The organism is Wolbachia endosymbiont of Litomosoides brasiliensis (assembly GCF_013366805.1).
In the GTDB taxonomy this organism is placed as follows: domain Bacteria; phylum Pseudomonadota; class Alphaproteobacteria; order Rickettsiales; family Anaplasmataceae; genus Wolbachia.
Window position 1 is genome coordinate 1 of record NZ_WQMO01000007.1, and the last position, 52,864, is coordinate 52,864.

The 52,864-nt window shown below is 34.6% G+C and carries 45 protein-coding genes, 3 tRNA genes and 4 pseudogenes; 25 read left to right on the forward strand and 27 right to left on the reverse strand.

What is annotated here, in order from left to right; all coding sequences use genetic code 11:
- Positions 1-61: 61 nt before the first annotated feature.
- Positions 62-247 (forward strand): hypothetical protein, encoded by a 186-nt coding sequence (locus tag GO684_RS02110; RefSeq protein ID WP_175938502.1) that lies wholly within the window; start codon positions 62-64, stop codon positions 245-247.
- A 38-nt stretch (positions 248-285) separates the two neighbouring features.
- On the opposite strand, the gene ubiH is transcribed toward GO684_RS02110, so the two are convergent.
- From ubiH to typA, 4 genes are all read right to left on the reverse strand, one after another.
- Positions 286-1,443 carry a 2-octaprenyl-6-methoxyphenyl hydroxylase gene (ubiH, locus tag GO684_RS02115; protein WP_175938582.1) on the reverse strand — a complete coding sequence of 386 codons (1,158 nt, stop codon included), beginning with the start codon at positions 1,441-1,443 and terminating at the stop codon, positions 286-288.
- Positions 1,444-1,491: 48 nt separating this feature from the next.
- Entirely contained in the window at positions 1,492-2,520 is a 1,029-nt protein-coding gene (locus GO684_RS02120; protein WP_175938504.1) for an Mrp/NBP35 family ATP-binding protein, read from the reverse strand.
- The gene (locus tag GO684_RS02125) at positions 2,510-2,794 is read right to left on the reverse strand and encodes a hypothetical protein (RefSeq protein ID WP_175938506.1); all 285 of its coding nucleotides are present in this window, start codon (positions 2,792-2,794) and stop codon (positions 2,510-2,512) included. The genes GO684_RS02120 and GO684_RS02125 overlap by 11 nt, the downstream gene beginning before the upstream one ends.
- Positions 2,795-2,857: 63 nt before the next feature.
- Complete coding sequence (gene typA / locus GO684_RS02130) at positions 2,858-4,687, reverse strand: translational GTPase TypA (RefSeq protein ID WP_175938508.1); 1,830 nt, start codon at positions 4,685-4,687, stop codon at positions 2,858-2,860.
- A gap of 301 nt (positions 4,688-4,988) precedes the next feature.
- Between typA and GO684_RS02135 the strand changes: the two genes are divergently transcribed.
- A complete protein-coding gene (locus GO684_RS02135) occupies positions 4,989-5,186 on the forward strand; it encodes a hypothetical protein (protein ID WP_175938511.1) in 198 nt (65 codons plus the stop codon).
- A gap of 319 nt (positions 5,187-5,505) precedes the next feature.
- Here the strand turns inward: GO684_RS02135 and GO684_RS02140 are convergent, their stop codons facing one another.
- Together GO684_RS02140 and GO684_RS02145 are read right to left on the reverse strand one after the other, a co-directional pair.
- On the reverse strand, positions 5,506-6,498 hold the full coding sequence (locus GO684_RS02140) for a gamma-glutamyl-gamma-aminobutyrate hydrolase family protein (RefSeq protein WP_175938513.1): 993 nt from the start codon (positions 6,496-6,498) through the stop codon (positions 5,506-5,508).
- 91 nt (positions 6,499-6,589) lie between these two features.
- A tRNA-Phe gene (locus GO684_RS02145) sits at positions 6,590-6,662 on the reverse strand.
- A gap of 81 nt (positions 6,663-6,743) precedes the next feature.
- Between GO684_RS02145 and coaD the strand changes: the two genes are divergently transcribed.
- Both coaD and GO684_RS02155 read left to right on the forward strand, forming a co-directional pair.
- Positions 6,744-7,250 carry a pantetheine-phosphate adenylyltransferase gene (gene coaD / locus GO684_RS02150; protein ID WP_175938515.1) on the forward strand — a complete coding sequence of 169 codons (507 nt, stop codon included), beginning with the start codon at positions 6,744-6,746 and terminating at the stop codon, positions 7,248-7,250.
- Between the two features lie 62 nt (positions 7,251-7,312).
- A complete protein-coding gene (locus GO684_RS02155) occupies positions 7,313-7,510 on the forward strand; it encodes a zinc-finger domain-containing protein (RefSeq protein WP_175938517.1) in 198 nt (65 codons plus the stop codon).
- 23 nt (positions 7,511-7,533) lie between these two features.
- Here GO684_RS02155 and GO684_RS02160 read toward each other — a convergent pair whose 3' ends face one another.
- The 6 genes from GO684_RS02160 to rpsB all read right to left on the reverse strand — a co-directional run bounded on the left by GO684_RS02160 (position 7,534) and on the right by rpsB (position 12,056).
- Positions 7,534-8,160: a phosphatidate cytidylyltransferase gene (locus GO684_RS02160; RefSeq protein ID WP_175938519.1), complete on the reverse strand. Its 627-nt coding sequence runs from the start codon at positions 8,158-8,160 to the stop codon at positions 7,534-7,536.
- Positions 8,150-8,845, reverse strand: coding sequence for a polyprenyl diphosphate synthase (gene uppS / locus GO684_RS02165; protein ID WP_175938521.1), 696 nt, complete (start codon positions 8,843-8,845; stop codon positions 8,150-8,152). Before uppS ends, GO684_RS02160 begins: the two co-directional genes overlap by 11 nt.
- Positions 8,846-9,039: 194 nt before the next feature.
- Entirely contained in the window at positions 9,040-9,597 is a 558-nt protein-coding gene (gene frr / locus GO684_RS02175; protein ID WP_175938524.1) for a ribosome recycling factor, read from the reverse strand.
- 9 nt (positions 9,598-9,606) lie between these two features.
- Positions 9,607-10,347, reverse strand: a complete 741-nt coding sequence (pyrH, locus tag GO684_RS02180; RefSeq protein ID WP_175938526.1) for a UMP kinase — start codon at positions 10,345-10,347, stop codon at positions 9,607-9,609.
- Positions 10,348-10,357: 10 nt separating this feature from the next.
- On the reverse strand, positions 10,358-11,227 hold the full coding sequence (tsf, locus tag GO684_RS02185; RefSeq protein ID WP_175938528.1) for a translation elongation factor Ts: 870 nt from the start codon (positions 11,225-11,227) through the stop codon (positions 10,358-10,360).
- Positions 11,208-12,056, reverse strand: coding sequence for a 30S ribosomal protein S2 (rpsB, locus tag GO684_RS02190; RefSeq protein WP_175938530.1), 849 nt, complete (start codon positions 12,054-12,056; stop codon positions 11,208-11,210). The genes tsf and rpsB overlap by 20 nt, the downstream gene beginning before the upstream one ends.
- Positions 12,057-12,124: 68 nt before the next feature.
- Between rpsB and GO684_RS05550 the strand changes: the two genes are divergently transcribed.
- Together GO684_RS05550 and GO684_RS02195 are read left to right on the forward strand one after the other, a co-directional pair.
- On the forward strand, positions 12,125-12,247 hold the full coding sequence (locus GO684_RS05550) for a hypothetical protein (protein ID WP_255419647.1): 123 nt from the start codon (positions 12,125-12,127) through the stop codon (positions 12,245-12,247).
- Positions 12,238-12,311, forward strand: a tRNA-Asp gene (locus GO684_RS02195). Before GO684_RS05550 ends, GO684_RS02195 begins: the two co-directional genes overlap by 10 nt.
- A gap of 266 nt (positions 12,312-12,577) precedes the next feature.
- On the opposite strand, the pseudogene GO684_RS02200 reads toward GO684_RS02195, so the two are convergent.
- Positions 12,578-13,433, reverse strand: a pseudogene (locus tag GO684_RS02200) (transposase).
- 234 nt (positions 13,434-13,667) lie between these two features.
- Here GO684_RS02200 and pyrE point away from each other — a divergent pair.
- From pyrE to secD, 3 genes are all read left to right on the forward strand, one after another.
- Positions 13,668-14,273: an orotate phosphoribosyltransferase gene (gene pyrE, locus GO684_RS02205; protein ID WP_175938532.1), complete on the forward strand. Its 606-nt coding sequence runs from the start codon at positions 13,668-13,670 to the stop codon at positions 14,271-14,273.
- Positions 14,274-14,807: 534 nt separating this feature from the next.
- Positions 14,808-15,185, forward strand: a complete 378-nt coding sequence (locus GO684_RS02210; protein WP_175938534.1) for a hypothetical protein — start codon at positions 14,808-14,810, stop codon at positions 15,183-15,185.
- 409 nt (positions 15,186-15,594) lie between these two features.
- The gene (secD, locus tag GO684_RS02215; RefSeq protein WP_175938536.1) at positions 15,595-17,109 is read left to right on the forward strand and encodes a protein translocase subunit SecD; all 1,515 of its coding nucleotides are present in this window, start codon (positions 15,595-15,597) and stop codon (positions 17,107-17,109) included.
- Positions 17,110-17,444: 335 nt separating this feature from the next.
- Here secD and tkt read toward each other — a convergent pair whose 3' ends face one another.
- Positions 17,445-19,430, reverse strand: coding sequence for a transketolase (gene tkt / locus GO684_RS02220; protein WP_175938538.1), 1,986 nt, complete (start codon positions 19,428-19,430; stop codon positions 17,445-17,447).
- A 119-nt stretch (positions 19,431-19,549) separates the two neighbouring features.
- On the opposite strand from tkt, the gene rpsD reads away from it, so the two are divergent.
- From rpsD to iscX, 3 genes are all read left to right on the forward strand, one after another.
- Positions 19,550-20,164, forward strand: a complete 615-nt coding sequence (rpsD, locus tag GO684_RS02225) for a 30S ribosomal protein S4 (protein ID WP_175938541.1) — start codon at positions 19,550-19,552, stop codon at positions 20,162-20,164.
- Between the two features lie 9 nt (positions 20,165-20,173).
- Positions 20,174-20,260, forward strand: a tRNA-Leu gene (locus GO684_RS02230).
- Between the two features lie 46 nt (positions 20,261-20,306).
- Positions 20,307-20,501, forward strand: coding sequence for a Fe-S cluster assembly protein IscX (gene iscX / locus GO684_RS02235; protein ID WP_175938586.1), 195 nt, complete (start codon positions 20,307-20,309; stop codon positions 20,499-20,501).
- A 454-nt stretch (positions 20,502-20,955) separates the two neighbouring features.
- Here iscX and GO684_RS05995 read toward each other — a convergent pair whose 3' ends face one another.
- Positions 20,956-21,087 carry a hypothetical protein gene (locus GO684_RS05995; protein ID WP_410543309.1) on the reverse strand — a complete coding sequence of 44 codons (132 nt, stop codon included), beginning with the start codon at positions 21,085-21,087 and terminating at the stop codon, positions 20,956-20,958.
- 750 nt (positions 21,088-21,837) lie between these two features.
- Here GO684_RS05995 and coxB point away from each other — a divergent pair.
- The 6 genes from coxB (at position 21,838) to GO684_RS05555 (ending at position 29,403) form a co-directional block, all read left to right on the forward strand.
- A complete protein-coding gene (gene coxB, locus GO684_RS02245) occupies positions 21,838-22,602 on the forward strand; it encodes a cytochrome c oxidase subunit II (RefSeq protein ID WP_175938543.1) in 765 nt (254 codons plus the stop codon).
- Between the two features lie 16 nt (positions 22,603-22,618).
- Positions 22,619-24,169 carry a cytochrome c oxidase subunit I gene (ctaD, locus tag GO684_RS02250; RefSeq protein ID WP_175938545.1) on the forward strand — a complete coding sequence of 517 codons (1,551 nt, stop codon included), beginning with the start codon at positions 22,619-22,621 and terminating at the stop codon, positions 24,167-24,169.
- Position 24,170: 1 nt separating this feature from the next.
- Positions 24,171-25,058: a heme o synthase gene (locus tag GO684_RS02255; protein ID WP_175938548.1), complete on the forward strand. Its 888-nt coding sequence runs from the start codon at positions 24,171-24,173 to the stop codon at positions 25,056-25,058.
- Positions 25,059-25,253: 195 nt separating this feature from the next.
- Positions 25,254-25,691 (forward strand): ribonuclease HI, encoded by a 438-nt coding sequence (rnhA, locus tag GO684_RS02260; protein ID WP_175938549.1) that lies wholly within the window; start codon positions 25,254-25,256, stop codon positions 25,689-25,691.
- A complete protein-coding gene (locus GO684_RS02265) occupies positions 25,684-28,635 on the forward strand; it encodes a YhdP family protein (protein WP_175938551.1) in 2,952 nt (983 codons plus the stop codon). The genes rnhA and GO684_RS02265 overlap by 8 nt, the downstream gene beginning before the upstream one ends.
- A 645-nt stretch (positions 28,636-29,280) precedes the next feature.
- Positions 29,281-29,403: a hypothetical protein gene (locus GO684_RS05555; RefSeq protein WP_255419648.1), complete on the forward strand. Its 123-nt coding sequence runs from the start codon at positions 29,281-29,283 to the stop codon at positions 29,401-29,403.
- Positions 29,404-29,588: 185 nt separating this feature from the next.
- Here the strand turns inward: GO684_RS05555 and GO684_RS02270 are convergent.
- A pseudogene (locus GO684_RS02270) lies at positions 29,589-30,498 on the reverse strand (IS630 family transposase).
- 155 nt (positions 30,499-30,653) lie between these two features.
- Positions 30,654-31,829: a CCA tRNA nucleotidyltransferase gene (locus GO684_RS02275; protein ID WP_175938553.1), complete on the reverse strand. Its 1,176-nt coding sequence runs from the start codon at positions 31,827-31,829 to the stop codon at positions 30,654-30,656.
- Between the two features lie 1,105 nt (positions 31,830-32,934).
- Between GO684_RS02275 and ychF the strand changes: the two genes are divergently transcribed.
- A complete protein-coding gene (gene ychF, locus GO684_RS02280) occupies positions 32,935-34,020 on the forward strand; it encodes a redox-regulated ATPase YchF (RefSeq protein ID WP_175938588.1) in 1,086 nt (361 codons plus the stop codon).
- Here ychF and GO684_RS02285 read toward each other — a convergent pair.
- Together GO684_RS02285 and glpX are read right to left on the reverse strand one after the other, a co-directional pair.
- Positions 34,010-35,077: a hypothetical protein gene (locus GO684_RS02285; RefSeq protein WP_175938556.1), complete on the reverse strand. Its 1,068-nt coding sequence runs from the start codon at positions 35,075-35,077 to the stop codon at positions 34,010-34,012. The genes ychF and GO684_RS02285 overlap by 11 nt on opposite strands.
- A gap of 91 nt (positions 35,078-35,168) precedes the next feature.
- A complete protein-coding gene (gene glpX / locus GO684_RS02290; protein ID WP_175938590.1) occupies positions 35,169-36,095 on the reverse strand; it encodes a class II fructose-bisphosphatase in 927 nt (308 codons plus the stop codon).
- 205 nt (positions 36,096-36,300) lie between these two features.
- Between glpX and GO684_RS02295 the strand changes: the two genes are divergently transcribed.
- Positions 36,301-36,507, forward strand: coding sequence for a hypothetical protein (locus GO684_RS02295; protein WP_175938558.1), 207 nt, complete (start codon positions 36,301-36,303; stop codon positions 36,505-36,507).
- A gap of 116 nt (positions 36,508-36,623) precedes the next feature.
- Here GO684_RS02295 and GO684_RS02300 read toward each other — a convergent pair whose 3' ends face one another.
- Positions 36,624-39,983, reverse strand: coding sequence for a UvrD-helicase domain-containing protein (locus GO684_RS02300; RefSeq protein ID WP_175938560.1), 3,360 nt, complete (start codon positions 39,981-39,983; stop codon positions 36,624-36,626).
- An 80-nt stretch (positions 39,984-40,063) separates the two neighbouring features.
- Between GO684_RS02300 and GO684_RS02305 the strand changes: the two genes are divergently transcribed.
- The 4 genes from GO684_RS02305 to holA all read left to right on the forward strand — a co-directional run bounded on the left by GO684_RS02305 (position 40,064) and on the right by holA (position 43,412).
- Positions 40,064-40,930, forward strand: coding sequence for a 4-(cytidine 5'-diphospho)-2-C-methyl-D-erythritol kinase (locus GO684_RS02305; RefSeq protein WP_175938562.1), 867 nt, complete (start codon positions 40,064-40,066; stop codon positions 40,928-40,930).
- Between the two features lie 4 nt (positions 40,931-40,934).
- Positions 40,935-41,300 (forward strand): Mth938-like domain-containing protein, encoded by a 366-nt coding sequence (locus GO684_RS02310; RefSeq protein WP_175938564.1) that lies wholly within the window; start codon positions 40,935-40,937, stop codon positions 41,298-41,300.
- Position 41,301: 1 nt separating this feature from the next.
- Positions 41,302-42,111 carry a metal ABC transporter permease gene (locus GO684_RS02315; protein WP_175938566.1) on the forward strand — a complete coding sequence of 270 codons (810 nt, stop codon included), beginning with the start codon at positions 41,302-41,304 and terminating at the stop codon, positions 42,109-42,111.
- A gap of 290 nt (positions 42,112-42,401) precedes the next feature.
- Positions 42,402-43,412: a DNA polymerase III subunit delta gene (gene holA / locus GO684_RS02320; RefSeq protein ID WP_175938569.1), complete on the forward strand. Its 1,011-nt coding sequence runs from the start codon at positions 42,402-42,404 to the stop codon at positions 43,410-43,412.
- Positions 43,413-43,730: 318 nt separating this feature from the next.
- Here the strand turns inward: holA and pstB are convergent, their stop codons facing one another.
- The 3 genes from pstB to GO684_RS05170 all read right to left on the reverse strand — a co-directional run bounded on the left by pstB (position 43,731) and on the right by GO684_RS05170 (position 45,991).
- Positions 43,731-44,489, reverse strand: coding sequence for a phosphate ABC transporter ATP-binding protein PstB (pstB, locus tag GO684_RS02325; RefSeq protein WP_175938571.1), 759 nt, complete (start codon positions 44,487-44,489; stop codon positions 43,731-43,733).
- Positions 44,486-45,280: a 4-hydroxy-tetrahydrodipicolinate reductase gene (gene dapB, locus GO684_RS02330; RefSeq protein WP_175938573.1), complete on the reverse strand. Its 795-nt coding sequence runs from the start codon at positions 45,278-45,280 to the stop codon at positions 44,486-44,488. The genes pstB and dapB overlap by 4 nt, the downstream gene beginning before the upstream one ends.
- A gap of 534 nt (positions 45,281-45,814) precedes the next feature.
- Positions 45,815-45,991, reverse strand: coding sequence for a hypothetical protein (locus GO684_RS05170; RefSeq protein ID WP_246228201.1), 177 nt, complete (start codon positions 45,989-45,991; stop codon positions 45,815-45,817).
- An 897-nt stretch (positions 45,992-46,888) separates the two neighbouring features.
- Here GO684_RS05170 and GO684_RS02340 point away from each other — a divergent pair.
- Positions 46,889-47,743 (forward strand): hypothetical protein, encoded by an 855-nt coding sequence (locus tag GO684_RS02340; protein ID WP_175938575.1) that lies wholly within the window; start codon positions 46,889-46,891, stop codon positions 47,741-47,743.
- 215 nt (positions 47,744-47,958) lie between these two features.
- Here the strand turns inward: GO684_RS02340 and tatC are convergent, their stop codons facing one another.
- The 4 genes and pseudogenes from tatC to carB all read right to left on the reverse strand — a co-directional run.
- Complete coding sequence (gene tatC, locus GO684_RS02345) at positions 47,959-48,726, reverse strand: twin-arginine translocase subunit TatC (RefSeq protein WP_175938576.1); 768 nt, start codon at positions 48,724-48,726, stop codon at positions 47,959-47,961.
- Positions 48,723-49,709 carry a type I glyceraldehyde-3-phosphate dehydrogenase gene (gene gap, locus GO684_RS02350; RefSeq protein ID WP_175938578.1) on the reverse strand — a complete coding sequence of 329 codons (987 nt, stop codon included), beginning with the start codon at positions 49,707-49,709 and terminating at the stop codon, positions 48,723-48,725. Before gap ends, tatC begins: the two co-directional genes overlap by 4 nt.
- Positions 49,710-50,118: 409 nt before the next feature.
- A pseudogene (locus GO684_RS06000) lies at positions 50,119-50,815 on the reverse strand (IS630 family transposase); the annotation flags it as partial.
- A gap of 318 nt (positions 50,816-51,133) precedes the next feature.
- Positions 51,134-52,864, reverse strand: a pseudogene (gene carB, locus GO684_RS02365) (carbamoyl-phosphate synthase large subunit); the annotation flags it as partial.

Genomic DNA, 52,864 nt, shown 5'->3' on the forward strand with positions numbered 1-52,864 from the left:
TTTACTTACTTCAGTCAGCATGGCTTCTTTTCTCCATTATTGCCTATCCGTTCCTTGTATAATGGAAATTGATGCTAGAACACAGGTTAAAGTAAAATTAGTTGGTTTGCTTGAGAGTGCTTTGTGCAAATTTATTGCCTCTCTTTCTCACTCTACAATTAAACAACTCTGTATGGAAACAAGAGGAGCTAACCCTTTTTACAATCTCCTGTCTATCGCCTTTCACCACTTAGCTGAGCGGGTATGATATTGTACCTTGAGGTTAATTTGACATCCTGAACTATTTTACATAAACCCCATAGCATGTCGGATGAAGCGTTTTTTAAGGAAATTTGAATTTTCAACTGCCATTAAGCCAAAACTTCTTAGTGCTTTAGCACAGAGTATTTTGTTGGAAAATATTCTATTTAATCCATCGGTTGCAAGCGCCATTGTAAAATTATCAAAGCATCTATCACGTAAAATTTTCTTTAACAAGTAACTACTGCCAACATCAACACCAGATACTTTTGCAGCAACTATCTGCCTTATAACACTCTCTACGTTTCTAATCCCAAGATTAAGTCCTTGACCTGCAACTGGGTGGATTGAGTGTGCTGCATCGCCAATAAGCAAAACTCTGCTTTTATACAGCTTTTTTGCAAAAGCAAAACTCAGGGGATAAGATTTTCTTTCACCATCTAGCTTAATCTCTCCTAAACAGGAACCGAACCTTTTCTTAAGTTCTATGATAAATTCTTCCTTAGGCAGATCCATTAGCATTTTCGAAATTTCAGATTTTTCTGTCCAAACTATTGAAGAAGCATAGCCACTTTTCATCGGCAGAATTGCAAATGGACCGCCAGGAAAAAACCTCTCCACAGCTAAGTTCCGGTGGTGCAATTTGTGCTTTACATTAAATACTATGCTACTTTGTTTATAATCAAATTTTATTATCGGTATAGAAAATAACACTGGTAGTTTCGAGTTTTTCCCTTCAGCACAAATAAGTAGTGATGATATTAATTTCTGGTTATTATCAAGGATAACTTCCACGCATCCTGCATCGCAAGTAATTGTTTTATAAGAGTGCGGGGAATATACATTTAGCTTATTCAAAAAATTGTTATTGATCGCTTTCCATATAACAGTGTTGTTGATAACGTAACCCATCGGTTCTTTGCCAACCATCTTATGATCATAATGCACAGTGATTGGGCTATTTTCATCTGATATACATATATCAAGTATTGGCTCAGCCTCGCTTTCTATGAATTGCCAAATCCCTAACTTCTCCAGTATTTTTCTTGAGCCTTGGGAAATAGCAAATGCTCTATTGTCGTCAGTTACGCGCGGCAAACTGTTTTTTTCAATCACGGCTATGGATACAGAGTTGTTACCTAGGCCAATAGCAGTAATAAGGCCAAGTAATCCACCACCTGAAATGATTACATCGTAATTCATTTTATTCACGCAATCTTAAAATTATATTTTATCTATTTTGGAAATAGTTTAAACAAACTTTATAGAACTCTGTATTAAAGATCTAACATCTTTAGCAAAGTCTTCGTAAATTTCTGCTAAGTCTTTACTTAGCATTAAAGGATTCCCACAATCTGAAGCGTAACATATCTGTGGGTCTAGAGGGATTCTTCCTAAGAGTTTGATTCCCAGTTCCTCGGACATTGCTTTTGTGCCACCTTTCCCAAATATATATATTTTTGAATTATCTTGAATAAAATAGCTCATGTTTTCCACAATGCCTATAATCGGTACACTGAGTTTTATAAACATATTATGAATTTTGCGTGCATCAACCAAGGCAAGCTCCTGTGGAGTTGAGACTATTATTGCTCCAGTTAAATTAAAATTTTCCATCAAACTTAGGTGTACATCGCCAGTTCCAGGTGGTGTATCAATTATCAAATATTCTATATCCAACCATCTCGTTCCCATTAGCAAACTATAAAACGCTTTCGTGATCATAGGCCCACGCCATATTGCTGCACGATCCTTATCGATAAAATAGCCAATTGAAATGGTATGCATTCCATACTTCTCTATGGGCATTACCTTGCCATCCTGTACCTTTAGCTTTAATTTTTCAGTGTCAAGCATCTTGGGAATTGAAGGACCATATATATCTGCATCAACTAGTGCAACCTTATGTTTTAATTTTGCCAACGAGAAAGCAAGATTTAGTGCAACCGTAGACTTGCCAACACCTCCTTTACCGGAGGCAACGACAATTATATTTTTCACTCCCTCGATATGCAGTTTAGTTCTTTGTTGTCCAGCTTGTTTTCTTCCAGTAGCAACCACAGTTACTTTCCCCACTCCTGGTATAGCTTTAACAACTTTCTCACAATTTTTTCTTAATTCCTCGTTTGCTTGTGTGTCACCAGAAACCTTAAGCACAAAGCCAACATCTTTACCTTTTATAACGATTGAGGATATTATGCCAAGAGCAATCACATCTTTACCACTTTTTTGCTCTGTGACTTTTTTCAAGTTCTCTTTTACGACTTCTTCATTGACCATATAAAGCTTCTAGGAGATTTCTTCTTTCATTACCAATTTTGATACCTTCCTCTTTAGCAAGACCAAGTTTGTATTCAAGAATGACTGCCCCTTTCTGCAAGTCTATTATTCTTCCTTTATAGGCTACTAGATCTTCTTCATTCCAGCGAAACTTATTCAGTTCGTCATACGCTATCTTTATTATCAGAGATTTTTCTGCTATATTTTTTTCGGCACCAAAGATACGGAGAAAGGCTACATCATTTTTTGGACCTAGAAATTTAGCAAAAGCCACAATTAAGTACAATTAGGGAATATTAATAATTATAACTACTATTAGCAATTTCTCAACCTCTATTTACTCTTTGTTCTTTGCCCTTTCTGCACGTTTACGTTCATTTGGATTGAGAAACTTCTTGCGTAGGCGTATAGACTTCGGAGTGACTTCCACCAACTCGTCATCATCTATATACGCTATCATATCTTCTAGAGTCATTGTTTTTGGTGGAGTAAGTTTTATAGCTTCATCACTACCTGCAGCTCTCACATTTGTTAATTGCTTGCCTTTTAGTACATTTATCTCTAAATCATTGTCACGACTATGCTGGCCAACAACCATGCCACAATATACCTTGTCTTGTGGTTTAATAAACATGATTCCTCTGTCTTGCAAGTTAAAAATTGCATACGCCACAGCCTCACCTTTATCCGTAGAAATTAAAACCCCATTGCGCCTTCCAGAAATTGGACCCTTATGTGGAGCATAACTATGAAACAGACGGTTGATTATACCAGTACCGTGAGAATCAGTTAAAAACTCTCCTTGATAACCAATCAGTCCCCTTGACGGTACTAAGAATGTTAACCTTGTTCTACCACTACCAGAAGGCCTCATATCGGTTACTTTACCTTTTCGGAAACTAAGTTTCTCCATGATGATTCCACCATATTCATCATCTACGTCAATTACTACTTCCTCTATAGGTTCAAGCTTCCTACCGCCTTCTTCTTTAAACAACACTCGGGGACGCGAAACTGAAAGTTCGAAACCTTCTCTTCTCATATTTTCAATCAACACTCCAAGCTGCAGCTCACCACGTCCACCTACTTCAAATGCTTCACCATTTGACGTTGGAGTTACGGTAATTGCAACGTTTGTTTCCGCTTCCGCGTATAAACGATCCTTTATAACAGTGGAAGTAAGTTTTGTTCCTTCTTGTCCAGCAAAAGGTGAATCATTAACGCTAAGAGTAATTGCCATCGTCGGCGGATCAACCGGAGTTGAGCTTATTGCAGTTGTAACTTCTGATCCCGCTATAGTGTCTGAAACTGAAGCTTTTGCAAGTCCTGCAATTGCAATTATATCACCTGCTACAGCCTGCTCTACTGGAATGCGTTTTAAGCCAGAAAATGAAAGTAACTTAGTTAATCTCCCTCGTTCGATTACCCTATTATTAAGATCAAGTACCTTAAGATCTGAATTAACTTTTACAATTCCTTGATAAATTTTTCCTGTCAATATTCTGCCAAGAAATTTATCAGATTCAAGTAGAGTGACTAGCATAGCAAAAGACGCATTTTGATCATAATTAGCAGGTTTTATGTAATCTATGACCGTTGAAAACAATGGACTTAAATCTTTTCTTTCATCAGAGAGTTTTTTAACACACCAGCCGTTTCTACCAGAGGCGTACAATACTGGAAAATCTAGCTGCTCGTTAGTTGCATCAAGATTAAAAAACAGTTCATATATTTCGTTTAGTACTTCGTCAATTCTGCTATCTGGTCGGTCAATCTTATTGATTATTACAATTGGCTTCAAATCTGCTTTTAGTGCTTTTGACAACACAAATTTAGTTTGTGGCATAGGACCTTCTGCAGCGTCAACCAGTAGCAGCACGCCATCTGCCATGCATAATACCCTTTCTACTTCTCCACCAAAATCTGCATGCCCTGGTGTATCAATAATGTTAATCTTTTCGTCACCCCACATTATCGATGTGCATTTTGCAAGTATTGTAATTCCACGTTCGCGCTCTTGATCACCACTATCCATCACTCGCTCTTGAACTTCTTGATTCTCACGAAGCATGCCACTTTGTTTTAACATGTTATCAAGTAAAGTAGTTTTCCCGTGGTCAACGTGTGCGATTATTGCAATATTACGGATCGATTTAGATTCATTCATTTTCTGTCATTTTAAAATTAATTTAGTAATAAGTATACATGTAATACGCTTGGAGTAAATAGAACTCTGCATTTGGCAGCGCATTGAAAAAACTACTTGATAAACCTTGCTAGTACTAACTTCCACTGTACAAGGAACGGATAGACAATAATAGAAAAGAAGCCTTGCTGAAGTAAGTAAAATAGCAAAATTTAAATAGCATCGAAAAAGCACCTAAAATTTGGAAGAGGAGAAAAATTGTTTATTCCCTCAACGTTTTAGAAAAACTGGATTGAGTTAGAATAAATTTGAACAAGCTGAAGTGTGGATACAAGAAGACCATAATATTATTACCATTGAAGAAATGAGAATAAGAATCCGAGAAAAATTTGGCTTGAATGTTAGCAAGTCTATAGCACACGTAACAGCGAGAGTTAAGAAAAACTTAGTGAGAGTATTGGTAAGTATCATGGACAAGAGTTATTTTTCTTTGATGAATTGTGGTTTGGCACACATTTAAAAGTTGGATATGGGTAGTTTAAACAGGACGTTAAGACATAGGTTAAAGTAAAATTAGGTGGACAAGGTTTTGTCTCTTTGATAAGTCAAAAAATTTAAAGGTACCTAAAGATATCTAGATTATATATCTACCACTATGCTTACCTGAGCTCGCAGTTCTATTAAAAGATTTTGGTTGTATATAAAACAGAACATTTCTTTCCTACTCTACATAAACAACTCTGCAATTTCACTTTCATTTGACGCGCCAGCAATGAGAATTGGTATTATACGCTTTTATTGGTCATTAAAGCTTCAATCAAAGTGTTCATAATGCCCCATTAAGCACGATAGAGAAAATCATTTATAATTGCTATAGCAACCAGTATTGAAACCTGACGTGCCTTATAGTTGGATAAGTGGAGGATTTTATCTGACTTTACAATAAGGGCTTCTGGATGACTTTGAAAGTAAATGTTACCGTACTTATCTTCGATAGCCTCTATTATCCCATCATTGGAAAACGCTGCAATTTTATATCCAAGCAACCCCAATTTCCTTCTGTTTTCTGGCGTATTGCTCACCACCGCTGAATGAGCATCTGGAAAATATGCTGAAAACCAGCCATTTTCGTCGGGTAATAAAAATTTTGCTACCACCTCTGCTAAACGACTATTTGGGACAATCTTTATCTGTTGGAGAGGCACACCTTCTTGCTGTGGATTAGGTATAGGTTTCAAATAAGATCTTTTCTGTTCTTCATTGCTCACAAGGTTTTCCACATGCACTACTTCAATTCCTTTTGCACTCATGATTCCTTGTAAACCACCACATACGCCAAGTAAATGAATTGTAGGATTATCGTCAACTATTTTCATAATTGCTTCAATAGCAAGCTGGCGATAAGGAGTAGGTGGAAAAGGTTCTGAATGTAAATTGTAGTAATTCCCCAGAATAAGTATTCTGTTTATTTTGTACTCCTTAATGAATTGCCCGACTTCAATTTTTATTTGGTCTAACATCAGCTTTTTTGCTACCATATCTTCTTGTTTTGTGAGGCTGAGGAGTAACTCTTCTTGATTTTTTTCAAGGTTAATTATTTTATTATAGTCGATTAACACAGTTTTAGCTCCAAAATTGTTGAACATCTTGTAGAGACTTTGAAACAAGCCAAGTTCATGTTGGTATGTTTCTTTTTCTATTTTCAACAAGCCAACTACTATATCGCTGTCTGCTTGATACGCACTTTCACTAGCGTTAGCGTAAATGATATTACTTAATAATAGAACTATAGTTAATAGGATGTTAAATATCATATTATAATATTGACACATTATGATTTATTTTCTTAAAATCTATACTAATATTATAATATACTGCAGAACATTTTACAATAAAATATTAGTTTTGACAAGAAAGGGGAAGTGGCCTGAGCAGGAATCGAACCAGCGACACAAGGATTTTCAGTCCTTTGCTCTACCAACTGAGCTATCAGGCCAACTGTCTGCTTTCATTTTTAGGTAAAAAATGTTATTATGTCTATCGAAAGTTTTTAAAGTAATTTATATAAAAATAAAGGATGAACATTAATAATAGAATAGGTATTTACCCAGGCACATTTGACCCTATCACCTTTGGACATATTGATATAATAAAAAGAGCATGCAAGCTAGTAGATAGACTAATCATTGGCGTTGCAGAAAATATTGATAAGCACACTACTTTCAATGTAAAGCTACGTACAGGTATGGCTAAAAACGAAATTAAAAGATTAGGAATTGATGTAGATGTTGTATCTTTTAATGGGTTGTTAGTAAAATTTGCTAAAGAACAGAACGCTTCTGTTATTATTAGAGGATTAAGAGCAGTGTCAGATTTTGATTATGAGTTTCAAATGAGTTGGGTGAATTACAAACTTCTTCCTGAAATCGAAACCATCTTTCTTCCTGCTTCTGAGGATGCTCAGTTTATCTCATCAAGTTTTGTAAAAGAAATAGCGAGATTAGGAGAAAGTGTTAGCAAATTTGTGCCAGTGGGCGTTCAGAAAGAGTTGATTAATTTGAATAGGATAAGAAGTGAAGAATAGTGTTTGTTTTCTATTCCTAAACGTATATATTACATAAAATATTATAAACTACAAGGAGCAACATGGCAGAAGTGAGGGTTAACAGAAGAAAAGTTTGTTGTCATGGTGATGGAAACAATGAGGGTTCTGGTCACCCATTAATATACTTAGATATGGGAGAGGAGGAGAAAATAGCCTGTCCTTACTGTGAAAAGACATTTATCCATGACTGTACTGTAGAAGCAGTCAAGGAGGAAGTAATTGCTAAGGATGAGCTTTGATGGTACTTCATTTTTTAAGTTAATTAACTTATATAGATAGCAATAAGGGGAGTAGTGAAAATGAAACTGTCCATACGGTCAAGTATTCCTCCATGGCCAGGTATTACACTTCCACTATCTTTAACATTGTAGATTCTTTTGACGAGTGATTCAGTAAAATCTCCAAGTTGTGCTAGAAGAGCAACTGCAAATCCAATGAGTGGGGAATACAGAATTGGAAATAGGCTAAAAAGTATTGATCCAAAAATTGTGCACACTATTCCGGCCAAGATCGCACCAAAAAGTCCTGACCAAGTCTTGCCATGGCTAATAATTGGGCAAATTTTAGTCCCACCAAAATTTTTGCCAAACAGATAGGCAGTGATATCGATGCTCCAAATGGTTAAGATGAGCCATACTAACGCGTACTTTCCTTGTGGTAGATTGTATAAATATATTAATGAGGCATTTGGTAGTGCAATCAATAATAATGCGAAAACATACAAGATTTTGTTTCCTTGAGTTAGGTTGTACCATTCAAAGGAAGATAAGACCGCTGTTGAGAAAATTAATAAGTAAAACGATAAATCACTGAAATATGTTGCAAAAGAAAATATGAACAATATTACGATTGAGGATAGTGTTCTAATTATAAAATTGTTATCTACCATATCTTTTCTCTCTTTTTGTATAATCTTCTAATGCTTTGCTCAAATCTTGACAAGAAAAATCAGGCCACAAGGTATCACAAAAATACAGTTCGGCGTAAGCTGCTTGCCACAACAAAAAGTTACTTAACCTTTTTTCACCACCAGTGCGAATTAATAAATCCAGCTTTGGCAGATTTCTAGTATATAGAAATTTCTCAAACTCGCCTTCTGATACACAATCAATATTTTCTCTTGTGATATTTCTTACAGCGTGTATAATTTCTTGTTTTGCTCCATAGCTGACTGCTACAGTAAGCAATAGACCATTGTTCTTATGTGTCATTTCTTCTACTTTTTTAAGCTGGTTAAGTATTTTTTTGGGTAATAAACTTAAATTACCAATAAAATTCAGTTTAATGTTATAGTTGTGGAAGAAATTAACTTTATCTCTATCAGTTAGAATAGAGTAAAATAGGTCAAATAGGCAGTCAGTTTCCTCTTTAGGTCTAAACCAATTCTCCATGGAGAACGCGTATAAAGTTAAATAGGGTATAGTTAGAGCTGTACAGTGCTTAGCAATATCACATGCAGCTTCACTACCCTTTCTATAACCATCAATTTTTACCCTTCCTCTACTGTTTGCCCATCTGCCGTTGCCATCCATAATGATTGCTAAATGTTTTGGTAGAGACTTGAGATTCAACATTTAGAGTTTACCTAGTTCTGACTTAAATGAAATTTTCTAGATCCTAGTGCTTGGACGCTGGAATGATATCTTTCAGGTGCACACTGGGATCTAGAAAATTTCATTTCAAACAAGTGCATCAGGTGGTTGTGTGGTAAAGACTGGATTCCAGTATCAAGCGCTGGAATGGCGTTATTTACTACTTTCATATTCGCTTAATAATTTAATATATCCTTTTCTTTGATGGATAATTCACCATCAATTTTTTTAATATTATCATTAGTAATATTCTGTATTTCCTTTTTAAAATTATGAAAATCATCTTCTGAGATTTCTTTATTTTTCTGCATTCTCTCTATTTCTTCTATAATATCTCTACGTATATTCCTAATGGCAACCCTCGCATTCTCAGCAAACTGGTGCAATAACTTTACCAACCTTTCGCGGGTTTCTTGCGTTAGGTCTGGAAGAACTATACTTATGGTATTGCCCTCAGTAACAGGATTTAAATTTAGATTAGCATTTAATATAGCATTTTTTACTTCACCTATAACGCTAATGTCCCAAACTTTAATTAACAGAGTTTTATTATCTATAGCTGAAACACCTGCAACTTGATTTAGTTTTTGATGCCTACCATAGATATTTACAACTATGCCATCAAGTAATGATGCGCTAGCTCTACCAGTGCGTATACCTTTAATATCATTGTAAAAGGATTGAATAGTTTTCAGCATCCTTTCTTTTGTTTTAGTTTTTACGTCATTTAACATAAATTGCTGTCATTCATAATTCGAAACTATGGTGTAAGTACCATAACCTTTAACGATATTGACTATTTTTTCTTCTTTCAAAGAAAAAACTATAATTGGAATAGAATTCTCACGCGCAAGTGAGATTGCTGATGCATCCATGACTTTTAAATCACGAGTCAACAAATCTATGTAGGAAAGTCTATCATACATTATAGCATCCTCATTTTTTTGTGGGTCAGCAGAATATACACCATTTACTTGTGTGCCTTTTAGGATAGCATCACAATTTGTTTCAACAGCACGTAAAGCTGCAGCTGTATCTGTGGTAAAAAATGGATTACCTGTACCTGCTGCAAAGATCACTATTCTACCCTTTTCTAAATGACGAATAGCCTTTCTTCTTATATAAGGTTCACATATAGTGGACATAGGTATTGCAGAGAGTACCCTAGAACTTACTAAATCTTTCTCTAAAAAGTTTTGTAAAATTAAAGCATTTATTATAGTTGCAAGCATTCCAATATAATCACTGCTCGCCCTTTCACAACCACTCAAAGATGCGGATGCGCCACGAAAGATATTACCACCACCAACAACAATACATACCTGAACTCCAAGCTTGTAAATGTCAGCTATATCTTTGCACAGCTGACCTATGACTTCCATATCATGGCCAAAAGACTGAGATCCCATCAAGGCCTCGCCAGAGATTTTGAATAATATCCTGGAGTATTTTATTTTACTTCCTTCATCCGTTGAGGCATGCATTTTTAACTACTTAACTTTTACCACCTAAAACAAGCAGCTTATAGTCAGACAGTTCAATTGGAGAATTCACACTAGACTCACTTAATCTCATGAAATCAGAAATTTTCATTTTATCGTCCTTTATAAACTTTTGTTCTAGTAGAACAACTTCTTCATAGTACTTAGCCATTCGGCCATTTACTATTTTTTTCATCACTTCTTCAGATCTATTTAAACCTTTTACTTGCTTTTCAATTATAGAACGCTCATTGTTCACCTTTGTTTGATCTAAGTTATCTATAGAGAGAGCTTCAGGTTTCATAGCAACTATATGCATTGCTATTTGTTTTCCGACCTCTTGCAACTTTGACTTATCGCCAGATGATTGCAATGCAACCAAGGCGCCAGTTTTACCTAAGCCATACACATTGCCATGAACATAACCGGCAATAACTCCGTCTTTAGCTTCTAGATAACAAAGCTTGCTTAATTTTAGTTTTTCCCCAAGAACTGATGTGCCATTTATGATAGCTTCCTGCACTGTGCCAATGCCTTCATACTTGGCGTTTTTTAACTTATCAATGCTAGTACAGCGTTCTTGGTGAGCAATTAATGCTAAATTTAAAATTAATTCTATAAATTTTTCATTTCTTGCAACAAAATCAGTTTCACAATTCAACTCAATCAACACACCGCAGCTTTCAGCCAAATGCATAGCAATTAGTCCATCTGAAGCTACTCTATCAACCTTTTTGTCAGCCTTAGCAAGCCCTATTACACGTAACTTATCAATGGCTTCCTTGATGTTACCACTACACTCCTCTAACGCTTTTTTACAATCACTTAAACCAAGCCCTGTCCTGTCACGTAGTTCTCTTATATTATCTGGATTCATCTTCATTCGTTACTACCTCCTTTTCGTCTTCTTTATAAACTTTACTACACCACTTTTTAGTTTGCACAATACCATCTCCTTTTTTTTGAATAAGCTCTTCATCCTTCATATCACCAACCTTAACTCCAGACCTTACTAAACTAGATTCCATTCCAGCTAATATAGAGTCAGCAGCCAATCTACAGTAGAGCTCTATTGATTTTCTTGAGTCGTCATTTCCCGGTATAGGATAAGTAATACCGTCTGGATCGGAGTTAGTATCAAGTATTGCAACTACCGGAATTTCTAATTTTTCAGCTTCTTTGACTGCAATGTACTCTTTATTAGTATCAATGATGAATAAAATGTCTGGAACTGCTCCCATCTCTCTAATACCACCCAGCGCCTTATCAAATTTCTGCCTTTTCTTTTCAATGTTTCCCAATTCTTTCTTCGTTAAAACGTTATTTTCATCATTTAGTACCTTCTCATATTGAATTAGCGTCTTTATCGAAGAAGAAACAGTTCCCCAGTTAGTAAGCATACCACCGAGCCATCGATAATTTACATAGTATTGACCACAACGAACCGCTTCACTTGCAATAATGTCCAAAGCTTGAAATTTTGTACCAACAAACAGAATACGACCACCCTGAAATGCAATATCATACAAAACTTTCATGGCTGCCTGTAGCAATGGTAATGTTTTCCGCAGATCAATTATATGTATACAATTTTCTTGATGCACTCCATATATGTATGGAGCCATTTTTGCGTTCCAGCGACTAGTTTTATGACCAAAATGTACGCCAGATCCAGCTAAATCACGTATAGTGACTCTAGGCAAACTTGCCATATTTATCCTCCAAATAGTTTGTCCTCCATGGTGCAACCCTTAATTAGGACTACTTGCATAAGCTATGTGTGAAATTAAATCATTTATACGGTAATATAAAAGACAATAAAATGCAAACAAAAAATATTGACAAAGGCAGCACGTTTATTAACTTTAAAGTTAATGATGCTAAAGGTGAACGGGGGGTGTAGCTCAGTTGGTTAGAGCGCATGCCTGTCACGCATGAGGTCGTGAGTTCAAATCTCATCACTCCCGCATATCATTTTAGTGCAGTTTTAACTAACTATACTAGTTTTACTATATAGGTACATGATAGCATAGTGGAAAGGAGGCACGAAATAATGTATATGTTATAAAAAAACTAAATGCTGTAACTGCAGCAAAACAGTATAACAACCGTAGCAAAAATATGTTGCATTTCAAGAACAGCATTGACTACATAGATAAAGTAGCTGAATTTTGGAAGGGAAGAAAAATTTTTTGCTCTCCCATCGTTGTAGGAAAACTGGATTGAGTCAAAGTCAATTTGAACAAGTTAAAGTGTTGCAAAGTTGTTTAATTATGGAGTGAGATAGAGAGGTAATAAATTTGCACAAAGCGTTTTCAGTCAAAACAATTATACTTTAAATTGCGCAAAATATTCCGTTTTTATATAACCAGAGTCTCTAATAGGATTGAGCTCAGGTGAGTATCGTAGCAGGTATATAATCTCGATATTTTTATGTACCTTTAGATTTTTGACTTATGCTAACCAACATAATCCATAGTAAAATTAAGGCTTCTCGTATTCTTAAAATGCACATTTGTTTAAGAAATATATTCATACAATTAGTGTCGATATTCGATGTAAAAGAGATAAAATTTTGTCTATCTAAAACCTGTGTTTTAACGCCCTTTTAAACTACCCGTGTCCGACTTTCGAATGTGTGTCAAACTGTGATTTATCAAAGAAAAATAACTCTTGTTTAAGATACTTACCAATAGTCTCATTAAGTTTTAAGACTCTTCCTGTCTACCTTTATCTTGTTCATTGTGAATTGGTCTTGGTGTAATATATGAAAACTTCATTTTTATATATTACGGTGTACTGTAGACTTGCTAACATTCAGGCAAAATTTTCCCTGAATTCTTATTCTCATTTATCTATACTTTATACTTGTTCAGGTTGACTCTGATTTAATCCAGTTTTTCTACAACGGTGAGGGGGAGCAAAAAATTTTTTCTCTTCCAAATTTCAGATGCTTTATCCATGTAGTTTAGTGTTGTTCTTGAAATGCAGCATATTTTTGCTAAGGCTGTTATACTGTGCTTTTTTGCTGCAATTACAGCATTTGTTTTTTTTGCAACATATGCGTTATTTTGCACTTCCTTCAGCATTTCTTTTGCTGATTCTACGACTTTGTCATTCAATAGTTTTTATTTCAACGCCACTTAAACTTCGCTATTTTGCTTGCTTCAGTATAGCTTCTTTTCCATTATTGTCTATCCGTTCTTTGTGTAGTGGGAACTGGTATTACACGATCATCGATATATTTGAAGCTGCAATAAATGCCTGGTCTGATGTTTATATAACCCAGATAATTAATAAAGAATATAGGGTGAAACTTAAAAATGATGTTAGGTAAAGATAATCCAATAATAAAAGAATTCAAGGAAACTGGAGCAATTTTGCACGGACATTTTGTGCTGTCGTCAGGGCTGCACAGTGATACATATATACAATGCGCTAAGGTTTTTGAGAATCCAGGTAAAGCAATGAAAGTCTGTGAGCTGCTGGCAAATAAGATAAAAAAAGAGCTAAACAGCTCTATAGATTTAATACTCTCTCCTGCAATTGGTGGGGTAATTGTGGGCTATGAGATTGGTAGACAACTTGAAATAAAAACAATGTTTTGCGAGCGCGTTAATAGCAAGTTTGAACTGCGCCGTGGATTTGAGATTAAGCAAGGTGAGAAAATATTGCTAGTTGAAGATGTGATAACTACAGGTAAATCTTCACTTGAAGCTGTAAAATGTGCAGAAGATATGGGAGGTAGAGTCGTTGCTGAGGCTTCCCTAATAAAGAGAAATAGTGAAACAAAATTGCCTTTTCCTGTCATATCTTTACTTGAGCTCAGCATTAAAAATTATAGTGAAGCAGAGCTTCCTGAAGAATTGAAAAAACTGCCTGTAATCAAACCAGGGAGCAGGGAATATTTAAGTAATTGCTCGAAGTAATCTTACTTTACCATATCATATGCGCCTTATGTCTTTACAACATTTCTAGTTTTTTTTGCCTAAATATAGGCTGAAGCGCGCTTGTAAAGCGTTTAAGACAGTATAGTACGCCGAATTTATAATTAGAGAGTGAGCAACTTCTATCACGGGTTTCTTTTGCCTCTTTATTTTTTCTAGTAAGTTTCTTATCCTATCCATTTGGCGGAGTGGCAAGATAAGCTAGACAGGGTGGTACAAAGAATAATAATGGGGCAGAAATGAGGTAATATGGTAAATCTTTTAAGACTCTGCGAAAGTTTAGAGTGGAGGATAGCAAGATTAGAAGCAAAGTAGAAAGATTGATAAAGAGAAAATGAAAGTTTAAACCAGAGAACGGGACTTCAAAAAATAGAAAATGCTGAGTTAAAGGAAAAGTTCGGTTTAGATTTAAAAATTCATCAATACTAAAACTAGTACCGGTTACCACTATACGAAGAATGGATGAAAATAATGAAAAGAAAGCTATACTGGAATAAGTAAAATAGCGAGATTTAAATGGCGTTGAAATTAAAATTATTGGTGAAAATCGTGGAGTTAGCAAAAGAAATGCTGAAGGAAGTGCAAAATAATACATATGTTGCAAAAAAACAAGCTGCTGTAATTGCAGCGAAAAAGCACAGTACAACAGCTAAAATTTTGAAGAAAGAAAAATTGTTTACTTCCCTTCAACGTCATAGAAAAACTGGATTAAGTCAGAGTCAATTTGAACAAGTTAAAGGTAGACAGGAAGGGTTTGAAAGAAACTTAATGAAACTATTGGTAGGTATCCTGGACAAGAGTTATTTATCTTTAGTGCAGTTAATCCTAGAAATAGAGAGAGTTCTAGCTTGCATGGATGTTATAATGTTTGAGAATATGAGAAGCCTTTCTTAATTATGGATTTGGTTGTATGTAAAACAGAACATTTTGTGTAATAAAATCTATAATATAATTGCTTTGCTTGAGAGCACTTTGTGCAAAGTGAAAATTGGTATTACTAAGGGTGATTGTCTTAAACGTTTTATAAGTGCGTTTCAGCTTATATACTAAAGATATGAGGTGCATATAGTGCAAAAAATTAAACAATAGTACGCCAAGTACAAGGCCTTCTTGTCGTTTTAAATCTGTCTAGATTGGGAAGTTATATAACATAGCTCCACTGCCGTAAAAAGAGTTGGCAAAGTGTGTTAAGTAATTTTTGCATTTTTGTGAGTTATTTGAGTTACACCTTAGATTAACTAGGCGATAGGGAATTTACAAAAATCCATTTTTAACTTACACTACAATTTTAAACCTTCAACTTATGTGCAGTAGGCTTGTAATAAAATCTTTATTAGTGTTATGCATCTTTTTGCTCGCCTTGTACGTAATACTGCCAAATTTCTTTGATAATAAGTTTTTTATCTCAAAAAAGAGAATAAACTTAGGGCTCGACCTAAAAGGTGGGTCATCTTTACTCCTTAATGTAGATTTGGATTTCTATTTCAAAGAAAAGTTGGGTATGTTGGTCGATGAGATGGAAGAAAGCCTGCTGACAAAAAACACTGAATCCATTGTACAAAGTGGTGAACAAGTAGTTGTGACTTTAAATCATATTGATGACTATAAAAAAGTTTCAGCATTAATTCATAAAATAAACCCAAATTTAGAGCTGAGTAGAAAAGATACCTCGATTTTCATTTCATATAAGCCTTATTATAAGGATTCTTTAATCAATGAGGTAGTTTCAGAGTCAATAAGTAATGTACAAAGACGTTTAGATAAGCTTGGTACTAAGGAAGTAAGTGTGCAAAAACAAGGACAGAACAAGATATTAGTTCAAGTACCTGGAATAGAAGACACGGAACAAATAAGATCTCTGCTTGGCAAAACTGCCAAGCTAGCTTTCCATTTAGTGAACACTAACGTAGCCAAGATACAGGATGTGGACCATGGTACAACTATCATACTCAAGGATTCTTTAGGCAATTCTTACCCAATATTCCGTAAGACTGAAATAAGTGGTGATTCCCTGGTTAACGTATCAGTTAGATTTAGTTCACTTGGCAAACCAACAGTACATTTTAAATTTGACCGCATAGCGAGTAAAAGATTTGCAAAAGTCACTAAAGAAAACGTGGGAAAGCCCTTTGCAATCGTTTTAGATAACACAGTCTTAACTGTGCCAGCAATACGTGAACCAATTCTAAATGGAGAGGGGGAGATTAGTGGTAATTTTACTGAAAAACAAGCAAGTGAACTTGCAATACTTTTAAAATCTGGTGCATTACCAGCACCACTTAAAATAATAGAAGAAAAAAATATTGGTCCAAGTCTTGGAGAAGAGTCAATAAAAGTAGGAGAAATAGCAGCGGTAATCTCTATCGTAGCAGTTGCTTTATTTATCATTATCGTTTACGGCAAGTTAGGCTTATTGGCCTCTGTTGCACTGCTTTTTAATGTAGTCTCTATACTATTAATTCTCACCTTGCTTGAAGCAACTCTTACTCTACCTGGAATTGCCGGCATTGCGCTAACTGTTGGTATGTCAGTAGATGCAAATGTTTTGATATTTGAACGTATTCGTGAAGAAGTAAGATCAGGAAAAAGAATAGTTCGTGCTATTGAAGAAGGATTTAAGAGTGCAATAAAGACAATCCTTGATTCAAATGTCACTACATTAATTGCTGCTGGGATAATGTTTGTTATTGGGAGCGGAGCAATTAGAGGCTTTTCTGTTACCCTATCGATAGGGATCCTATGCTCGATGTTTTCTGCAATTACAGTCACAAAACTTCTGGTGGAATTATGTGTCGACCCGAAAAAGTTGGTGCTTTAGTTGCTAATACCAATTCTCATTGTTAGTAGGTCAAATAAGTGATATTGCAGAGTGAGAAAGAGATGTAATAAATTTGTACAAAGTGCTCTCGAGCAAAGCAATTGTATTATAGGCTTTATTACGCAATAGGGTTGAGGAGCTCATGTGAGTATGGTGGTAGGTATATAATCTTCGATATTTTTAGGTACCTTTAAATTTTTGACTTATGCCAACCAGCATAATTCATGGTAAGAAAGGCTCCTCGTATTCTTAAATATTGCAACATTTGTTTAAGAAATATATTTATACAATCAGTGTTGACACTTGGTGTAAAAGTGATTTTGTAGCTCTCATGTTTAAATATAAACCAGTTTCTCACACACATATTTTACTACATGATCCGCATTGATATTAAAATACTCATAAAGTGTTTTGTAAGGTGCTGATTCCCCAAAGCTTTTCATGCCGATAAATATACCGTTTGAACCTATATATTTATGCCAGCCCATTTCACTTCCAGCTTCAATTGCAACTTTAATGCTGTTATTATTTAATATTGCCTCTTTATATTTATTGCTTTGCTCATCAAAAAGTCTCCAGCATGGCATAGAAACAACCCTTGTGCCTATACCTTTTTTCTGCAATTTCTTTCTCGCTTCAACTGCGATTTCAACTTCAGATCCAGTTGCAAATATTGTCACTTTTAGCTTTTCTGAGCATTCACACAGAATATATGCACCAAACTTTGATAAGTTGGTAGATTGATCCACATCAGAGTGGAATTTGCGCATGTAGCTCAAGTTTTGTCTTGAAAGCGCAAATAGTGTAGGTGACTCTTTTTTTTCTAATGCAATACTAATACACTCTAGAGTTTCAATTGCATCAGTCGGCCTAAAAATATACAGGTTTGGCACAGCACGCAAAGAAATTAAATGCTCTATCGGCTGGTGAGTTGGACCGTCTTCTCCTACTCCAATTGAATCATGAGTCATTACATATATAACCTGCTGTTTCATTAAAGCTGAAAGACGTATAGCAGGGCGGCAGTAATCAGAAAATACCAAAAAAGTGCCACCATAAGGAAGAATTCCACCATGAAGAGCCATGCCATTCATACAAGCTGCCATAGCGTGCTCTCTTACTCCATAATGGACATAAGAGCCACTATAGTTATTACTATCTATTACCTTCATATGCTTATATTTAGTGCAATTTGACCCAGTAAGATCAGCAGATCCGCCAATTAATTCTGGCATAGACTCAGTTAAGAGTTCCATTATCTTGCCAAAAGAAGACCTTGTAGCTTCGTTTGGCATTGTTTCATGTATTTGTTTCTTTAAGTTAGCTAAATCATCATTAATATTATCTGGCAAGCGTTTATCTAGCCGTCTTTGAAGCTCTTTACTTTTACTAGATTTCAGTGCTTGGCACCACTGAAATGACGCTAAATTGTAATTTTGTTTTGCTCTTTTAACTGTTTCCATCCAAGCATTTTTCACGTCTTTTGGTACGTGGAATGGCTTATAATTCCAGTTTAGTTTCTCTCTCATCTGTTTTATGTCTTCCTCTGTAAAAGCACCACTATGAGCGGAAGGTGCACCGGCACGGTTTGAGAACTTTCCAATGATGGTCTTGCAGCGGATCAATGTAGGTTTGTCAGACTTTTGTGCTTGTTCTATTGCAAGGGATATAGAGTTAAAGTCGTGGCCATCAATTTTGTTAACATTCCATCCATATGCTGAAAAACGCTTTTCCGTATTATCAGAGCAAGAAAGGTGAGTAGCACCGTCTATAGAGATATCATTATCGTCAAAAAGGGCTATCAACTTATTCAATTTAAGATGTCCAGCAAGTGATGCTGCTTCATGGCTTATTCCTTCCATGAGACAACCATCTCCTAGTGTTACATAAGTGTAGTGATTGATTCCAAACTGCTTTTCAAGTATAGATTCAGCAAGTGCCATGCCAACAGCGGTGGCAAACCCTTGCCCTAATGGACCTGTTGTTGCTTCCACCCCAGGAGTCAAGCCAAATTCTGGGTGACCTGGAGTTTTGTATGTGAGTTGCCTAAAGTTTTTCAGCTCATCTATACTAATATAACCTGTCAGGTATAATATAGAGTATAGTAACATTGAACCATGGCCGTTTGATAAAACAAAACGGTCTCTATTATACCATTTAGGATCGTTAGGGTTGTGATTAAGATACTTAGCAAATAGTACAACTGCAACATCTGCCATTCCAAGTGGCATGCCTGGGTGCCCAGAGCTCGCTTTTTGTATTGCATCAATTGATAAAAAACGGACTGCATTTGCCATAGATTCTAAAGGTAAATGATTCATGTGTTAATAGAAAAACTTAAAAGTGAAAGTGAAGTATAAGAAATTGTACTGGTAAAAACAAGTTGACACTCAATGCTAGAATCCTTAATAATCTAGAGTTAAATTGTGAGAGTTTTTATATGACAACTGTTATCAATAGAAAGTATAGAATCAGCCGTAGGCTTGGTATAAATTTATGGGGTAGAGCAAAAGATCCGGTAAACAAAAGGAAATATCCTCCAGGTCAGCGTGGTGTGCTGGGATTCAAAAGGTTATCTGATTTTGGTAAGCAATTTGCTGCGCATAAGAAGTTTAAGTTTTACTATGCAATTTCAAGTAAGCAGCTCAGGCGTATATTTTTAGATGCTTATAACAGGAAGGGTTATACAGCTGATAATTTTATTGGTATCTTAGAATCAAGGTTAAGTTCTGTTCTATACCACTCTGGCCTTGTGCAAACGATTTATTCAGCGAAACAGCTTATATCTCATAAACATGTTACAATTAATGATAAGATTGTTAATATACCAAGTTATCGAGTAAAACCTGGTGATATAGTAAAAATAAGAGAAAGGGCGGCAAAAATCCCTGTAATAGTAGAGGCTGCACAAAAACAAGAGCGCAAAGCTCCTGATTACTTAGAAGCAGACAGTAAAGAGTATTCAGTAAAGTATCTAAGAATGCCTCAATATTCTGAGGTTCCTTACTCAGCAGATATGGAAGTTAATTTAGTAGTAGAGTTCTACTCTAGGTAAATAAAAAGAGCCCGTGTGGCGGAATCGGTAGACGCAGCGGACTTAAAATCCGTGGGTTTTGCGACCTTGGGAGTTCAAGTCTCCTCATGGGCACCAGTTTAATTTATCAGAAGATATAAAAAGTTTATTAGGGGATATAAATATGAAGTGGCTTGATATAGAGGATATCGCAGAAGCTTTGGAAGAAAAATTTCCAAGTGAGGATATAATTAACATTAGATTTACTAAGCTTAAGGAAAAGGTCTTGAATTTAGAGGGGTTTAGTGATGATGAAAAGCGTTGTAATGAAAAAATACTCGAAGCCATTCAAGCAGCTTGGATTGAGGAAAGATCTTAATACCAATTATCATTAATTAGTTGATCAAATAAGTGATATTGCAAAGTTGTTTAATTGTGGAATGAGAAAGAGATGTAACAAATTTACACAAGCTCTCAAGCAAGGCAATTGTGTTTATAGACTTTATTACACAAAATGTTCTGTTTTGTATACAACAAAAGCCCCTCAATATGGTTAGGCTCGGGTGAGTATGATGGTAGGTATAGTGTCGATATTTTTAGGCACCTTTAAATTTTTAATTTATACCAAATGCTAACTAGCACAATCCATGATAAGAAAGGCTTATCGGGTTCTAAAATATTGTGCCATTTATTCAAGAAATATATTCATACAATCAGTGTTGACATTCGGTGCAAATAAGCTAGAACTTTCTCCATTTTTAGGATTAACTGTACTGTAGAGATAAAAGTTTTTTCTACCTAATTTTACTTTAACCTGTGTTTTAACACCCTTTTTAAACCACCCGTGTCCAACTTTCGAATGTGCGACCGCAATTTGTCAAGAAAAATAACTCTTGCTCAGGATACTTACCAACAGTCTCATTGATTTTTTGAAATTCTTCTTGTCCACCTTCTATCTCATTCATTATGAATTGGTTCTGGCGTGATATACGAAAACTTCACTTTTTGTATATTATGGTGTGCTATAGTCTTGCAGACATTTAAGCTAAGTTTTTCCTAGACTTATTCTCATTTTTTCAATGGTAATATTAGGGTTTTCTTGTATCCATGCTTCAATTTGTTCAAATTAACTCTGATTCAATCTAGTTTTTCTACAACGCTGAAGGGAGTCAACAATTTTTCTTCTCTTCATTTTGCAGTTTCTTCAGCGTTTCTTTTGCTGATTTCACGGCTTTTTCCAATAATTTTGATTTCAATGTCATTTTGACCTTGCTATTTTGCCATACTTCAGCATGTTCCTTTTCTATTATTGTCTATCCGTTCCTTGTACAGTGGAAATTGGCATGAATAGAAAATTTTATATTGATACATAGTATGTTCTATGATTATTTTCTATAATATGTAATATTGGTGCAGGCTGTTATACTGATATGTGAATTAAATAGATTCACCGTAAAGTTTAGTAGTGTCTGTTACTGCTTTTAGGTGTGAGGCTAGAAGGTTATTAGCAATAACAGACACTACTAAACTTATTATAGGGTTTACTTAAAGTAAATACTTAATTTAAAATATTATAATATTTCAACTAAAATATAGATTCATGTAAATGCTTTTTTCCTCAAACTAGTATTATATCTAAATCTCTGCTTGCACAGTAAGTTTATATATACTATTATACAGTATGTCAATGTCACTTAATTTTACGGGAAATAAATATGGTGAAGTTGTTAGCACTGTCGGTAATATTTTATTCAAGTATATCAGTTGCTTCTGCTCCTGCTTCTTGGCAGTTTGGGTTTCCTGCTCCTGCAACTGAGATAATGGAAATTGTAGCCAAGTCACATTCGTTTGTGATGAGTGTGATGGGTGCAATAGTGCTTTTTGTGTGGGCATTACTAGCTTATATAGTGTTTCGCTTTCGTAAAAGTAAAGTGACAAACATAAGCAAAACTCATCATAATGTCCTTTTAGAAATTGTTTGGTTTGTTATACCAACGATTATTGTTAGCACATTGGCTTTTGAGAATGCCAAATTACTTAAGCTACAGGAAAAAATACCGAAGGCTGACATAACACTAAAAGTTATTGGTCATCAATGGTATTGGAGCTATCAATATCCAGAATATCAAGGTGTGTCGTTTGATAGCTATATTAAGGAAAAAGACGATTTTGTCAAAGGAGATTTGAGGCTGTTCTCTGTTGATAATAATGTAGTTTTACCAGTTAATACTAACGTTCGTTTGCAAGTAATAGCAGGAGATGTGATACACAGCTGGGGGGTGCCAGCTTTCGGCATAAAAATCGATGCAATACCAGGTAGGCTTAATGAAGCATGGTTTAACGTCAAAAAACCTGGTATTTATTATGGGCAATGCTATGAGTTATGTGGTCAAGGTCATGGGTTTATGCCAATTGTTATTGAAGCAGTAAGCAAGGAAGATTTTAGTAAGTGGATTGAAAATAGAAAGTTAGCAAGTTAAATTTGTGGTATAGATTATGAGTAACGTACCAAAAGGTATAAGACGTTGGGTATTTTCTACTAATCATAAAGATATAGGGACTCTATACATTATTTTTTCCATATTAGCTGGAATCGTTGGAGGATTATTATCTGTAGTTATTCGTACTCAGCTAATGCACATCAATGTATTCAACAACAACTATCAGTTATATAACGTAATGGTTACAGGGCATGCGTTAATAATGGTGTTTTTTATGATAATGCCAGCTCTAATGGGAGGATTTGGCAATTGGTTTGTGCCTCTTATGATTGGTGCACTAGATATGGCATTTCCTCGTATGAACAACTTAAGTTTTTGGTTATTAGTATCATCTTTTATTTTGCTTATCCTTTCAGTGTTTGTTGGTGAGGGTCCTGGAACAGGTTGGACTTTGTACCCACCTTTATCACAAGTTATGTTCCATCCAAGTGCAGGGGTTGACCTTGCTATATTTGCACTTCATGTTGCTGGTATGTCATCGATTGTTGGAGCGATCAACTTTATAGTTACTATATTTAACATGCGTACAAAAGGAATGTCATTAACTAAGATGCCACTGTTTGTTTGGTCTGTCCTATTAACGTCATTCATGTTAATTGTTGCCTTACCAGTGCTTGCTGGTGCTATCACTATGCTGCTTACTGATCGTAATATTGGTACTTCCTTTTTTGATCCTGCTGGTGGTGGTGATCCTGTGTTATTTCAGCATCTATTTTGGTTTTTTGGTCATCCTGAAGTTTATATAATTATTTTTCCAGCATTTGGCATCATAAGCCAGGTTGTGTCAACTTTTTCTCATAGGCCTGTATTTGGTTATATAGGGATGGTTTATGCTATGATAGGTATAGCAGTGTTTGGCTTCATGGCTTGGGCTCATCATATGTTTACTGTTGGGCTTAGTGAAGATGTTGCTATATTTTTTAGCACCACCACGATTTTTATCGGTGTTATAACTGGTGTGAAAGTCTTTAGCTGGATTGCAACTATATGGGGTGGAGCGATTGAGTTTAAAACACCTATGCTCTTTGCACTGGGTTTTATTTTTATGTTTGTTGGTGGAGGTGCAACTGGAATAATTCTGTCTCATGCTGGAATAGATAAGCTTTTGCACGATACCTATTATGTTGTTGCTCACTTTCATTATGCCATGTCGCTGGCTGCTTTGTTTGGAGCTTTTGCTGGCTTTTATTATTGGATAGGTAAAATGTCAGGCAAGCAATACAATGAGTGCATGGGGAAAATACACTTTTGGCTTACTTTTATTAGTACAAATATCACTTTTTTACCCCAGCATTTCCTTGGGTTAGCCGGTATGCCAAGACGTATACCTGATTATCCTGACGCGTTCATACCTTGGAATTATATATCCTCAATTGGTTCATACATGTCCTTCGTTTCAGTTATGTTTTTTGTGTTTATAGTTATACATCTCTTCAAATGGGGCAAAAAAGCTGGAGATAGTCCTTGGGGAGGTGATACTTTGGAGTGGACAGTGTCTTCACCGCCGCCTTTTCATGCTTTTGAAAAACCACCAGTGATAAAATAAAATGTACACAAGTACTTTGTTAAATGTTGAATCGACAGTACTGGATTTTTGGCATTTGCTGAAACCAAGGATAATGTACCTTGTGGTATTTACTGCAGTTGCTGGAATGGTTGCTGCTCCAGGTAATATTCATCCTTTTCTGGCACTAGTATCCCTTATGTGTATTGCTCTCGGCTCAGGATCTGCAGGTGCTATAAATATGTGGTATGATAAGGACATAGATCTGCTCATGGAGAGGACAAAAGCTCGTCCTATACCTTCTGGTAGGGTTTCTGCAGAAAGTGCACTTGAACTTGGTGTAACTCTTGGAGTGTTGTCAGTATTTATTATGGCAGTAGCGGTAAATTATATTTCTGCTGTTTTACTTGCAATTAGTATATTATTTTACGTTTTCATATATACAATTTGGCTCAAAAGGCGTACTCCGCAGAATATTGTTATCGGTGGTGCATCAGGTGCTTTTTCTCCAATGATTGGCTGGGCAGTTGTGACTAACTCTGTGAGTTGGGGGGGGATTGTTCTATTCTTAATAATTTTTATGTGGACTCCACCACACTTTTGGGCCTTATCTTTAAATAAGTATGAAGACTATGAGAAAGCATCAGTTCCAATGTTCAATATTATTTATGGTGCAGAGAAAACAAGAAAATATATATTGGTTTATAGTGTGTTGCTGGTGTTAACTAGCTTACTTCCGGCCCTATTTTTGAGGAGGGTTCTATTTTATCTAGGTATGGCAATCTTTGGGGGTTGCATTTTTATTTGGTATGCTGTATCTATTATGAAGTTGAAGGATCACAGCTCACAGAAAAGAATGTTTTCTTACTCAATTCCTTACCTGTTTTTTCTGTTTGCTAGTATTATTTTGTGTTCTATTGATTTGCTTTGACTATGAAAGAACAGCAGAAACATAAAAACTATTTTTTACTTTTTCTTCTAATAACGCTCATTGTAGCACTTTTCTTTGTTTCTATAATAAAATTTAAAGGTACAGCTTAAGCTGCCTTTGTATCTGTAGGTTTCATTAGAATTCTACTTTCATAGAAGAGCAACTATATACTTTGTTAATTTGTTATAGTTAAAGATGAGTAGAAAGGAAGTAACAATATACACGGATGGAGCATGTTCTGGTAATCCTGGCACAGGAGGATGGGCAGCTATTATATTATTTCAAGACTATAGAAAAGATGTTTATGGTAGAGAAGAAAATACTACAAACAACAAGATGGAGTTAACAGCAGTGATCAATGGATTAAAAGCATTAAAATTTTCTTGTAATATTAATTTGTATACGGATAGTCTCTATGTTAAATATGGTATAGTAGAGTGGATAAATAAGTGGAAAATGAATGGCTGGAAGGCAAGTAGTAAAAAGTCAGTAAAAAATATGGAGTTATGGAAGAAATTGGATGATATTGCTTCACAACACAAAATTAATTGGGAGTGGGTTAAAGCTCATAATGGCAATAAACATAATGAGGAGGCTGATAGTTTAGCAAGAAAAGCAATAATCGATGCTTAAAAAGGTCACTATATCATTTTCTATAGCTTTATTGTTGATATTCTGCTTCTTCATTTTTTTTAAAGGTAAGAGTCCTTTGGAAATCAATGTTAATTGTATCAATTTTTACATGAAGAGTAAGATATCGAAAACATTTGCTAACTCAGGTGTTAATATGGAGAATACTTTAGTTATTTTACAGAGAGGAGGCAAAGATCCTTATTTAGTTATTACAAATTTAAAAATATTAAATTCTGGTTTTACTATAGAAGTTCCTAAGCTTTTTGTGCATTTTAAGTTAAGTTCCCTGTTTAGAGCTAATGTAAAATTTTCTCAAGTTCTGGCTGATAATGTGTATGCGTATATCGATCAAGAAAAAGCTGACTTTAAGGCGATTGGTTTTGATTTGAAAAATTCTTTGAAAGCAGTAAGGGAATTCTTTTTTGACTTAAACAGAGGTTCAAGGATTGAAATGACTAACATTATGATCAATAGAAGCACGGAAGGTGAATTTTTTATTGATAAGCTATATATAGGAAAAAGGGAAGATTTTAGTGTTTTAGATATTCGTGTTCATACAAAAGACCAAAAGGGATTTTTGGGTGATTTGTCTATTACGATAAAAAATCGCAACGATTTGCTAAATGTGTACGGAACATTTTATAACCTAAAATTAGAACTATTTAGCGAGTTTTTCACGTTAGTGAAAAATTACAATTTGGGTAAAAGCATAGGGTTCAAGGGAAACTTCTCGATGAAAATTAATGAAAAGAATGAGATTATAGATGGAGATGTATATATTTTAAATACAGAAAATCGTGATGATAAAAACTTAGCTATAACTAATGTGAATGTAAATTTAACATATAGCGATGGGGTCATTGGTGTAAAAAACTTCCATTTTAACCTAAATGGTACATACCTCTCTTTAATGGGCAAGATGAACTTTAGTACAAATCATGCTTTGTTTAGAGTTAGTATTAGTAAATTTGCTGCGAAGGATTTATGCACTTATGTACCAGATGACATAATTAATAATGAATTTAAAAGCTGGTATTGCGATAACATCGATGGAGATATTTTAAATACAGTTGTAAGCTTTAATGGTGAAATTAATAACTTAATTGATAATAGTCTGTCAGATGTCGTGGTATTTGCCGATATAGAAAATGGCAGCGTAAAATTTGATGATGACTTTGAACAGGTAAGGAAGTTGAGCGGTAATTTGGTTCTTAAGAATAACAGTCTCAAAATTACTGTGAATAGCGCTAAGTTTCAGAATTTTACTATTAATAGTGGTAATATTGAAATGGATTCCCTCGATAAGAAAGATTCAGTTTTAACTATTAATGGCCAAGCTGTAAGTGATGCTTATGGGTTGTATGAGCCTATAAAGTTTAAGCTGGATGATGTGATTAAGGTTGAAGAGAGCAAAATAGGAGGAGCAGCAAAATCTGTATTCAGTTTTCGTGTCTTTAATATAAACACTGATGGTAAAAAAGTAAACTTTTCTGCCAAATTTCATTCTGAAATTGACAATCTAGTTATCTATGATGCAAGTCTTGGTAGGTATGATATTAAGCTTGATTTTGGCAGTGACTTTGTAGATTTGAATGGTAGTGGTATAGTGAATAATACACAGCTGCTATTTGATCTAAAAAGTAGCAACAAAAATAAAAGTTTTGCTTGGAATTTAACCGGGGATTTGCCTGCTCAAATACTTAGTTTTGGTGGTGGCTACTTCAATGCGAATATAGGATCAGTGATAAATCAAGATAAAACTGGATATATTAATGGTAATGTAGATTTATCAGAGCTTGAATCGCGTTCAAGTTGTTTGGGGTGGAAAAATCGTTTTGAAGATCACAATAAGATTTCGTTCTCTGTGAAGTTAAAAGGTACCGATAGGTTGTTAATAAACAATTTGGATGTTATAGGGAGTGATTTAGATATAAAATTTAGCGGAAGAGTAGAAAATGGGGATTTGTACTTAAATTCTAGTAGCTTTAAGCTACCTGATAATGATCTTAGTGTAGAAATCAAGTCAGGTAAGGAAAAAAATACCATAAATATTTGTGGTGAGAAAATTAACTTAAGTGATATTTTAGATTTGCTTGGTAAAAATGATAGTAGATTTAGCCTTAATATGGAAGTTAGTATAAATGTTAACAGTGTAATTATGGAGGAAGGTATTGTTATAAAAGATGCTAGCCTAAATATAACCTGTACTAAAGGTAATTGCAATGGAAGTCAATTTACAGGGCAGTTTCTAGAAGATGACAGTAACATATTAGCAAAGTACAGTGGAATAGGACTGGAAATATATGCAGATAATTCAGGTATGTTTTTGCGTTCTTTGGGCATTAGTAAATCAGTCAAAAATGGTAAATTATCTTTTTATCTGTCTCCTCAAAGGGAAAGTGGGGAACATTATGGTATGTTATCTATTAGTAATTTCTATATTAAAGATGCTCCACTACTCACTACTTTATTATCGATGTCTTCGCTTCCTGGAATTGTGAATACTATAAAGAATGAAGGTGTATACTTTTATAAGTGTAATGCACCTTTTTCATATAAAGATGGTACTGTTGAAATTGAAGAATCTTGGCTTGAAGGAGCAGAGTTAGGTATTAGTACTAGCGGTAAGCTTGATATTAGAGATTATAAATTTCGGGTTGAAGGACAAGTGATACCGGCATATTCGATTAATAAGTCTCTGTTAAAAATTCCTATAGTTGGGAAACTTCTAACTGGTGGGAAAAGTAGGGGAACTATTTCAATAGACTACAGAGCAAGTGGAGATGATAAGAATAGTAATGTATTTATTAATTTTATTTCTTCGCTAACTCCAAGCTTGTTAAAGGGATTGTTAGGGGTGTTTGATCATGCTATGACCAAAGCTAACGAAGCTATTACCAGCAGTTTGAAAAGTGGCATGAAAAAGAAGTTTAGCTCAGTATAACCAAAGGAAGCTACTTCTCTGCAAGATCAAAAGTACAGGAATTTCAAGATGATTCTCTCGGTTTTTTATCTAATTATTTAAGTATCCTTTAAGTAGTGATTGTTTATAAAATTTTCTACAACATTGTCATTAACGTTGAGTTCAAATGAAGTGGGATTATCGTTAGATTGCTGGAAAAATAAAATTAGAAGAGAACCTCACCTTCTGGTTCTGGGCTTGTATGACTTACTTTGTATGGCTTTTTTGTAGGTATAAGCTCCGTTTTGTGCACGAATAAGCTTTATAGTTGTTTTTTTTCCTTCCATATCTCACCTGATAACGTTTGCTATAAATTAGGAATCCCTATAAATATGAGTTTCAGACCACTGCTGATAGTGAAAAGTGCATTTGGAATATATGGACCTAGCTCATAACTAAGAAGGTCTTTATCATTTGTATAATCACTTCTGTTGTTGGAAATATGAGTTGTTATATTATGAATTACATTGGCTATCTGCCAGATAAAACTTTTTTTAAAATGCTTCTAGGTAGTCTTAATGTCTATTTTTATTTGTTTTTTTTCGTTCATGTCAACTCTACTATGCGGAGAACGGTGGCAATAATAGAAAAGAAGCCTTACTGAAGCAAGTAAAATAGGAGGTTTTAATGGCGTTGAAATCGAAATTATTAGATAAAAAAGTCGTGGAATCAGCAAAAGAAGTGCGAAATAACACACATGCTACAAAAAAAACTAAATGCTATAATTGCCGCAAAAAAAGCACAGTATAACAGCTGTAGCAAAAAATATGTTGCATTTCAATAGATAAAGTACCTAAAACTTGGAAGGGAAGAGGAGTTATTTGCTCCCCCTTAAAATTGTAGAGAAATCTAGATTGAATCTCATTTAACAATAAGAATCCAGGAAAAATTGGCTTGAGTGAGAGTTTAAAAAAAGTCTTAGTGGCATTGAAGAGTTATTTAATTGCGAGGTGAGAAAGAGAGGTAATAAATTTACGTAAAGCGCTCTCAAACAAAGCAATTGTATTATAGACTTTATTGCGTAAAATGTTCTGTTTTATATACAACTAAAGTCTCTCAATAGGATTGAGCTCGGATGAGTACGGTAGTAGGTATATAATCCTGATATTTTTGGTACCTTTAAATTTTTGACCTATGCCAACTAGCAAAATCTATTTCAAGAAAGGCTTCTCGTGTTCTTAAATATTACAACATTTGTTCAAAAAATATACTCATACAATCAGTGTTAACATTTGGTGCAAGTAGGCTAGACTCTTTCCATTGCTATGATTAACTGTGCTGCAGAGACAAAGTTTTGTCTATCTAGTTTTACTTTAACCTGTGTTTTAACTCCCTTTTTAAACTACCCGTATCTAATTTTAAATGTATCAAACCACAATCCATCAAAGAAAGATGACTCTTGTTATTGTTCAGTATTAGGATACTTACCAGTAGTCTCATTAAGTTTTTTTAAACTCTTCTCCTGTCTACCTTTATCTTGTTCATTATACATTGGTCTTGGCGTGATAAAGGGTGTACTGTAAACTTGCTAACATTCAAGCCAAATTTTTCCTGGGTTCTTATTCTCATTTCTTTAATCAGAATGTTAGGGTTTTCTTGTATCATAATTCAGTTTATTAAAGGGGAGTAAATAATTTTTCTTCTCTTCCAAATTTTAAGTGCTTTATTCATGTAGTTAGTGCTGTTCTTTTGTGAAATGCAAACATATTTTTGCTACAGCTGTTATACTGTGCTTTTTTTGTGGCAATTATAGCATTTAGTTTTTTTTGTAGCATGTGTGTTATTTCGCACTTCTTTTGCTGATTCCACGACTTTTTTATCTAATAATTTCGATTTCAACGCCATTAAAACCTCCTATTTTACTTGCTTCAGTAAGGCTTCTTTTCTATTATTGCCTACCTATTCCTTATATAGTAGAAACTGGTATAATATATTTGTGCTTTCACCGAGTAGTGTAAGAGTAGTAGGACATGGGTAATAAAAATTGTGACAGGTAAAAATTAGAGTAAGCTTTTAGCATAAAGCATCAGGTCCTTTTTTGTTAAGGTATAGGAACTATCTTCCCAATGTTGTTTTAGTAATTTCAAGTTCCTACCTAAATTTTTTCCTGGCTGATAACCTATATTTATCAAATCATCACCAGATAAAGGAAATTTCGGGGTGTTAAATGCCTGGGCAAATGAAACGTACTCATCGACATTTGTTCTGGATTCAACGCCACAGACTTTTACTAAATCGCAGTATAATTCCTTACCAAGTAAAGATATATATTTTTTTTGCTCTTTTTCTGGGAGCTCTGTTTTGATATTGTTAGATATTAGAAATAATAGCTTTTTCTTTTGCTTGTTTGAGAGACGTAGAAACTTGCTTACGTATTCTCCAAGACTCTGCCTGTCATTTTTTTCAGTAGTCCTAAGAAGTAACGCTAATTTTACTAGTGCATCAGTGCCAGAAAGAAATGCCGAAGACAAGATTTCGCATTTTACCTCTTTTGGAATAATTTTTTGTAAAATATTAGATTTTTGCATGCTCTTAAGCGTTGTAACCGGAGCATCACACTCCAGCAACTTAAACATTTCATCTCTTATTCTCTCTCCTGAGAGGTTATAAATCTTGTGTGCGTGCTTTTTGCATACATTCAATATTTTATCACTCAAATCTCCAATACATATTTTTGCATGAAAACGAAACGCTCTTAAAATGCGTAGATAGTCTTCTTTAATTCTATCCTCAGCGTTGCCTATAAAATCTAATCTTCGCGCTTTTAAGTCCTGAGTACCACTAAAGTAGTCATATATATGGCCGTACTTATCTACATATAGAGCGTTAAATGTAAAGTCGCGTCTTGAAGCATCAGCTTGCCAATTGTTGGTAAATTCTACTTTCGCATGCCTACCGTTACATTTAATATCATGCCTTAGTGTTGTGATTTCAAAGGACCTTTGGTTTAAAACTGCAGCGATAGTTCCATGTTTTAAGCCGATTGGAATAGCTTTTATATTATGAAGTTTTAATGCTTCAATTACTTGACCTGGCAGTAAATTAGTGGCTAAGTCAATGTCGTGAACTTCGCGCTGCAGAATTGAATCTCTCACACATCCGCCAACAAGCCTCACCTCACCACCAAATTTCTCTATTGCATTAATGATTAAACTAGTTTCATGATCAACTTGCATTTGGATTGGTGTGTGTATTGTACCATATTACATGAAATTTTACAAAAAGCTCTATATAGAAACATACGAAGCTAGCAAGATTTTTACAGGCTGTTGTTGATGATAAGCTCAAAGGGTTTTATTCTTAAGAACGTTTTATGTGCTGCTCTGCCTGTTTTATAATATCACTTAATATTTTCTGCTAATAACTTATCAGACGCTTCTTCAACCTCTACTTTCTTGATGATTATCCTTGGAAATGTTATAATATTCTAAGGTCCTTGGTTTAAAATGGGCATCGCCTTTGTTTATTATGTGTATGGTAGATTGATCATTATAGTCTGGATTACCTATTGATGTACTACCTGAAAAACTAATAAGGCTATGTGTGTGATCTACATTACCAAGACCTCACATATTTTCTAGTAATTTACTCGCTTCATCGGAGTTAATTTTTGGAGCTTTTTAGTAAGTGCTCCATTAGAATTAGAGTCTATTATTACTTGCTCAATATTTGCATTAAACCCATCTTCGTCTTGAAATATCCTTACTTTGCAAAAACTTAAAATACAATTGATCTGTGATAAGGTGCAATTTCACGCCATACTTTCTACAAAGTATTCTGCTTTTAACTTTAGGATCACACATCTACTACTATCCAAGATGTTTTTTACATAATTGCCTGCAGTTTCAATGCGAATATTACCACTATTATTGTGGCTGCTTACAATTGCACTTCTAAACTATCTAGCGGATTTTTTTTGCGCAAATTCTTTGTAGTCCTTTCACAATTGCTCTGCGGTAAATTTGATCCCATTCTGTTATTCCAGGCTTTGTCTGAATGAGTTAAAGAACAGCTACCATCACTAATTGCTTGCCCCACATGGGGAATTATTAAGGTGAGGGCTACTACTTAAAGAATTATTTCTTGCCCTGGATCCTTGACTTTTCGCGCTTTTAATGTCTTGAAAATCACTTAGTAGCTTCCTTTTCCAAGCTGTAGTCATAGTTTCTCACCTTAATTCAAGCTATACATTACTATATCAATAAAATTGATAATAAGTAGCTAATTAAGTATAGCAAAAATTCTTAGACTATGTAACAGTTATAGTTTTATATGGTAGATATGAGCTTTAACTGTGGTATAGTTGGGTTACCAAACATAGGAAAGTCGACTTTATTTAACGCGCTTACACAATCAAGTGCAGCGGAAACTGCAAATTATCCTTTTTGTACAATCGAGCCAAATGTTGGCAGGGTGCCAATAAGAGATCAGCGTTTGAAACAAATTGCGGCGATTGCCAGTTCAGAAAAGGTAGTCTACAATCAACTAGAAGTTGTGGATATTGCAGGTCTGGTAAAGGGTGCGAGTGAGGGTGAGGGGCTCGGTAATAAGTTTTTGAGTCATATCAGAGAAGTTGATGCTATCGTTCATCTGCTTAGATGCTTTATAGATGGCGATATTAACCATGTGCATAATGAAGTAGATCCAATATCAGATGCTGAAGTAGTAGAAATGGAATTGATTTTAGCTGATATTGATAGCATAGAAAAAAAGCTACCTCAATTAGAAAGGAAGGCAAAGCATGGTAACAAGGAACTAAAGAGGCAACTTGATTTGATGCAGGAGGTTTTGGCTACTTTAAAACTTGGTAAACCTGCGAGAAGTTTAGAATGTGATGAGATCAAATCATTCCAATTACTGACGACAAAGCCTGTTATGTACGTCTGCAATGTTGAAGATACAGACGTTATAACGGGCAATGAACTATCTAGAAAGGTGGAAAGAATAGCAAGAGAGAACAAAAGTAAATTTTATTGTATCTCGGCAAAACTTGAGTCAGATATTGCAAATCTTGGGAGTGAGGAAGAAAAACAGAGTTTTTTGTCAGAATTTGGCCTGCAAGAGTCTGGACTTAATGGAGTAGTACATATTATGTATGAAATGCTGAATATGATAACATTTTTTACCGTGGGGCCTGAAGAAGCACGAGCATGGCCAATAAAAGTAGGATCAACCGCTGATAAAGCGGCAGGTATAATTCACACTGATTTTGAAAAAGGCTTTATAAAAGCAAAAACAATAAGTTTTGCAGACTATATAAAATATGAAAGCGAATCTGCTTGCAAAGAAGCAGGTAAAATTCGCTTTGAAGGCAAAGATTATATCGTACAAGACGGTGATATAATGCACTTTAGATTTAATGTGTAGCAGCTCCTTGCTGAAGGGAAGAAATTCCTTTTTCTACAGTTATTTTCTTGTCAATAGTAGAGTTAGGTGTACCGATAACAATATTCTCATGTGGCTGTGTGTCCTTCTTTTCCTCATGTAGTGTTTGCTGAACTGGACATTCTCTTAAAACTTCATGTAAAGCTTTACCTTTTATAAGCATAGCTTCGTTTTGTTTAGCTAATTCTGAAATGTCCTTTAGTTCAACATTTTTACTATCAACAGTTAACTTTCCAATACTAATTTGGCTAGAATTTATACTTAAAATAGCAACACAATTAAGGTCTTTTCCAAACTTATCTTTTGTGCTCCAACTAATTTCGATGTCACATATTGCAAGTTCTGCGAAAAAGTAGTTTCTCTGCTGTTTCTCATTCTTTTTAATTGTTACTATTCTTCTACCATTGCTGTATATTTTTACTCTTTTTACCTCGCTTTTACTTCTTTCCATTTTTTTAGTTTTTTTAGTAAAAAGATGACTGGTTTCTAAAGTCTGTCCAGGTTCAGTAATATTAATATTAAGGTTTTCATGGATATTACAATTGTGTCCTGGGCACGCCACGTGATATCCATTAAAAAAAGCGGCCAAATCACTGTTTAGAAATTCTTTTGCGTCAAGCTCTCCTTTATTAACCCTATCTAAATATATGTTCATCCTCTCTATAAACTTTTCTTTAGCTTGAACATCACACTTCTTGTTTACTATGTCGATTATTTTTTCCGACTGCCCCTTGTCACGCAACATAGCAATAAAAAGGAAAACGTTCTTATTTCTTCCATAGTATTTTGCTATTTTGTCAAACGGGTTTGCCTCTTTGCCTTCATTATAATTCATATCATATGAAGGGTAATTAAATGGTCCATTTGAGAAATCTAAGTTGTCAAAGTCTGACAGTATGCTTTGTGCTTCAGGATTATTATCAAATTTATGCCTGTCTTGAGGAACCCCTTGTATGATCAGTTTCTCTTGTGAAGCAATATTGCTATCTGTGTTTTCTGCGGAAGATTTAAATTCCTTAACCCATTCAAATGACCCCATCTTGTACCTCCTTCAATTATAAATGAAGCTAGTATGTTTTAATGCTAGTGCATTGTAAAGCTAAAATTTAGATATGTTAAAATTAAGGGGATTAGCATAAATTTTGTGTTGTTTGCAACTTTATCACCTTATTATGCAGCATTATTAAAGAACTAGTTGAGTAGATGTTGTGACTAAATTTAACTCCATCTACAAGCTCTCCGTTTGTTACTCCAGTTGCAATGAACACTGACTTGCCTTTTGCCATATCTTTCACAGTGTAGATTTTTTCTAGGTCATAGATATTCAAATTTTTTGCTCTTTCTTTTGACTGATCTGTGTCAAGTATTAATCTTCCCTCCATTTGTCCACCTGTTGAACTTAATGCTGCAGCTGCAAGCACTCCTTCTGGTGCTCCTCCTATGCCGATATATATATCATGGCTGCCATTAATTAATGAAACTACAGCGGCAATATCACCATCATCTATCAACTTAACTTTTGCTCCTAACTTCCTAATTCTTGCTATTAACTTATTGTGCCTCTCACGTTTAAGTATAGTTACTGTAAGATCATTTACTTTACATTTTTTTGCCTGGGCTAGATTGTCTAAATTCTTTTCAACACTATTTTTTAGTGAAACTACACCTGTTGAAAGATTTTTTCCTACCGCTATTTTCTCCATATAGACATCTGGTGCATGTAAAAAATCACCTTTTTTTGTTGCAGCAAGAACGGACATTGCACCTTGTTTGTAGTGAGCACAAATTGTAGTACCTTCAAGTGGATCAACAGCAATATCAATCTCAGGGCCATTTCCAGTGCCAACCTTTTCTCCAATATATAGCATCGGTGCTTTATCTCTCTCACCCTCGCCAATTACAATTGTACCATTTATTTCCATTGAATTTAGCACTGTCCGCATTGCATCAACTGCAACCTGATCAGCCTTTTTTTCATCACCTAAGCCCATCAACTTATATGCAGCAAGTGCTGCAGCTTCGGTTACTTTAACTAACTTATATGTTAGATCTTCCATTATTTGTTTGAGAACTAACATTTAGTATATATCATGCCATTCAAAACTGCAAGATGTTTTGACTAATCGTGGAGGAGTTATACCAATTCCCACTGGTACTGAAGTAAGTAAAATAGTGAGGTTTAAATGGTGCTTAAATCAGAATTATTGATGAAAAAGTAATAGAATCAGCAAAAGGGATGCTGAAGAAAGTGTGAAATAACGCATGTGTTGCAAAGAAACTAAATGCTGTAATTGCAGCAAAAAGCACAATATAACAACTTGTGGTAAAAATATGTTGCATTTCAAAAACAGTACTGACTGTATGGATAAAGCACCTAAAATTTGGAAGAGAAGGAAAAATTGTTTCTTCCCTCAACTTTGTAGAAAAACTAGATTGGATCAGAGTCAATTTGAACGAGTTAAAGTATAGTACAAGAAAGCCCTAGTATACAACTAGTGGCTTTTAAAAGAAGAAGAATTAATAATGCTCGTAGCACATATACTAACTGGCAAAGCTCAATAATATTCTCTTGTAGTCAAGTTCCATTAAAAGTCAGATTGAATAGTTAAATCTTCCACCCAAATAACTATGCACTCTACCTGCTTATTTGGACATGCCTCTTGTACTAAGGTTTTATAGCTCAATATCTGCTTTTTTATTTCATTTAATGAAAAAGTGGAAACTTTACGGTGTGATTTATAGTCAATTATGATTGCTCTATCCTGCGTTATGCATAGCCTATCCAGTCGTACTAATACCGGTTTGCCATTGATTGTTCCACTCAGTGTAATTTCCGACTTGCCATCTAAGTCAAACAGGTAATCATGTTTTTCATTGAAGGCCAATATTTTTCTGTAAATTTCATCCTTATTTTCCCTGGTGTTTATATTGTTAAGATATTTTCTTATCCAATTTTTTCTTCTGTCTTTCTCTATTTTAGGCATATACTGCAATATGCTATGAATTATTGATCCTCTTGTATAACCATCTGTTGTCCCGGTACTTCTTTTTTTGTCGTCCCAGTGCATAATACTAGGGTCTAGTGAAGAAAAAGGATGAGTCACAGTGTCAAAACTCTGGAATGATAGAAGAGGACGCTGAAATAATGGAGGGAAGTGCTGGAATGACATTGATAAATTTGGTGGAGGCAAAACAACAGGAACGTTAAAATAATCACGTTTTTTACAGATGTAAGGGTAGTTTGCATTTATACATAGTACTTCAACTTTTTCTTTAAATATTTGATATAACTCTGCATGTTTCTTCTCATATGGCTCTCCATATTTAGTGATTAGATCATACCAAGACCCCTTTTGTATGGGCTCTTTACCTAAAATATATAATTCATCTTCAGCACGTGTGAGTGCCACGTATAACAAACGCAAATACTCGCTATAATCCTCTAGTTTTTTTTCCCTTTTTGCTTGATCACAATAAACGTTGTTGTTCTTTCTACACAAAAATGGTGCTCCTATTGCATCAAAAACAATGCTTTCACTGTTTCTTGGCACTGTATTTGTATCAACCAAAAACACTATGGGAGCTTGCAGGCCTTTTGATTTATGAATTGTCATTATTCGCACAGCATTGCGTTCTGATTGCATATCATTCTTAATCTCTGGGTTGTTTTCTTTGATCCACTGAGTAAACGCTTGAAGAGATGGGTTTTCAAATTGCAACACAAGGTTCATAAATTCGTCTAGGATTTCAAGGCATTCAGGACCTAGCCTTGCAGCGAATTTCTTCTTACTTGTATGAAGTATATGTGTGAATAACGTAATAGGTGACTCTATGTGAGATAAGTTAATGAGATCGTTTAACTCACTATAGATATTTTTAGAATAATTCTGAAGTCTTTCCCATAGCGATTGTTCTTTACGATCATATGCAATGTTAAACAAATCATCTTCAGTAAAATTAAATAGTGGCGACTTTAAAACATTTGCAAGGGCTAAGTCATTTGTCGGAAGAAGTAAAAATTCAGTCAAAGCTATCAAGTCTTGCACAGCTATGTAATCCATAATTCTAAAATAGCCCAGTCCTGCAACTGGTATGTTTGCTTTTTTAAGTTCGCTTGTTACGTAATCAACTAGCACATTTCGCTGTCGTACCAGAATTATAATGTCTCTTGGTTCTATATGGCGATCTTTAGCGACTAGAATTCTACCCTCATTTAACCAGTTGTGAATTTTGTGAGCTATTGCCTGAGCAAGCAATCGATCTATTATTATCGAATCTTTCTTATGCATCAAATGAATTTGTAAAGCTTGCTGTTCTTCCTCTTTGCACCTTGGCAATAACGGCCAGATTTCAATATATCCCTGATCGTTTTCTCTATGTGGAACATGTTTTATTTCACTATTAACAAAAGATATTTCTTCACGGAAGTTATTAAATAATCTGTCCACAAGTGTTAAAATTTCTGGAGTTGAGCGAAATGATTTTTCAAGCTGACATGATATCCAATCTCTACCGCCAGTTTTTGTGTGAAAGTATTGTTGCATGTAGTTGAACAGATAAGGATTTGCCCCCTGAAATCTGTAAATGGATTGTTTTACATCGCCAACAATAAACAAGGTTCGTTTTTCATCATCACAGATAAAAAACTTATCGCAGAGATTTGCTATAATTTTCCATTGACTGATGCTATTATCTTGTGCCTCATCAACAAGAATGTGATCTATTTTTTGATCTGAGTTAAACAATACCCAATATTTATAGTCTGGGTTGCTAAGAAGATTTGTTGCTAAATCAATTATATCATTATAGTCAAGCAGTGCATTCTTTGACTTTTCACTATTATATAAATCAATATATACTTTAAATATGTCTAGCAAACTACTGGTTCTTTTGAATATTTGATAAGAGTTTATATTTCTTATATGAGTAAATACTGCATTCTGAATATTTTCTATTATTTGCTTTGCACCTGGAAATTTTTCTAAAGTACTCTTCGTTATAATGGATGATATTCTTTTTCTTTTGTGCGATTCTGACTTTAAAAATACTTTAACTAGGTTTTCTGTACTGGTGTCATTCCAGCGCGTGATACTGGAACCTAATTTTGGGATCTTAGTGTCAGCTACTTGGATAACAGGAGAAGATATAAGATCAAGCATCTTGCTGTAACTCTGATCTCGTTTACTGCCTTTACTTAATATCTTAGATAATCTTTCTATCTGCGTAGTCACTTCACTCTGTAAACTATGAATTTCATCTGGAGCACTCAATTTACCTTTAATGTATTCTAGATCGTTTGTTAACACCGACCTTTTTATGCACAAAGTATAAAGCAAATCACGTAACTCATTTTCATCAACTTCAGCTGCAATAAAGTTTATACTATCTTGTACATCTTCGTTATGAAGTAATTTATCGAATACAATGGGGTGTAATTCCTTGCATTCGCTCAGCGCACAATTTGGAACAATGCCAGCTTCTACAGGAAAGCTAGAAATCAACTTGTAACAAAAGGCATGTATAGTCTGTATAGTTAAACCAAGATTTTCCAATTCAGAGAAAATCTTCCTTGCTTGGATTAAATAATGATTAAATACTTCACTATTTTTTGTCTGCAGCCGTCTAGATTCCAGTGTTGAGTACTGGGATGATAGGTAAGTCTGGGATGACGGGTAGTAGTACTGGAGCGACAGTAAAGAGAGGTCTAACTGTTCTAAAGACGCGATTAGTTCGCTATCTGAACAGATTGCCCACTTACTGAGTATACTGTGAATGCGACTTTCCATCTCATTTGCTGCAGCATTGGTAAATGTTAAGCAGAAAATATTCCTTTTATTTTCTAATAAAAGTCTCAATACTCTATCTATTAAGATTTTTGTTTTGCCTGTACCAGCGGATGCATTTACCCATGCAGAAAAATTAGGATTTATAGTGTCTGATCTCATCAGAAGTATAAAAACCTTAAAAAGTTGACTAAAGTAGCATTATACATATAGTATTATAAGGTGTTAGTGAAGATATATAAATGAAAAGTTTTTGTGTAAAGGCTCCTGCAAAGATCAACCTTTTTTTGCATGTTGTAGAAAAAAAAGAAACAGGGTATCACTTGATTGAAGGTTTATTTGTCTTTGCTAATCTTTCCAACTTCTTGGAAATAAAAGTAGGTGAAAAGAATTTCAGGTATGATAATACTATAGTTGAATTTGTGAATTCTGAACTCAAAATAAGCAACAAATACAATACTATAATGAGAGCAGTTGATCTATTGCTTAGACATGCTCCTGTGCGTACTAAAATCACTGTAAAGGTTGTAAAAAACATACCAACTGCTGCAGGTTTGGGCAGTGGTTCTTCAGATGCTGGGGCTGTGATACGTACGCTAGGGAAATTATGGGAAATTGACAGACCAATCTTAAATGAAATAGCTTTGAGCGTTGGTGCTGATGTTCCTGCAAGTATAGATAGTAAGCCAGTTTTAGTTAGAGGTATTGGTGAAAAAATATGCTATATTCAGAAATTCTCCCTGCCTACAAATATAGTACTTGCAAAACCGAAAAAGAAGTTTTTGAGCACGCCAGAGGTATTTTCTAGATATGAAGGGAACTTTTCCAAGCCAATTAAATGGAGAGATGATACTGAGAAGGATTTGTTAAAATTCCTTAAAGAGACAGAAAATGATCTTCAAGAAATAGCAATAAGTCTTGTCCCTGAAATTAAAGATGTAATATTAGCATTAGAGTCACAGGAAGGTTCCATGCTTTCTCGCATGTCTGGTAGTGGTGTAACATGCTTTGGAATATTCGATAGTGAAGAAAATGCAAAAACTGCTGCGACTAATATCAGAGAGGAGCAGCCAGAATGGTGGGTGTGTGACACTCAGTTAATAGTTTGATTTTATGGATATAATTCCTTTAGTTTCTAAGAGTAAAAACTTTATAAATGGTTACAGTGAAGGAAAGTTTTTGGTAAATAATCAAGAATATCATGGCTCAATTATAATTTTTCCTGAAAGGGTGATTAAGTTAAAAGAAAGTGATATAAATAGCAAGGAACATTTTGAATTTTTTTTAACAAAGGAAATAGAAGTTTTGTTAATAGGTACTGGTAAAACACGAAATATACCGCATTCTTCAGTGAAGTCCTACCTTATGAAACAAAAAAGTTTAAATTTTGAATTTATGGCAACTGACGCAGCATGCAGAACCTATAATGTTTTGATATCCGAAGACAGGTTTGTTGTTACTTATCTAAAGATCATATAGTATGTTAGTAATATTTACACAAGACTTCTTCATCAATAGTCTAATTGCGATAGTAATAATTAGCCTAGTAACAGGTGCTCTAGGATCATTTATGATATGGCAAAGGTTATCATATCTGGGTGATAGCTTGTCTCATTCTTCGTTGCTTGGTATTGCGTTGGCTTTAATCTTTAAGATTAGCCCGTCAATAAGCATTATTCTTATTGCAGTTGCATTTGCTATACTACTTTCCCTTAATTTTAACAGGCTATATTCTGTTGATACGATATTGAACATCGTTACTAATGTAGTTTTATCATTAAGTTTAATACTGATGTCCTTTCTTCCATCAAGTAATAGTAGCATTATTAGCTCGCTATTTGGAGATATATTAACACTGGAACAGAGTGATATAGTATTAATTTCTTTAACTTCAATAGTAGTTGCCCTTATATTAATATTTAGGTGGCGTTACTGGCTAATAATTTCAATTAACCAAGATTTAGCAATAGTTGAAAAAGTTAATGTAAATTTGGTTAGGCTAGAATTTTTAATTACTCTTGCTATATTTACAGCAGTGTCTGCTCAATTAATAGGAATACTACTTATTGCTGCGTTCTTGTTGATACCAGCAGCATCTGCAAGGCTTATCTCAAAAACTCCAATGCAGATGATTATTGTTGCGACAGTTTTTTCTTTGATCTCTGGAATATCAGGCCTTATATTATCTGCAAGTTTTGACTTATTAACAGGACCTGCAATTATACTTATTGCAGCTACATATTTAATTATTGCTTATTTTATAAGGTTAATGTTAAATAAATTGGCTTAATTTTGTTTTCAAGTATTAATGATTTTGTAATGCATTAGTTATGTGATACAGCTACTTTAGGGTGAAATAGTCTTTGCTATATTATCCTTAATATGGTAGTGATAAGTTTTTAATTCTATAAAGCAAACAATATGGCTGAGGAAGAATTTTTTTTTAAATACTTATTTCAACTTGTGAAAAAGTTTTGCCGCAAGTATATTCTTAAGGAGACAGGTGTATTAAATGATACACAAAATACAGCAAAATGAGTTAACCACTTATACACATGACAATGATATTATATGGAGTGTATGAAGATTACGCCATCTAAGGTCAAGAAATTCCTAGAGAAACCTGATGCTTTAAGTGGTGTGTTACTTCATGGAAGTGATAATAGCAGAGTTGATTTCTTCGCGCAAGAAATAGTAACTAGTTTGAGTAAATATTCAGTTCAAGTGATGGATTTTGCAATGGTGAATAAGTCACCTGGTCTATTACTTTCTGAGTTGGTAAACATTTCAATGTTTACTAATAAGAAACTGATTAAGCTAATAAATGTAGCTGGAAGTATATCTAAAGAATTAGAAAGTGTATTAGATTATAACGCAAGTGACCGCTATATAATAATGATAGCAACTGATCTTTCGTATAATTCCACAATTAAAAGTTATGCGAAAAACTCAAAAACTTTTGGTGTCATTTCTTGTTATAAGGATAACAGTAGTAACCTTTACGGCATTATATCAAGTTATTTGAAACAAAACAACATAAAATATAAAAATGAGGTAATTTGCTACTTACAGTCCTACTTCAATTATAGTAAGATGCCTATACATTCAGAACTTGAGAAATTAGTTTTATATCTAGGTGAGAGAAAAGATCTTAAACCTGCTGATATAGAGTTGTGCCTTTCAACTTCCAGCAATGATTATGTTACACTTGATAATCTGTGTTCTGCTATAGCAAACAAGGATATGGCAAATTTTATCAAAATCTCAGATGCATTGATGTTGCAAGAAAATTTCTCACCGATAGGACTAATTCGTATTATATCAAATTATTTTTTACGCCTTGAGAATGTCTTGTTGTCAATACAAGGTGGAATGAATGAACAGGCTGCGATTGATCAGCTAAATCCTCCGTTATTCTTTAAGCAATTGCAAAGCTTTAAGTCCCACCTAAAAGTTTTTCAACTTTCAGAACTCAAAAAGATCTTAGAAGGCTTGATGAACTTAGAAGTTGCTTGTAGGAAAACTGATTTAGATCATAGAATGATTTTTCAACATGCATTGCAAATGGCTGACACTGAAACCTATAGCTAAAATAAGTAAGATTTCCCTAGTCATGCTGCGGTTCATTTGTGGTATCTCATCATAGATTCTGCTAACAAGTAGCGGAATGACAGTTGTCAGTGAATCTAAGCTATTTTAGGCCATATGTTTTCATGTATTACGCCAAGACTAATTCACAATGGACAAGATAAAGGTAGATAGGAAAAGTTAGAAAAACTTAATGAGACTATTGGTGAGTATCCTGAACAAGAGTTATTTTTCTTTGTCACTTATTTAGCCTGCTGACAAAAAGTGTCATACCAGTGCGTGTTTTTCCTTTCGCTACTTGGATAGTAAAAATGGTAAATCTTAATGATCCAGGATATACTCTTTTGTTAAAGAAGATCTGGCATTTTCAAATATCTCTTGAACACTTCCAGATTCAACAATTTTGCCATTACAAAAGAAAATTATGCTATCAGATAACTTTTTAGCTTGTTTCATTGAATGAGTCACCATAATTATGGTGAATCTTAATTTCAGCTCTTGTATAAGATTTTCTATTGCATTAGTCGCCATTGGATCAAGTGCAGAACATGGCTCGTCCATTAACAAAATAGTTGGCTTCACTGCAATCGCACGAGAAATGCATAGCCTTTGTTGTTGACCACCAGATAAATCTAGTGCGCTATCTTGCAATCTGTCTTTTAACTCTTCCCATAAACCAACCTTAGTTAAACTGTTCTCCACTATTTCATCTAATTTTTGTTTATTTTTTACCATGCCATGCAATTTTGGCCCATAGGCAACATTGTCATATATTGATTTTGGAAAAGGATTTGGCTTTTGAAATACCATGCCGACTTTTGCTCTAAGTAGCACAACATCCATGTTGCGTGAATATATATCGCCTAGTCCATCAATATCTAGTTTACCAACAACTTTGCACCCCGGTACATAGTCATTCATATGATTAAAACAGCGCAAGAATGTTGATTTACCGCATCCGGATGGCCCGATAAAAGTAGTAACTTTTTTTTTGTAGATATCCAAATTTATATCAAATAAAACTTGCTTAGGGCCATACCAGAGACTTAAATTTTTAACAGAAGCGTGTGTGTTATTCATATCACATCCTGCATTGAATAGAGTCCTGGAGTTTCTCTTTTGTTTTCGTACAGCCATATTGCTGCTCGAACAGCGCCTCTAGCAAATGTTGTACGATCAATTGCTTTATGATTTAATTCTATTCGTTCATCGGAGTTGATAAACATTACACTATGATCTCCTACCACTCCACCTCCACGGGATACTGCAAAACCTATCTTCCCCTTTTCTCTTATGTTTGACCTATTATGTGAATGTTGGTGAGATTGAAAATCCACTTTTAGGGCGTTGGCAATTGCTTTGCCAAATTCTATAGCTGTTCCAGATGGTGAATCCTTTTTTAAGTTATGGTGCATCTCCCAAATTTCAACATCATATTCATTATCCAAAAACTCGGCAGCTTTTTTTACCAATTTTAGCAACACGTTAACTCCAACGCTCATGTTTGCCGACCATAATATCGGAATTTTAGCGGCATACTCTTTTAAGTTGATACTTTCTACTCCGGTTGTACCACTAACCAGCGGTGTTTTAAATTCCACAGCTGCCTTAAGGTAGTCTAACATACATTCTTTGGTTGTAAAATCTATTACAACGTCAGATGACTCAAATACATCACTAATAGAACTTGTAACTTTGATTCCTAAATTGGAACTGTGGCCTATAATTGATCCAATATCTGAATTTATATACTTACTGCCTAAACGGGCAACAGCGCCTGCTATTTCGACTTTGGTATTTATAATTAATTCATTGAGTATCTTTTTACCCATTCTACCCGAGCAGCCTATTACTCCAACTCTGATTTTCATAAAGCTTATATTAGGCTTTTTTTGAAGCTTTGTCATTTTTATAAGATATAAAATTTTCTTATTGAGCTACATACCAAATTGCTCTGCCTTTCCTAGGCTGAGTGATGTGATTACTCTTTACAAGACTGGATGCGTGCTTCCTTAAAGTTTTGGTTTTGCTTTAGTAATATTTTCTAAATCCTATATTGTAAAACGTCCATGCTTGCTAAGTAAAGCTAATTTTTATATAACACCTTTTGCTCGAGGTGAGATTTTTACTTTATATAGTGGTCTTAAGAAGAACATAGGTTATAGATTAAAATTATAGCTGCCAGTCCTTAAAAGTTGTTGAGTGCAACGCAAAGATATCTCTAATTATATAGAGAGTGTAGGAGAAGCTGTTTCAAAAATTATGTCTATCCTATTTTCAGATTCATAAAACGCTTCAATATGATTGGGGAATTTCTTATATTCTCTGATCTTTGCGTAAAAATTATAAAAGCCAAATATGAAACTGTTTTATAGTGTTCTCTGTAAATGGTATATTTTAAAGTTTTAAAGTACTTTCTCGCATACATACGCATATATGGCTACTTCTTTGTTTATCTCGAGGCGGAATGAGTGTGTATCAAGCTTGGATAACAATTGCTCAACTTCACAGTCTGATAGTTTTGCCCCTTCAATATGAGTAGAAGAACCAGTACTTTCAATTGTTGCAACTTTCTTGAGCATTTGTAAACGTTCTGGAGCTAAATTACCAAGTAGTTACCATGCTCCTTTAAATTCGTTAGTTTCGATAACTAGCCTCAGCATTTCAGCTGTTATTACAATTTTTGAAGTGTCAAGCATATCCGCTTATATCTGAAAATACCCTATTAGTAAAGCATAAACGCAGAGAACACACTAGAGTGTATGTGGCACAAAAGCTATTTTGTGTCAAAATATCATTTTTACATATTATGGTGTATTGTAAACTTGCTAACATTCAAGCCAAATTTTTCCTGGATTCTTATTCTCATTTCTTTAATAGTAATATTATGGTCTTCTTGTATCAATACTTCACAACTTGTTCAAATTGACTCTGATTCAATCCGGCTTTTTTACGACATTGAGGGGGAGTAAACCTTTTTCTTCTCTTTCAAGTTTTAGGTGCTTTATTCATGCAGTCAATACTGTTCTTGAAATGTAATATGTTTTTGCTACGACTATTATACTGTGTCTTTTTGCTGCAATTACAGCATTTGGTTTTATTTGCAACATATGCGTTATTTTGCACTTTCTTCAGCATTTCTTTTGCTGATTCACAACTTTTTCCTCTAATAATTTTGATTTCAATGCCATTTAAGGCTCGCTATTTTCTTGCTTCAGTAAGGCTTCTTTTCCATTATTGTCTATCCGTTCCTTGTACAGTAGGAATTGGTATTACCAGGCGATAGAACCTATGACTCTGTTATTCTAGTTATCATGTAATTTTATTGTGTCTGTTCTAATGCAAACACCTTCTTCTTGTTTGAGTGTGTGTGATTATTATTAATAGAATGCTGTGGTATCTTGGTATTGTGTCCATTTTTTTGACTTTTTTACTGAGATATGTGATACTTGAGTTTAAGTTTTTATGGAGGTAATCATATGTCAGGGTTAACTGAAGAACAATGGAGTTTGTATACTCAGTTGGAGGAAGCAATAAAAAACCGTCAGGATATTGCTGGCCTTTTCAAGGGAATTTCAAAGGATAATTTGCTGGAAGTTCTTGTTACTCGAGGTACAACTATAGAGTTCAAAAATGGTGAAAAAGAAATTGAAGCCCTGCATGACTATGCTCTGATTGTTAAGAATCAGGAAAGCTTGGTAGCTATTTTAAATATGATAAGAGAAAAAGGTATATCATTTAAAGAAGTGTTATGTACTAGGAATATAACCATAAATTCCCCAAATGTTATAAGATTTGATGGTACGCCGCCTAAAGAAAAGCAAGCTATGAAAATGTTTTTTAGTGCATGTAAAGAAAGTGGTAATTTGAGAAAGTTTTTTATTGAGATGTTTAATGGAACTAAAAAAAGTGGTGAATCTGTTTTTGGTTTTAATGAAGGTAAATTCAAAGATATTGTTGCCGTTATAGGAAAGGATGGTCTTGAAGAACTGAAAGGCGCTTTAAAAGAAACTGGGCATTATGATGATCTAAACCAAATTCTTCAGCTTGAAACTAGGATGGCAGCTGATAAAGCACTAATAATTGGTAGTGTTTGTAGTGTTATAGCTGCACTGGCAGTCAGTAGTGGGTGTTTTGCTGTCAGTGCTCAATTATCAACGTTAGCTATAGTTGGCATAGCTGTAGCTGCTGCTTTGGTAATTGAATTTGCTGCTTGTAGTATTACATATGCAATATCAAAACCTAGTGATAAACTTGATGGAGTCTCATACACAGCACATACCTCCTGCATCTGCTGCTCGATAGACCCTGTATTTAATTTAAAAAATAAGTAGGAAAAAAAGGAAAGGTAACCTTTTTAAGCATGTGTTAAGTTATTCACGGTATTGTGAATAACTCAGTGGAACACATAGTTTTATACGTTATGAGTACTTTGTGGTTTGTGTATATAAAGAACAAAAATTGCATTTTCTCCTGCTAAGTAGCTATGTCTTTATACTTTCCATAATATTTATTATATAATTTTTATAGATGCCAATACACAGGCTTTTCATCTATTATAATCCTTTGCTTTCTTCTCAATATATCTACATATTAGAATGGATAACTCGTATAGAATTAACATTGGTACAGCAAGCCCTACTTGGCTTAATACATCAGGTGGGGTTAAGATTGCAGCAATAATGAAAATTGCCACTATCGAAATTCTGCGCTTGTTCGACAAACTTTGCGTAGTAAGCAATCCAACCCTAACCATTAATGTAAGTATGACTGGGATTTGAAATGCAGTGCCAAATGCAAACATGAATTGGAGAACAAGGTCCAAGTACTCGCTAACCGACGGCATAAACTCTATCGGTATGCCAAAAGATTTACCACTGTGTTCAAAAGCAATGAAGAACTTCCAGGCTAATGGGAATATGTGGTAATAGACTACAGCAGCTCCTGTTATAAACAGAATCGGTGTTGCAATTAAGTATGGCAACAACACTGCCTTTTCGCTTTTGTATAATCCTGGTGCTAAAAACATATAGAATTGCCATGCAAATACAGGGAAAGAAAACAAAAACGCGCTCATTATTGCAACTCTAAGATATACAAAGAATGCTTCTGTTAGGTCTGTGTAAATTAGAGAAAAGTCGTTACTATCTTTCGTAATTTCTATTAAGGGTGTAAGTAAAAAATAATATATATTTTCTTTAAAATAGTAGCAAAAACCGAAGGTAATAAGAAAAAATAGAAAACAAAAAATAACCCTTTTCCTAAGTTCTGCTAGGTGTTCATAGAAGGAAGCATATTTATTGGGGTTTCTATTCATATTATATTATAGCACAATAATGCTATGTCCAACATCCTTAGTGAAAAAGCCCATTCATTATCATACCAGGCTGCAACTCTACAGATATCACCTGTAACATATGTGCCTGCTAAATCCACAATTGCGCTATGAGAATTATGTACGAAATCTATTGAGACCAAAGGTTCCTCGCATGTAGAAAGTACATCATTTACGGAGTTTTTAAACATTTCGTTTATTTCTTTAGCTGTTACTTTCTTGTTGGTGGTGAATTTAAGGTCAACCATAGAGACGTTAGCAACTGGAACTCTAATGGCAGTGCTGTCTAGCTTTCCCTTTAATTCAGGAATGACAGAACCTATTGTTTTTGCTGCTCCAGTTGTAGTTGGAACCATAGATAACCCACAGGCTCTTGCCCTGCGCAAGTCTCTATGGTTACCGTCGAGAACATTTTGGTCATTCGTGTAGGCATGTACAGTGGTCATAAAACCGCTTTTTATACCTAAATTAGAGTGTAGAACCTTCATAACCGGAGCGAGACAATTTGTAGTACAAGAACCTGCTGATATTACTTTATGCTCTTTTTTGAGCATATTATTATTTACACCATAAACTATAGTTACATCAGCACCTGAAGCTGGAGCAGAGACAATAACTTTTCCTGCATTATGCTTTGCTGCTTCTGCACGCTTGTTGAATGCACCAGTGCACTCAAGTACTACATCAACATTCCAAGGAAGATTTTCAGGGCTACGCTCTCTATATAAAGAAAACTTTCTGCCATTTATAGAAATCCAATTTTCGGACTCGTTAAAACTGATATCGCCATTAAATTTGCCGTGAACAGAATCATACTTAATCAAATGTGCATGTTGCTCGGCGCTGAGCGATCCGTTCACAGCTATAACTTCTATTTGTTTACTATATTTTTCTATTTCATGGGTAGCACGCAATACACTTCTTCCTATTCTACCAAGACCATTAATTCCTACGCGAGTCTTCATTTCTTCACCTGAAAGATTTAATTATAGAAAATGTTATTCAATTTTGCATTCTATTCTTTTCTTTTGTTTTTTAGTTGGTAACTGATCAGAGCAAAATAGGTAGGCTTCTTCCTACTCTTTTCTTTGTGGATTCTTTTTTTATATTGTCGTGCCAGCATGTGGCGCATAGCTGTACGAGCATTGTAATTTTAGTCTACCAAGATAGCATCATTCCAGCGCGTGACGCTTGGTACAGTTTGTCATACCACGATTCATTCACGGTACCTCTAAATCCCACTCACAGCAGCAAGGTGGCAGTAGTTATAAACATTAATAAATTTACTAAATAGTACTGACAGGAAAAACTCCCTAATTTAAGTTTTCATACTAATTCTCATTGTTAGTGAGTCGAATAAATGACATTGCAGAGTTATTTAATTGTGGAGTAGGGAAGGGAGGTGACAAATTTGTACAGAGCGCTCTCAAGCAAAGCAATTGTATTATAAACTTTATTACGCAGAATGTTCTGTTTTATTATATACAACCAAAGTCTCTCAATAGGGTTAAGCTCGGGTGAGTATGGTAGTAGATATATAATCTTGATATTTTTAGGTACTTTTAAATTTTTTGACTTATGCTAACTAGAACGACTCATGATAGAAAAGGTTTCTCGTGTTCTTAAACATGATTCCAACTACAACTGGAGCAGCAAAAACAAATTGTAACATTTGTGTAAGAAATACATTCATACAATCAATGTTGACATTGGTACAAATAAGCTAAGACTCTCTCTATTTCTAGGATTAACTGCACTGTAGAGATAAAATTTTTGTCTACCTAATTTTACTTTAACCTGTGTTCTAACACCCTTTTTAAACTACACGTGTTCAACTTTTGAATATGTGCCAAACCACGATTCGTCAAAGAAAAATAACTCTTGTTCAGGATGCTTACCAATGGTCTCATTAATTTTTTTTTAAAACTCTTCTTGTCTGCCTTTATCTCGTTCATTATGAATTAGTCTTGGCGTAATATACAAGAACTTCATTTTTTATCTATTACTGTAGACTCGCTAATGTTTAAGCCAAATTTTCCTAGGTTCTTATTCTCGTTTCTTTAATGGTAACTAGAAATGTTGTGAAGACATAAGGTGCATACAGTGCAAAAAATTAAGCATAAAATGTCAACTATGCTATACTTTGCTGTTTAATCTGCACAGATTAAGGATAACTGAATACCTCTGCTGCTACGGTAAGAGAGCTAGCAGAGTTTGTTAAGTAATTTTTTCTGATTACCTAAATAACGGCTAGACGAAAACTACATGGTTTGCAAAAAGTCTGATGAATTACGGCTGTCAGAAACTTCATCTTCATTGGCTATAGGCAAGGTAGATTTTGCTCAAGGAATGTTTAAACTCTATATACAAAACTATTTTGGCTCTAGTACTAAAAGTTTTGCATTTGCTGCGATGACTTCACTTCCAGCTTGCTATTCTTTACATATTGAATTGCAAGCACTAAAGCTTTACTTCCAGAAGTGTGGTACTGTGAGTATATTTTACAAAATAACAGTTCTGTGAATATCTCTGCTATCTGAGACTGATTTTACGCCTTTTGAGGTATTGATCACCAGATTTATCTTTCCATCTTTAGCTTTAGCATGTCAACTATGTGTGGCCTGCCTCCTCTCACTTTATTTTACAGCTTTTGCAGCAATGCCATTATTGTTTAGGTATGAAGCTGTACCTTTAGTAGCATATATTCTAAAATTCATCTCTTTCAACATTCGTATAACTGGTAATATATACTCTTATCATCATCTTATACTTAAATTAGAGCTGTTCCTTTTGTTAGTAACTTATATCCTGCAGCCATGTGTACTTTTGCAAGTGCTGCTTTAAAGGATGAGTCAATTCCCATTACTTCCCCTGTTGACTTCATTTTTGAGTCAAGTAGAGTATCAATTCCTGAAAAATGCATAAACGAGAAAACAGCAGCTTTAACTGCGAAGCAATTAAGAGATTTTTTTTCTTAATCTAATTTTTTATCTAAAATAACCTGAGTAGCAAGCTTTGCAATAGGAACATTAATTACCTTGAAAATAAAAGGAACTGTACGACTAGCTCTTAGGTTCACTTCAAGTATGTATATATCATTTTCTTATATGACAAATTGAATGTTTATCAGACCTTTCACTTTTAATTCAAGAGCTACTCTTTCGTCTGCAGCTCAATCTCTTTTACGATTTCATCATTTAACGTGTTTGTTGGGATTGAGTAAGTTGAATCACTAGAGTGAATTCTGGCTTCTTCAACATGCTCCATAACTGCCGCAATGAAAACTTTTTCTCCATCACATATAGCGTCAACATCGACCTCAGCTGCATTAACTGAGAACTTATCAAGCAGCAATGACCCATGCTCAAAAATTTTAATTTAACCCATGGTATATCCCTTAAAGCTCTCAATATCGTGCTTAATTGACATTGATTGATCACCCAAGACGTAGGACGGCTTAACTGCTAATGGAAACCCACTTTCTTTGCGTTAGCCAACGCTCTTCTGCTGAATGACAGATAGAATTTTCAGGTTATTTTAAGTTAGGCTGCAAAGCAAGGTTTCTAAACCTCATACGATCTTCAGCAAGATCTATAGAGTCAAAAGACGTACCCGGAATATTAAAATCCCTTTTATTCAGTGCCTTTGCTAGCTTTAAAGATGTTTGAACCTATCGAACTATAGCACCTACTAGTGTGCCATTTTCTTGCTCTTTACTTAGTGTTTTAAGTGTGTCCTCTATAGTTAATGGAGCGAAGTGCGAACGATCAGCGGTATCGTAATCAGTTGAAACAATTTCCAAGTTACAATTAATTATTCTGTTTCATACCCCATTTCTTTGGCAGCGGAAGACTGCATGCACACATATGTAGTCAAACTCAATTCCTGACTAATACGGTTTGGTCCACCACCCAAAATTATAACCTTTTTTCGATCAGAAACGTCCGCTTTGCATTCTGTTCTATTTATAATGTTTCCCTCATAACAACCATACATGTAAGCAGCACTCGATTCAAATTCATCTGAAAATCCCATCTTTTTTAGTTCTAATATTTCGTGCGCGGTTTCAGGCAAACCAGTTTCTTTAATTTTTTGTTCAGCCAAGATGATTTGCTGTATG

Coding starts and splice junctions, on each gene's coding strand:
- GO684_RS02110 (WP_175938502.1), top strand. CDS start 62: ATGGAAATTGATGCTAGAACACAGGTTAAAGTAAAATTAGTTGGTTTG.
- ubiH (WP_175938582.1), bottom strand. CDS start 1,443: ATGAATTACGATGTAATCATTTCAGGTGGTGGATTACTTGGCCTTATT.
- GO684_RS02120 (WP_175938504.1), bottom strand. CDS start 2,520: ATGGTCAATGAAGAAGTCGTAAAAGAGAACTTGAAAAAAGTCACAGAG.
- typA (WP_175938508.1), bottom strand. CDS start 4,687: ATGAATGAATCTAAATCGATCCGTAATATTGCAATAATCGCACACGTT.
- GO684_RS02140 (WP_175938513.1), bottom strand. CDS start 6,498: ATGTGTCAATATTATAATATGATATTTAACATCCTATTAACTATAGTT.
- coaD (WP_175938515.1), top strand. CDS start 6,744: ATGAACATTAATAATAGAATAGGTATTTACCCAGGCACATTTGACCCT.
- GO684_RS02155 (WP_175938517.1), top strand. CDS start 7,313: ATGGCAGAAGTGAGGGTTAACAGAAGAAAAGTTTGTTGTCATGGTGAT.
- GO684_RS02160 (WP_175938519.1), bottom strand. CDS start 8,160: ATGGTAGATAACAATTTTATAATTAGAACACTATCCTCAATCGTAATA.
- uppS (WP_175938521.1), bottom strand. CDS start 8,845: ATGTTGAATCTCAAGTCTCTACCAAAACATTTAGCAATCATTATGGAT.
- frr (WP_175938524.1), bottom strand. CDS start 9,597: ATGTTAAATGACGTAAAAACTAAAACAAAAGAAAGGATGCTGAAAACT.
- pyrH (WP_175938526.1), bottom strand. CDS start 10,347: ATGCATGCCTCAACGGATGAAGGAAGTAAAATAAAATACTCCAGGATA.
- tsf (WP_175938528.1), bottom strand. CDS start 11,227: ATGAAGATGAATCCAGATAATATAAGAGAACTACGTGACAGGACAGGG.
- rpsB (WP_175938530.1), bottom strand. CDS start 12,056: ATGGCAAGTTTGCCTAGAGTCACTATACGTGATTTAGCTGGATCTGGC.
- pyrE (WP_175938532.1), top strand. CDS start 13,668: ATGATGTTAGGTAAAGATAATCCAATAATAAAAGAATTCAAGGAAACT.
- GO684_RS02210 (WP_175938534.1), top strand. CDS start 14,808: ATGGCGTTGAAATTAAAATTATTGGTGAAAATCGTGGAGTTAGCAAAA.
- secD (WP_175938536.1), top strand. CDS start 15,595: ATGTGCAGTAGGCTTGTAATAAAATCTTTATTAGTGTTATGCATCTTT.
- tkt (WP_175938538.1), bottom strand. CDS start 19,430: ATGAATCATTTACCTTTAGAATCTATGGCAAATGCAGTCCGTTTTTTA.
- rpsD (WP_175938541.1), top strand. CDS start 19,550: ATGACAACTGTTATCAATAGAAAGTATAGAATCAGCCGTAGGCTTGGT.
- iscX (WP_175938586.1), top strand. CDS start 20,307: ATGAAGTGGCTTGATATAGAGGATATCGCAGAAGCTTTGGAAGAAAAA.
- GO684_RS05995 (WP_410543309.1), bottom strand. CDS start 21,087: ATGAATGAGATAGAAGGTGGACAAGAAGAATTTCAAAAAATCAATGAG.
- coxB (WP_175938543.1), top strand. CDS start 21,838: ATGGTGAAGTTGTTAGCACTGTCGGTAATATTTTATTCAAGTATATCA.
- ctaD (WP_175938545.1), top strand. CDS start 22,619: ATGAGTAACGTACCAAAAGGTATAAGACGTTGGGTATTTTCTACTAAT.
- GO684_RS02255 (WP_175938548.1), top strand. CDS start 24,171: ATGTACACAAGTACTTTGTTAAATGTTGAATCGACAGTACTGGATTTT.
- rnhA (WP_175938549.1), top strand. CDS start 25,254: ATGAGTAGAAAGGAAGTAACAATATACACGGATGGAGCATGTTCTGGT.
- GO684_RS02265 (WP_175938551.1), top strand. CDS start 25,684: ATGCTTAAAAAGGTCACTATATCATTTTCTATAGCTTTATTGTTGATA.
- GO684_RS05555 (WP_255419648.1), top strand. CDS start 29,281: ATGGCGTTGAAATCGAAATTATTAGATAAAAAAGTCGTGGAATCAGCA.
- GO684_RS02275 (WP_175938553.1), bottom strand. CDS start 31,829: ATGCAAGTTGATCATGAAACTAGTTTAATCATTAATGCAATAGAGAAA.
- ychF (WP_175938588.1), top strand. CDS start 32,935: ATGAGCTTTAACTGTGGTATAGTTGGGTTACCAAACATAGGAAAGTCG.
- GO684_RS02285 (WP_175938556.1), bottom strand. CDS start 35,077: ATGGGGTCATTTGAATGGGTTAAGGAATTTAAATCTTCCGCAGAAAAC.
- glpX (WP_175938590.1), bottom strand. CDS start 36,095: ATGGAAGATCTAACATATAAGTTAGTTAAAGTAACCGAAGCTGCAGCA.
- GO684_RS02295 (WP_175938558.1), top strand. CDS start 36,301: ATGTGTTGCAAAGAAACTAAATGCTGTAATTGCAGCAAAAAGCACAAT.
- GO684_RS02300 (WP_175938560.1), bottom strand. CDS start 39,983: ATGAGATCAGACACTATAAATCCTAATTTTTCTGCATGGGTAAATGCA.
- GO684_RS02305 (WP_175938562.1), top strand. CDS start 40,064: ATGAAAAGTTTTTGTGTAAAGGCTCCTGCAAAGATCAACCTTTTTTTG.
- GO684_RS02310 (WP_175938564.1), top strand. CDS start 40,935: ATGGATATAATTCCTTTAGTTTCTAAGAGTAAAAACTTTATAAATGGT.
- GO684_RS02315 (WP_175938566.1), top strand. CDS start 41,302: ATGTTAGTAATATTTACACAAGACTTCTTCATCAATAGTCTAATTGCG.
- holA (WP_175938569.1), top strand. CDS start 42,402: ATGAAGATTACGCCATCTAAGGTCAAGAAATTCCTAGAGAAACCTGAT.
- pstB (WP_175938571.1), bottom strand. CDS start 44,489: ATGAATAACACACACGCTTCTGTTAAAAATTTAAGTCTCTGGTATGGC.
- dapB (WP_175938573.1), bottom strand. CDS start 45,280: ATGAAAATCAGAGTTGGAGTAATAGGCTGCTCGGGTAGAATGGGTAAA.
- GO684_RS05170 (WP_246228201.1), bottom strand. CDS start 45,991: ATGCTCAAGAAAGTTGCAACAATTGAAAGTACTGGTTCTTCTACTCAT.
- GO684_RS02340 (WP_175938575.1), top strand. CDS start 46,889: ATGTCAGGGTTAACTGAAGAACAATGGAGTTTGTATACTCAGTTGGAG.
- tatC (WP_175938576.1), bottom strand. CDS start 48,726: ATGAATAGAAACCCCAATAAATATGCTTCCTTCTATGAACACCTAGCA.
- gap (WP_175938578.1), bottom strand. CDS start 49,709: ATGAAGACTCGCGTAGGAATTAATGGTCTTGGTAGAATAGGAAGAAGT.